The organism is Bradyrhizobium sp. SZCCHNS1022 (assembly GCF_032484835.1).
Lineage (GTDB): Bacteria > Pseudomonadota > Alphaproteobacteria > Rhizobiales > Xanthobacteraceae > Bradyrhizobium.
Map to the genome: position 1 here is coordinate 2,921,754 of NZ_JAUETT010000001.1, position 45,204 is coordinate 2,966,957.

At 64.5% G+C, this 45,204-nt stretch carries 48 protein-coding genes and 1 tRNA gene (1 of these 49 cut by a window edge); 28 read left to right on the forward strand and 21 right to left on the reverse strand.

Going from position 1 to position 45,204, the window contains the following annotated elements:
• Positions 1 to 95, forward strand: the final stretch of a protein-coding gene (locus tag QX071_RS13215) for an RT0821/Lpp0805 family surface protein (protein ID WP_315706946.1). 268 nt of this gene lie to the left of the window's left edge; only the last 95 of its 363 coding nucleotides appear in the window; its start codon lies off the left edge, out of view; its stop codon occupies positions 93 to 95.
• Between the two features lie 110 nt (positions 96 to 205).
• Positions 206 to 1,153, forward strand: a complete 948-nt coding sequence (locus QX071_RS13220) for a DnaJ C-terminal domain-containing protein (protein ID WP_315706947.1) — start codon at positions 206 to 208, stop codon at positions 1,151 to 1,153.
• A 464-nt stretch (positions 1,154 to 1,617) separates the two neighbouring features.
• Here the strand turns inward: QX071_RS13220 and QX071_RS13225 are convergent, their stop codons facing one another.
• Both QX071_RS13225 and QX071_RS13230 read right to left on the reverse strand, forming a co-directional pair.
• Positions 1,618 to 2,388, reverse strand: a complete 771-nt coding sequence (locus QX071_RS13225; protein ID WP_315706948.1) for an anti-sigma factor — start codon at positions 2,386 to 2,388, stop codon at positions 1,618 to 1,620.
• A gap of 103 nt (positions 2,389 to 2,491) precedes the next feature.
• On the reverse strand, positions 2,492 to 2,980 hold the full coding sequence (locus tag QX071_RS13230; protein ID WP_315706949.1) for a sigma-70 family RNA polymerase sigma factor: 489 nt from the start codon (positions 2,978 to 2,980) through the stop codon (positions 2,492 to 2,494).
• A gap of 198 nt (positions 2,981 to 3,178) precedes the next feature.
• Between QX071_RS13230 and fabI the strand changes: the two genes are divergently transcribed.
• The 4 genes from fabI to QX071_RS13250 all read left to right on the forward strand — a co-directional run bounded on the left by fabI (position 3,179) and on the right by QX071_RS13250 (position 7,045).
• Positions 3,179 to 3,997 (forward strand): enoyl-ACP reductase FabI, encoded by an 819-nt coding sequence (gene fabI / locus QX071_RS13235; RefSeq protein WP_315706950.1) that lies wholly within the window; start codon positions 3,179 to 3,181, stop codon positions 3,995 to 3,997.
• A gap of 12 nt (positions 3,998 to 4,009) precedes the next feature.
• Positions 4,010 to 4,609 carry a histidine phosphatase family protein gene (locus QX071_RS13240; RefSeq protein WP_315706951.1) on the forward strand — a complete coding sequence of 200 codons (600 nt, stop codon included), beginning with the start codon at positions 4,010 to 4,012 and terminating at the stop codon, positions 4,607 to 4,609.
• Between the two features lie 110 nt (positions 4,610 to 4,719).
• Positions 4,720 to 5,805 carry a chorismate synthase gene (gene aroC / locus QX071_RS13245; RefSeq protein ID WP_315706952.1) on the forward strand — a complete coding sequence of 362 codons (1,086 nt, stop codon included), beginning with the start codon at positions 4,720 to 4,722 and terminating at the stop codon, positions 5,803 to 5,805.
• Between the two features lie 58 nt (positions 5,806 to 5,863).
• Entirely contained in the window at positions 5,864 to 7,045 is a 1,182-nt protein-coding gene (locus QX071_RS13250) for an adenylate/guanylate cyclase domain-containing protein (RefSeq protein ID WP_315706953.1), read from the forward strand.
• Between the two features lie 3 nt (positions 7,046 to 7,048).
• Here the strand turns inward: QX071_RS13250 and clpS are convergent, their stop codons facing one another.
• The gene (gene clpS, locus QX071_RS13255) at positions 7,049 to 7,366 is read right to left on the reverse strand and encodes an ATP-dependent Clp protease adapter ClpS (RefSeq protein ID WP_315706954.1); all 318 of its coding nucleotides are present in this window, start codon (positions 7,364 to 7,366) and stop codon (positions 7,049 to 7,051) included.
• 214 nt (positions 7,367 to 7,580) lie between these two features.
• Between clpS and QX071_RS13260 the strand changes: the two genes are divergently transcribed.
• Positions 7,581 to 8,441 (forward strand): DUF1194 domain-containing protein, encoded by an 861-nt coding sequence (locus QX071_RS13260; protein WP_315706955.1) that lies wholly within the window; start codon positions 7,581 to 7,583, stop codon positions 8,439 to 8,441.
• 559 nt (positions 8,442 to 9,000) lie between these two features.
• On the forward strand, positions 9,001 to 9,378 hold the full coding sequence (locus tag QX071_RS13265; protein ID WP_315706956.1) for a septal ring lytic transglycosylase RlpA family protein: 378 nt from the start codon (positions 9,001 to 9,003) through the stop codon (positions 9,376 to 9,378).
• A 27-nt stretch (positions 9,379 to 9,405) separates the two neighbouring features.
• Here QX071_RS13265 and QX071_RS13270 read toward each other — a convergent pair whose 3' ends face one another.
• The 8 genes from QX071_RS13270 to QX071_RS13305 all read right to left on the reverse strand — a co-directional run bounded on the left by QX071_RS13270 (position 9,406) and on the right by QX071_RS13305 (position 19,278).
• Positions 9,406 to 10,644 carry a class I SAM-dependent RNA methyltransferase gene (locus QX071_RS13270; protein WP_315706957.1) on the reverse strand — a complete coding sequence of 413 codons (1,239 nt, stop codon included), beginning with the start codon at positions 10,642 to 10,644 and terminating at the stop codon, positions 9,406 to 9,408.
• Positions 10,637 to 11,374: a TlyA family RNA methyltransferase gene (locus QX071_RS13275; protein ID WP_315706958.1), complete on the reverse strand. Its 738-nt coding sequence runs from the start codon at positions 11,372 to 11,374 to the stop codon at positions 10,637 to 10,639. The genes QX071_RS13270 and QX071_RS13275 overlap by 8 nt, the downstream gene beginning before the upstream one ends.
• A 316-nt stretch (positions 11,375 to 11,690) precedes the next feature.
• On the reverse strand, positions 11,691 to 12,251 hold the full coding sequence (locus QX071_RS13280; RefSeq protein ID WP_315706959.1) for a nucleoside 2-deoxyribosyltransferase: 561 nt from the start codon (positions 12,249 to 12,251) through the stop codon (positions 11,691 to 11,693).
• Positions 12,252 to 12,281: 30 nt separating this feature from the next.
• Positions 12,282 to 14,207: a 1-deoxy-D-xylulose-5-phosphate synthase gene (dxs, locus tag QX071_RS13285; protein WP_315706960.1), complete on the reverse strand. Its 1,926-nt coding sequence runs from the start codon at positions 14,205 to 14,207 to the stop codon at positions 12,282 to 12,284.
• 379 nt (positions 14,208 to 14,586) lie between these two features.
• Positions 14,587 to 15,894 (reverse strand): hypothetical protein, encoded by a 1,308-nt coding sequence (locus QX071_RS13290; RefSeq protein ID WP_315706961.1) that lies wholly within the window; start codon positions 15,892 to 15,894, stop codon positions 14,587 to 14,589.
• A gap of 318 nt (positions 15,895 to 16,212) precedes the next feature.
• Positions 16,213 to 16,464: an exodeoxyribonuclease VII small subunit gene (locus QX071_RS13295; protein ID WP_315706962.1), complete on the reverse strand. Its 252-nt coding sequence runs from the start codon at positions 16,462 to 16,464 to the stop codon at positions 16,213 to 16,215.
• A gap of 124 nt (positions 16,465 to 16,588) precedes the next feature.
• A complete protein-coding gene (locus QX071_RS13300; RefSeq protein ID WP_315706963.1) occupies positions 16,589 to 17,518 on the reverse strand; it encodes a histone deacetylase family protein in 930 nt (309 codons plus the stop codon).
• 98 nt (positions 17,519 to 17,616) lie between these two features.
• Positions 17,617 to 19,278, reverse strand: a complete 1,662-nt coding sequence (locus tag QX071_RS13305) for a bifunctional metallophosphatase/5'-nucleotidase (RefSeq protein ID WP_315706964.1) — start codon at positions 19,276 to 19,278, stop codon at positions 17,617 to 17,619.
• A gap of 113 nt (positions 19,279 to 19,391) precedes the next feature.
• On the opposite strand from QX071_RS13305, the gene bla reads away from it, so the two are divergent.
• The gene (gene bla / locus QX071_RS13310) at positions 19,392 to 20,276 is read left to right on the forward strand and encodes a subclass B3 metallo-beta-lactamase (RefSeq protein WP_315706965.1); all 885 of its coding nucleotides are present in this window, start codon (positions 19,392 to 19,394) and stop codon (positions 20,274 to 20,276) included.
• Positions 20,277 to 20,330: 54 nt separating this feature from the next.
• On the opposite strand, the gene QX071_RS13315 is transcribed toward bla, so the two are convergent.
• Positions 20,331 to 21,092 (reverse strand): crotonase/enoyl-CoA hydratase family protein, encoded by a 762-nt coding sequence (locus QX071_RS13315; RefSeq protein WP_315706966.1) that lies wholly within the window; start codon positions 21,090 to 21,092, stop codon positions 20,331 to 20,333.
• 187 nt (positions 21,093 to 21,279) lie between these two features.
• Positions 21,280 to 21,759 carry a hypothetical protein gene (locus QX071_RS13320; RefSeq protein WP_315706967.1) on the reverse strand — a complete coding sequence of 160 codons (480 nt, stop codon included), beginning with the start codon at positions 21,757 to 21,759 and terminating at the stop codon, positions 21,280 to 21,282.
• Positions 21,760 to 21,960: 201 nt separating this feature from the next.
• On the opposite strand from QX071_RS13320, the gene QX071_RS13325 reads away from it, so the two are divergent.
• Entirely contained in the window at positions 21,961 to 22,740 is a 780-nt protein-coding gene (locus QX071_RS13325) for a thioredoxin family protein (protein ID WP_315706968.1), read from the forward strand.
• A 198-nt stretch (positions 22,741 to 22,938) separates the two neighbouring features.
• On the opposite strand, the gene QX071_RS13330 is transcribed toward QX071_RS13325, so the two are convergent.
• Positions 22,939 to 23,160, reverse strand: coding sequence for a hypothetical protein (locus tag QX071_RS13330; protein ID WP_315706969.1), 222 nt, complete (start codon positions 23,158 to 23,160; stop codon positions 22,939 to 22,941).
• Here QX071_RS13330 and QX071_RS13335 point away from each other — a divergent pair.
• A complete protein-coding gene (locus QX071_RS13335; RefSeq protein WP_315706970.1) occupies positions 23,135 to 23,290 on the forward strand; it encodes a hypothetical protein in 156 nt (51 codons plus the stop codon). The genes QX071_RS13330 and QX071_RS13335 overlap by 26 nt on opposite strands.
• A gap of 336 nt (positions 23,291 to 23,626) precedes the next feature.
• On the opposite strand, the gene QX071_RS13340 is transcribed toward QX071_RS13335, so the two are convergent.
• Together QX071_RS13340 and QX071_RS13345 are read right to left on the reverse strand one after the other, a co-directional pair.
• Entirely contained in the window at positions 23,627 to 24,064 is a 438-nt protein-coding gene (locus tag QX071_RS13340) for a hypothetical protein (protein ID WP_315706971.1), read from the reverse strand.
• Positions 24,065 to 24,068: 4 nt separating this feature from the next.
• Positions 24,069 to 24,485, reverse strand: a complete 417-nt coding sequence (locus tag QX071_RS13345; RefSeq protein WP_315706972.1) for a DUF2147 domain-containing protein — start codon at positions 24,483 to 24,485, stop codon at positions 24,069 to 24,071.
• Between the two features lie 69 nt (positions 24,486 to 24,554).
• On the opposite strand from QX071_RS13345, the gene QX071_RS13350 reads away from it, so the two are divergent.
• Positions 24,555 to 25,181, forward strand: a complete 627-nt coding sequence (locus tag QX071_RS13350) for a TetR/AcrR family transcriptional regulator (protein WP_315706973.1) — start codon at positions 24,555 to 24,557, stop codon at positions 25,179 to 25,181.
• Positions 25,182 to 25,401: 220 nt separating this feature from the next.
• On the opposite strand, the gene QX071_RS13355 is transcribed toward QX071_RS13350, so the two are convergent.
• Positions 25,402 to 26,082, reverse strand: a complete 681-nt coding sequence (locus QX071_RS13355; protein WP_315706974.1) for a spermidine synthase — start codon at positions 26,080 to 26,082, stop codon at positions 25,402 to 25,404.
• A 358-nt stretch (positions 26,083 to 26,440) separates the two neighbouring features.
• On the opposite strand from QX071_RS13355, the gene QX071_RS13360 reads away from it, so the two are divergent.
• From QX071_RS13360 to QX071_RS13380, 5 genes are all read left to right on the forward strand, one after another.
• A complete protein-coding gene (locus QX071_RS13360) occupies positions 26,441 to 28,774 on the forward strand; it encodes a DUF2235 domain-containing protein (RefSeq protein ID WP_315706975.1) in 2,334 nt (777 codons plus the stop codon).
• A gap of 219 nt (positions 28,775 to 28,993) precedes the next feature.
• A complete protein-coding gene (locus tag QX071_RS13365; protein ID WP_315706976.1) occupies positions 28,994 to 29,590 on the forward strand; it encodes a hypothetical protein in 597 nt (198 codons plus the stop codon).
• The gene (locus QX071_RS13370; protein WP_315706977.1) at positions 29,587 to 29,820 is read left to right on the forward strand and encodes a type II toxin-antitoxin system HicB family antitoxin; all 234 of its coding nucleotides are present in this window, start codon (positions 29,587 to 29,589) and stop codon (positions 29,818 to 29,820) included. Before QX071_RS13365 ends, QX071_RS13370 begins: the two co-directional genes overlap by 4 nt.
• Before the next feature lie 49 nt (positions 29,821 to 29,869).
• Complete coding sequence (locus tag QX071_RS13375; protein WP_315706978.1) at positions 29,870 to 30,064, forward strand: hypothetical protein; 195 nt, start codon at positions 29,870 to 29,872, stop codon at positions 30,062 to 30,064.
• A gap of 38 nt (positions 30,065 to 30,102) precedes the next feature.
• On the forward strand, positions 30,103 to 30,411 hold the full coding sequence (locus QX071_RS13380; RefSeq protein ID WP_315706979.1) for a hypothetical protein: 309 nt from the start codon (positions 30,103 to 30,105) through the stop codon (positions 30,409 to 30,411).
• A 382-nt stretch (positions 30,412 to 30,793) separates the two neighbouring features.
• Here QX071_RS13380 and QX071_RS13385 read toward each other — a convergent pair whose 3' ends face one another.
• Positions 30,794 to 31,039 carry a hypothetical protein gene (locus QX071_RS13385; protein ID WP_315706980.1) on the reverse strand — a complete coding sequence of 82 codons (246 nt, stop codon included), beginning with the start codon at positions 31,037 to 31,039 and terminating at the stop codon, positions 30,794 to 30,796.
• Between the two features lie 142 nt (positions 31,040 to 31,181).
• Entirely contained in the window at positions 31,182 to 32,960 is a 1,779-nt protein-coding gene (locus QX071_RS13390; RefSeq protein WP_315706981.1) for an acyl-CoA dehydrogenase, read from the reverse strand.
• 283 nt (positions 32,961 to 33,243) lie between these two features.
• Between QX071_RS13390 and QX071_RS13395 the strand changes: the two genes are divergently transcribed.
• The 6 genes from QX071_RS13395 to QX071_RS13420 all read left to right on the forward strand — a co-directional run bounded on the left by QX071_RS13395 (position 33,244) and on the right by QX071_RS13420 (position 39,132).
• Positions 33,244 to 33,318: transfer RNA gene (locus tag QX071_RS13395), tRNA-Gln, on the forward strand.
• Positions 33,319 to 33,366: 48 nt separating this feature from the next.
• The gene (locus QX071_RS13400; protein WP_315706982.1) at positions 33,367 to 33,612 is read left to right on the forward strand and encodes a hypothetical protein; all 246 of its coding nucleotides are present in this window, start codon (positions 33,367 to 33,369) and stop codon (positions 33,610 to 33,612) included.
• A gap of 149 nt (positions 33,613 to 33,761) precedes the next feature.
• Positions 33,762 to 34,523: an SDR family oxidoreductase gene (locus QX071_RS13405; RefSeq protein WP_315706983.1), complete on the forward strand. Its 762-nt coding sequence runs from the start codon at positions 33,762 to 33,764 to the stop codon at positions 34,521 to 34,523.
• 35 nt (positions 34,524 to 34,558) lie between these two features.
• Positions 34,559 to 35,395: an enoyl-CoA hydratase family protein gene (locus QX071_RS13410; RefSeq protein WP_315706984.1), complete on the forward strand. Its 837-nt coding sequence runs from the start codon at positions 34,559 to 34,561 to the stop codon at positions 35,393 to 35,395.
• Between the two features lie 87 nt (positions 35,396 to 35,482).
• Complete coding sequence (locus QX071_RS13415; protein WP_315706985.1) at positions 35,483 to 37,831, forward strand: bifunctional salicylyl-CoA 5-hydroxylase/oxidoreductase; 2,349 nt, start codon at positions 35,483 to 35,485, stop codon at positions 37,829 to 37,831.
• Positions 37,832 to 37,884: 53 nt separating this feature from the next.
• Entirely contained in the window at positions 37,885 to 39,132 is a 1,248-nt protein-coding gene (locus QX071_RS13420) for a flavin-dependent oxidoreductase (protein ID WP_315706986.1), read from the forward strand.
• A 9-nt stretch (positions 39,133 to 39,141) separates the two neighbouring features.
• Here QX071_RS13420 and QX071_RS13425 read toward each other — a convergent pair whose 3' ends face one another.
• Together QX071_RS13425 and QX071_RS13430 are read right to left on the reverse strand one after the other, a co-directional pair.
• A complete protein-coding gene (locus QX071_RS13425; protein ID WP_315706987.1) occupies positions 39,142 to 39,597 on the reverse strand; it encodes a cupin domain-containing protein in 456 nt (151 codons plus the stop codon).
• Positions 39,598 to 39,614: 17 nt separating this feature from the next.
• On the reverse strand, positions 39,615 to 40,787 hold the full coding sequence (locus QX071_RS13430; protein WP_315706988.1) for an ABC transporter substrate-binding protein: 1,173 nt from the start codon (positions 40,785 to 40,787) through the stop codon (positions 39,615 to 39,617).
• Positions 40,788 to 41,078: 291 nt separating this feature from the next.
• Between QX071_RS13430 and QX071_RS13435 the strand changes: the two genes are divergently transcribed.
• From QX071_RS13435 to QX071_RS13455, 5 genes are all read left to right on the forward strand, one after another.
• Positions 41,079 to 41,573 (forward strand): MarR family transcriptional regulator, encoded by a 495-nt coding sequence (locus QX071_RS13435; RefSeq protein ID WP_315706989.1) that lies wholly within the window; start codon positions 41,079 to 41,081, stop codon positions 41,571 to 41,573.
• 1 nt (position 41,574) lies between these two features.
• On the forward strand, positions 41,575 to 42,399 hold the full coding sequence (locus QX071_RS13440) for an alpha/beta hydrolase (protein ID WP_315706990.1): 825 nt from the start codon (positions 41,575 to 41,577) through the stop codon (positions 42,397 to 42,399).
• A 117-nt stretch (positions 42,400 to 42,516) separates the two neighbouring features.
• The gene (locus tag QX071_RS13445) at positions 42,517 to 44,214 is read left to right on the forward strand and encodes a benzoate-CoA ligase family protein (RefSeq protein ID WP_315706991.1); all 1,698 of its coding nucleotides are present in this window, start codon (positions 42,517 to 42,519) and stop codon (positions 44,212 to 44,214) included.
• A 15-nt stretch (positions 44,215 to 44,229) separates the two neighbouring features.
• Positions 44,230 to 44,676 (forward strand): RidA family protein, encoded by a 447-nt coding sequence (locus QX071_RS13450; RefSeq protein WP_315706992.1) that lies wholly within the window; start codon positions 44,230 to 44,232, stop codon positions 44,674 to 44,676.
• Between the two features lie 45 nt (positions 44,677 to 44,721).
• Positions 44,722 to 44,961 carry a hypothetical protein gene (locus QX071_RS13455; protein ID WP_315706993.1) on the forward strand — a complete coding sequence of 80 codons (240 nt, stop codon included), beginning with the start codon at positions 44,722 to 44,724 and terminating at the stop codon, positions 44,959 to 44,961.
• Positions 44,962 to 45,204 lie beyond the last annotated feature (243 nt).

Genomic DNA, 45,204 nt, shown 5'->3' on the forward strand with positions numbered 1-45,204 from the left:
ACGGCAGGACGGAGCGCTGGCTGCAGGGGTCCGCCTGCCGGATCGAACGCGGCCGCTGGCGCATCCAGAGCCTGAAGCTCTGGCAGCAAAGTTAGCTCATCTACGGGAACCCGTTGCAAAAATACAACGGAAACCCCAGATGAAATGCAAAGCGGGCGGGGAGCCCATAGGTTAGTATCTGATTTTCTGTAAGGAGACGTGACGGATGCGCGACCCCTATGAGGTCTTGGGGGTGCCGCGGAGCGCCAGCGCTGCGGCCATCAAGAGCGCTTATCGTAAGCTCGCCAAGAAGCACCATCCCGACAGCAACAAGAACGATCCGAAGGCGTCGGCCAAATTTTCCGAGATCAATACCGCGAACGAGATCCTCGGGGATGAGGAGAAGCGCAAGCAGTTCGACCGGGGCGAGATCGATGCCGAAGGCAAGCCGCGCTTCCAGGGCTTTCCGGGCGGTGGAGCCGGGCGGGCCGGACCGGGCGGCTTCGAGAGCTACAGCTTCCGCGGCGGCGGTGGGCCTGGCGGCGGTGCGGGCGGCTTCGAGGACATTCTCAACAGCATGTTCGGCGGCGCCCCGCGCGGTGCGCGCGCCGGCGGCAGTCCGTTTGAGTTCGAACCCGGTGGCGTAGGCCTCGACCTTGACCTCAACGTCGCGATGACCGTGACGCTGGAGGAAGCGGTCAATGGCGGCGAGAAGCGGGTGCGGCTGCCCTCGGGGCGCGAACTGAACGTCAAGATTCCGGCCGGTGTTGCCGCCGGCCAGCAGATCCGGCTCAAGGGGCAGGGCGAGACAGTGCCGGGCCATAAGCCGGGCGACCTTCTGATCTCGATCCAGATCGCGCCGCATCCGTATTTCAAGGTCGAAGGCAGCGACATCCGGCTCGATCTGCCGATCACGCTGTACGAAGCGGTGCTCGGGGCCAAGGTGCGGGTGCCGACGCTGGGCAGCGCGGTCGAATTGTCGATCCCGAAGAATACGTCGAGCGGACGGACCTTCCGCCTCAAGGGCAAGGGCCTGCCGAAGAGCGGCGGAAGCGGCGACCTGTTCGTCACGACCCGCATCATGCTCCCCGACGGCAACGATGCGGATCTCGAGGCCCTGATGACCAAGTGGCGCGATCGCCACCCCTACAACCCGCGTAGCAATCTTTCGTAACACTGGTCGCGGTGCCTGGATGCAGACGCCGCGGCCGCGACGTCTTCGTCAATCAAATGAGATCACCTGCGGGTGCCGCTTTGCTGCGGCGTTCCGCGCGCGTGCCAGCGCACGCGGAACGGTGACAAGGCGATATTGCGAGGGGCAAAAAAAGTGCGGCCTCGAGAGGGGGACCAGCGCGGTGCAAAACCCCAATCGAGGCCGCTGACGCGTCGATCGGCGGATCGAACGCTCCTCATTTTTTCGTGAGTATTCGGTACGATATTGAGACGCGTCGGTGGCCTCATTCCAGATTTTCGATGACCGAATTTGGACGCGACCTTCGCGTGTCATCCTGCTGTCTTAGTACGCCGATCCCTCCACTTCAGCGATCGCAAGTACGATGCGGGGCAACTGCTTCTCGGAAGCGTCGGAATCGCGAATCGCGATCTCGCTTATCGCGTGTGGATGATAGCTCATGCGCGCTATCCGCCACTGCGTTCGGCTTGATCGTAAACCGCGCGTGCAACCTCTGTTAGACGTCCACGATCATTGCCGCCGATTACGACATAGCCGACGCCGCGGTCAGCCCAGGACAGTGCGCCGTTAGTGCCCTCGCGGGTGTAGCGCATCTGTGTCGCGTCGGTTGTCGTCCTGGTTGCATAGATGGTGAAACGTTCGCCGGAGGCGCTTTCATACATCAGGAACGACGCAGGTCCGGATGGCCCCGGCAGCAGCCGTCCGCCGACCAGTTTCAACCCGCTGGATTCGAGCTCCGGCGCATGCACCGTCCGCCCGCAGCGGCGGGTCAGCCATTGCTGCAGATGCGCCTTCTCGTCGCCGGGTACTTCGACCGGATGGCGGACCTCGACCACATACAGCCGGTGCGCTTCGAGTGCATCGCCGGTGAACGCCTGGAACGCGGAGGGCGACGCCGTGACGTCATGCGCGATCCAGCCGGTCGCGCCACCCATGGCAAAAGCGGCAAAGCTTGCGGCGATTGCACCATACAGCCATTTGCGTGGCGGCCGCTGCAGTCGCTCCAGTTCGAGCCGCGGCGGCACCGGCTCGTTGGCCACCGCATCGTAGCGCGCATGCAGCGCATCCGCGACGGCGCGCCACGACTGCACCCGCTCGGCGTCCTCCGGATGTGTCGCGAGCCAGGCTTCGACGTCGCCACGGCGTTCCGTCGGCAGCTCGCCATCGACATAGGCATGCAGCTCGTCTTCCGTGATGGGAATCTTCGGATCGGTCATTGTCGTCGTCTCACTTCAGTCGAAGGCGTGGCGATCTTGCAGCCCGAGGCGATCGGCTCCAGGCTGGCCACAGCGATGGCGTCGGCAGTCAGCAGCGCGGCCGTCATTTGATCCTCCGCAGCGCCGGGCGTTCGCCGTCCAGCACCGCGCGCACATGGCCCCGGGCGCGGGCCAGCCGCGACATCACTGTGCCGATCGGAACCCCCTGGATTTCGGCGACCTCGCGATAGCTCAGTCCCTCCAACACCACGAGCACGAGCGCGGCGCGCTGTTCCTCGACCAGGGTCGACAGCGCGCGTTCGATGTCGCGGCCTTCCGCCTCGGTGCCGCTGGCGTCCGGATTATCGTCTTGCAAGGGCAGGAAATATGGCCGCCGCGCCAGCGAGCGGCGCCGGTTCTTGTTGAGGTTGGTCAGGATGGTGTAGAGCCAGCTTCTGATGTCGCCGCCGAGAAACAGCCGTTCGGCGCGCAGCGCGCGCACCAGCGTATCCTGCACCAGGTCGTCGGCGGCATCTGCGTCGCGGGCCAGCGCGCGGGCGTAACGGCGCAGCGCCGGTATCATCGCTTCCACACTCTGGCGAAACGGGCTCATCGCAAAGATCTCTCGGCTGTCGTTCCTGCGGCACAGCCTTCGATCGTGCCGCGCCCCAGCCAGCATAACCCCGGCATGACGGGCCTATTCCGACCGGCAGATCGGGGCAGGACTATGCCGCCGAGCCTTCGAAAGGGGCTATACCGGGCCAAACCGGTGGTGTACGTCCACTGCTTAACCAATTCGATGAGAAGCCGGATGCCGCAAAATTCAGGTCTGATGCAGGGCAAGCGCGGGGTTGTTCTCGGCGTCGCCAATAACCGCTCGATCGCCTGGGGAATCGCCAAAGCGGCGCGCGCGGCGGGCGCGGAGATCGCGCTGACCTACCAGGGGGACGCCTTGAAGAAGCGGGTCGAGCCCTTGGCGCAGGAGCTCGGCGCTCTCATGCTCGGCCATTGCGACGTTACCGATGCCGCCACGATCGATGCGGTGTTCGACGTGGTGAAGGAGAAATGGGGCAAGATCGATTTCGTCGTGCACGCGATCGCCTTCTCCGACAAGGACCAGCTCGACGGCCGCTACATCGAGACCACGGCCGACAATTTCTCCAAGACCATGCTGATCAGCTGCTACTCGCTGACGGCGATCGCCCAGCGCGCCGAGAAGCTGATGACCGACGGCGGCTCGATCATCACGCTGACCTATTACGGCGCCGAGAAGTGGATGCCGCATTACAACGTGATGGGCGTCGCCAAGGCGGCGCTGGAGGCGAGCGTGCGCTATCTTGCCGTGGATCTCGGCGAGAAGAACATACGCGTCAACGCCATCTCGGCCGGCCCGATCAAGACGCTGGCCTTCGCGGGCATCGCGGATTCCCGCTACCTGCTGAAGTGGAACGAGGTCAACGCGCCGCTCCGTCGCAACGTGACGATCGAGGAGGTGGGTGACAGCGCGCTCTATTTCCTCTCGGATCTCGCCCGCGGCGTCACCGGCGAGGTGCATTATGTCGATGCCGGCTACAACGTGCTGGGCATGAAGCGTCCGGACGCGCCGGACATGTCGCTCGCAAAGGACTGACGTCAAGCCGCAATGCCTGCGCCGACGATCTACTACATCCGCCACGGCGAGACGGAATGGAATGCTCTGGGCCGGCTGCAGGGCACGCAGGACATTCCGTTGAACGATCTTGGCCGGGTGCAGGCGGTTCAGGCCGGCAACATCCTCAGCGAGCTCGCCGGGCGGAATGGCCACGAACTCGCGAGGCTGCCCTTCGTGGCGAGCCCGCTGGGCCGGGCCAGGGCGACCATGGAGCTGGTGCGCCGGACGCTGCAGCTTCCCCCGGAAGACTATGCGCTCGATCCGCGGCTGCGCGAGATCGGCTACGGCAAATGGGAAGGCTTCACGCTGCCGGAGATGGAGGCTGCGGATCCCGTCTTCTACGCCCAGCGGCTGACCGAGAAATGGACCCTGGCGCCCGAGGGCGGCGAGACCTATGCTGATGTCGAGCAGCGGGTGCGGCAATGGTACGATACGCTTGACGCCGATACCGTCGCGGTTGCGCACGGCGGCACGGCGCGGGCGCTGATGGTGGCGCTCGGCTTCGCGACGCCGCAGCGCGCGGTCGATCTGCCGATCCAGCAGGGCGCGGTCTATGTGTTCGGCCCGGACGGGTTCGAGAAGTTTAGTTAGTTCATGTCATTCCGGGGCGATGCGCAGCATCGAACCCGGAATCTCGAGGTTCCCGGTCTGGTCCTTCGGACCATCCCGGAACGACGGTTTGCTGATTGGTAGATCCGCTCATGTCCTTCAACACCTTCGGCCACATGTTCCGCGTCACCACCTTCGGCGAGAGCCATGGGGTGGCGATCGGCTGCGTCGTCGACGGCTGTCCGCCGCGCATTCCGCTGACCGCTGAGGAGATCCAGCACGATCTCGATCGCCGCCGTCCGGGCCAGTCGCGTTTCACGACCCAGCGCCAGGAGCCGGACCAGGTGAAGATCCTGTCCGGCGTGATGGTTCATCCCGAAACCGGTGTGCAGGTGACCACCGGCACGCCGATTGCGCTGCTGATCGAGAACACCGACCAGCGCTCGAAGGACTATTCCGAGATCAAGGACAAGTTTCGACCGGGCCACGCCGACTTCACCTACGAAGCCAAATACGGCCTGCGCGATTATCGGGGCGGCGGCCGCTCCTCGGCGCGCGAGACGGCGACGCGCGTCGCGGCCGGTGCGATCGCCCGCAAGATCCTGCCCGATGTGAAGGTGCGCGGCGCGCTGGTGCAGATGGGCCCGCACAAGATCGACCGTACCAAATGGGATTGGGACGAGGTCGCGCGCAATCCGTTCTTCTGCCCCGACAAGGACAAGGCGGCATTCTTCGAAGATTATCTCGACGGCATCAGGAAGAGCGGCTCCTCGATCGGCGCAGTTCTGGAAATCGTTGCCGAAGGCGTGCCGGCCGGCCTGGGCGCGCCACTCTACGGCAAGCTCGATGCCGACCTCGCGGCGGCGATGATGAGCATCAATGCCGTCAAGGGCGTCGAGATCGGCGCCGGCTTTGCCGCGGCCGAACTCACGGGCGAGGAGAATGCCGACGAGATGCGCTCCGGCAATGACGGCACGCGCTTTCTGTCCAACCATGCCGGCGGCGTCCTCGGCGGCATCGCCACGGGGCAGCCGATCGTGGTGCGCTTTGCGGTGAAGCCGACCTCGTCGATCCTCAACCCCCGCCGCACCGTCGATCGCCAGGGCAACGAGACCGAGATCCTGACCAAGGGCCGGCACGACCCCTGCGTCGGCATCCGCGCGGTGCCGGTGGGCGAAGCGATGATGGCCTGCGTGCTCGCCGACCATCTGCTGCGTCATCGTGGCCAGGTCGGATAGCTGCTCGCGCAGCGACGGCCGTTTGCCGGCAGCTTGTCGCTCGCTTAATGTTCGGCGCATGGACGTATCCAAACTACAGGACATCAAGGACTGGCTGATCGATGGCGCGCACACTTCCGTGACGCCCGAGCAGATGATGTCTGCCTTCTGCGAACGCATGGTGGCTCTGGGCGTGCCGCTATGGCGGACCGGCATCTTCGTCCGCACCCTGCACCCAGAGATTCTCGGCCGCAATCTGATCTGGCGCCCGGGTGCGGAGGTCCAAGTCGGCAGCGTCGACTTCAGCTTCCTGGAATCGCCGATGTTCAGGACGAGCCCGCTCTCGGCGGTGTTCGAGCGCAGCGGCGAATTCAGGATGGATCCGACCTCTCCCGATGCGGAGCGATTTCCTCTTCTGCTGGACCTGCGCGCCGAAGGCGGGACCGACTATATCGCCCTGCCTCTGGCGTTCCACGATGGCTCGGTGAACGCGTCGAGCTGGACCACCAGATGCCCGGGCGGTTTCACCGATGTGCACATGCAGGCGATCCGCGCGGTACTTCCGGCGCTCGCGCGCAACATCGAGATTGTGACACTGCAGCGGACCGCCGCGATGCTGCTCGACACCTATGTCGGTAACCGCGCCGGCGAGCGCATTCTCGGCGGCCAGATCCGTCGTGGCCACGCCGATACGATGCATGCGGCGATCTGGCTGTCGGACCTGCGTGGCTTCACGTCGCTGTCCGACCGGCTGCCGGCCGAGACCGTCGTCGAGATCCTCAATCATTATTTCGATTGCCAGGTCGCCGCGATCGGAGAGCAGGGCGGCGAGGTGCTGAAGTTCATGGGCGATGGTCTGCTCGCGGTGTTTCCGATCGCCGAGCGGGACGGCGATCCTGCGGAGGTCTGCGCTCGCGTGCTTGCCGCCGCGCGTGCCTCGCGCGCAAGCGTCGCCGCGCTCGAATACTCAGTCGGAGATACGATCGAGCGCTTCCGCTTCGGCGTGGCGCTGCACGTCGGCAAATTGCTCTACGGCAATATCGGCGGCGGCAACCGTCTCGATTTTACTTGCATCGGTCCGGCGGTGAACCTCGCTGCACGCCTGGAAAAGCTCACCTCGCGGCTGAAGCGCACCATCGTGGCCTCGGAGACGTTCGCCGGGGTGTCCGGTGAAGACTGGATCGAGCTCGGCGCATTTCCGATCGCCGGCTTCTCGACCGAGCAAAAAGTGTTCGGATTGCGCGAGGAGGCCGCAGCTTAGCTGTTATTCCTCCGGCTCGGTGGTGAACAGCAGCGGATAGCCTTTCGCGCGGCCGGCATCGGTGGCGCGCGTCGCCTTGGTCTCGGCGACGTCTTTGGTGAAGACGGCGACCACGCAGACGCCGCGCCGATGCGCCGTGATCATCACCTTGTAGGCCTCGTCCTCGGTCATGCGGAATTCCGCCTTCAGCACCGAGACGACGAACTCACGGGGCGTGAAGTCGTCATTGACCAGGATCACCTTGTAGAGACGCGGGCGCTCGACCTTGGTCCGAACCCTGGTCCTGACCTTCGTCTCCGGCTTGGTGACAGCGTCATTCATTCCAGCGGCACCCATCCTGGTGAAAGGACCGGTCGACCATACAGTTTCCGACTCGGCCGGGGAACTACGGGGTTGGCAGGACAGCCCGGCATGCCTGCTTTATTGCCGGCATCCGGTATGACAGAGCTAACTCGAATGTGAATGGGGCCGCTCGTTCCCACCTTGCCGTCGGCGGATTGCATGTCACCATCCCTCCATACGATTGGAGGGCGGCATGCGCTGGTGGATTTCGATCGGAACCCTGTGCGTCATGGGCGTGCTGGACTGGGGGGACGTCGTACAGGTCAGCGCGGCCCCCAGGGCGCAGCCGACCCAGCAACCGCAGCAACTGAATGAGAAAGAAGCGGGCAGCGTCGACGTTGAACTCATTCTTGCGGTCGATGTCTCCTATTCGATGGACCTCGATGAGCTCGCGATCCAGCGCGAAGGCTACGCCCAGGCGATCGCCTCGAAGGAATTCCTGCAGGCGCTGAAGAACGGTCCGAACGGACGCATTGCCATCACCTATTTCGAATGGGCGGCCTCCGGCGACCAGAAGATCATCATTCCCTGGCGCTTGATCGAGGGGCCGGAGAGCGCGGATGCCGTATCAGCGGAGATCATGAAGACGCCGATCCGCCGCGCCTCGCGCACGTCGATCTCGGGGGCGATCAATTTCGCGATGCCGCTGTTCGATGAAGATCCCTATCGGGGATTGCGGCGGGTCATCGACATTTCCGGCGACGGGCCCAACAACAGCGGCGGGCCGGTCACGATCGCGCGCGATGAAGCTGTTTCCAAAGGCATCGTGATCAACGGCTTGCCCGTCATGGTGAAGGAGCCGTCCTTCTCGACGATGGATATCGAGAATCTCGATCTGTACTACAAGGACTGTGTCACCGGCGGCACGGGCTCCTTCGTGATACCGATCAAGAGCCGGGAAGAATTCAAAGAGGCGATCCGCACCAAGCTGTTGATGGAAGTCGCCGGTCGTATACCCGAGCGCCACATCGTGCCGGTCGCCGACGAGCCGAGGGAGCCACGGGTGTCCTGCACCATCGGCGAGAAGATCTGGCAGGACAGGTGGGGGCGGTAGGGGGTCCCCGGCGGAGCTCATGTCAAGGCCGCTTCTGCCACGAACTCGCGGGTGAGCGCCGCGGCCATCGCGCGATCCGGACGTGCGGAAGCTGCGCGCGAGCGCTGGCTCAGCCTTTGGCCCGGAACATGTCACATCAAAGACACACCCAAGGCTAAAAACCGTAGGTTGTGCGGCGGTTCTGTTCTCGTGCCACGATGCTGCCCTGATCTGTTGGCGACCTTGGCCTCGCTGGGGCGGAGGCGCATAGAACATGCGTACTATCGACCGTGACGACAGGAACTTTGGGGTCAACTGTGGCCCAGTGCATGATCTGGAAGGGCGCGATGCGGCTTTCCGAAAGAGATCATGTTCAGTCGACCATCTCGAGCGCGATAGCGGTTCGACCCGATCCGATCGCGCTCCAGCCGGCCGGGCGCCGGATCTCGCTCGCGGCCAGGTCGGCCGCAAGCTGACGCAGGCGGCAGCCGTCGGTCTGCTTGCAGTCTCCCTTGCAGCGTGCGCGCAATCATCGGTCGTCAGCAGGCAGGCGGGGCTTGCTGCTCCCCCCAGGCAGGCCATGCTCGAGCCGCCGCACCGGGAGGTTCGCCACGTTGCCCGGGCTTCGATCGTGCGCCTCCGCGAGCCGGAGAAGCGCACCGTCGTCGCCGCGCCCGGCGGCTTACGCGGCGTTGCGAGCTTCTATACGGAGGAACAGCAGACCGCGAGCGGCGAGAGATTCGATCCGCATGAGCTGACGGCGGCGCATCCCAGCCTGCCGTTCGGCACGCGCCTGCAGGTCACCAACGTCACCACCGGAAAGTCGGTGGTCGTGCGCGTCAATGATCGCGGCCCGTTCGTGAAGGGACGGGTGGTCGACGTGTCCTACTCGGCGGCCGAAGCGCTCGGCATGACCCATTCCGGCGTCGCCAATGTGAAGCTCGACGTGGTGCGGTGAAGCGCCTGGGGCGAGGAGCCCGCGCGCTCAACGCACCAGTCGCGCCACCAGCTCGACGTGCGGCGTATGGCGGAACTGGTCGACCGGCATGACGGTCTCGAGCTTGTAGCCGCCGTCGATCAATAGCCTGATGTCGCGCGCGAAGGTCGTGACGTTGCAGGACACGGCGACCACCGCCGGCACCTTGCTCGCCGCAAGCTGCTTCGCCTGCGCCTGCGCGCCCTGGCGCGGCGGATCGAACACGACGGCATCGAAATCACGCAGCTCCTGCGGCATCAGGGGGCGGCGGAACAGGTCCCGTGTCTCGGCTTTGATCGGCTTCAAGCCGGGCGTATTCGCCGACGCTTTCTGCAGCGACATCACCGCAGCGGCATCGCTGTCGAGTGCGGTGACCCGCGCGGTCGACGCCAGCCGCAGCGCGAACGGTCCGACGCCGCAAAACAGGTCAGCGACGTGTTTGGCGCGGCCGATCCGCTCGCCCACCAGCTTCGCCAGGGTCTCTTCGCCGGCCACGGTCGCCTGCAGGAACGAGCCCGGCGGCAGCGTCACCTGCGCCGCGCCGATGCTGATGACCGGTGCATTGCGCATCAGCACCAGTTCGCCATGACGCGTCAGCCGCGCCAGCCGGTGCTGCTCGGCGACGACAGACAGCGCCGTGATCCGCGGCGACGGCAGTGGACCGGAGCCGCGGATGTCGACGTCGAGGCCGTTATTGGTGGCGGTGGCCTGGATGTCGAGCGGCTTGCCGGTCGGCTTGAGCGCTTCGCTCAAGGCCCATGCGGCTTCCAACGCGCCATCGAGGCCAGGATCAAGGATGGGGCAGCGATCGATCGGGATGATGTCGTGGCTGTTGGCGGCCGAGAAGCCGACCCTCAGCACCTCGTGCGTGCCCATCCGCGCATGGAAGGTGGCGCGGCGGCGGCCGGCGCCGTGCGCGTCGACCAAAGCTCCGACGTCGCAATCGACCTTGGCGGCCCTCAACGTCTCGACCACGAGATTGCGCTTCCAAGCCTGATACGCATCCACCTGCCAATGCTGGATGGCGCAGCCGCCACAGACGCCGAAATGTGGGCAGAAGGGGGTGATCCGCTCGGGGCTCGGGGTCTCCACGGCGAGCAGCTTGCGCCGGTCGGGATGGCCGGGGATATCGGCGGCTTCGACCGTTTCGCCTCCCAACGTATAGGGCACGTAAAGCGCTTCACCGTCGGTGAGCGAGACGCCATCGCCGCGATGGCCGACATGATCGATCAGGAGCCGCTCAACCATGGCGCCGCGCTCCAAGGAAGAATTCGGCATTGCCGTCGCCGCCGGTGATCGGCGAGGGAAACACCTCGATCCCGGTGCAGCCGAGCGAGGCGGCGAAGGCGGCGATATCGTCGCAGACCTCTTGGTGTACGGCCGGATCGCGGATGATGCCGCCCTTGCCATGGGCGCCCTTGGCCTCGAATTGCGGCTTGATCAGCGCGAGCAGGCTCATCGGCGAGGCTGCAAGCGACAGTGCGACCGGCAAGACCAGCTTCAGCGAGATGAAGCTGACGTCGATGACGACCACGTCGGGCCGCTGCGGCAGCCGCCTGCCTTCGAAGGAGCGGATGTCGGTCGTCTCCATCGAGAGGATCCGCGGATGCTCCCGCAACGACGGATGCAGCTGATCGCGGCCGACGTCGATGGCGAACACCAGCGCCGCGCCGTTTGCGAGCAGCACCTCGGTGAAGCCGCCGGTCGAGGCGCCGACGTCGAGGCAGACGTGATCCTCGATTTCAATCGGGTAACGCTCCAGCGCGCCGGCGAGCTTCACGCCGCCACGCGAGACGTAAGGATGCGCCGGCTCGGCCTGCAGATCAGCATCGAGCGGAATGGTTTCGGAGGCCTTCGCGACCTGCTTGGCGTTGGCGAAGACGAGGCCGGCCTCGATCGCGGCCTGCGCCCGTGCGCGGCTCTCGAACAGGCCGCGTTCGACCAAGAGGAGATCAGCGCGTTTGCGAGGAGGGGGCATGAGGTGATCGGTCGGCTTTTATGAGTTGTGAAGCTCGCGCACCAAATTCGCTGTCGTCCCGGGCAAGCACCGACGCGCATCGCGCGTCGATGCGCCGACCCGGGACCCATAACCACAGGACGCAGTTGACGGGAAGGGATCTAACCACTCGTCTGCCACAAACAACGTCCTGTGGTTATGGGTCCCTGCGTTCGCAGGGGACGACAGCAGGAATCGTGGAGAGCATGATGCCCTACAGTGAAATGCGTTGGTGGGCAAAGGCGCGCGGCTTCCGGCGTTCCCTAGGTCGTATCGCAATTGACGCGCCGCGCCCACCCTACGGATCCGTGCCCAGCAGCCGCTCGGCTGCCAGCTTGACGCAAATCTCGAACGCCGCGAGATCGTGCCAGACATCCTCCGGCGGTTCGCGCGGCGTCACCAGCGGAAAGCCATGCAGGTCGAGCGCGTGGATCATCATCAGATTGTCGCTGAGCCCGAAATCTTCAACCGCCAGGCCTTCGATATCCGTCAGCAAGCTGCCTTGCGTCATCACGGTCGTGAAGCGCTGCGCGCGCTCGGCGTAGACGGAGGGATCGTTGGAATAGCCGAGGCAGAGCTTGCCACGGCCTGCCATGTAGCCGAGCTCATAGACGGTGCCGGCATCGGCGCCAGGGCCGCGAAACGGAGTGAGATTGGCGATGATGGCGTCGGCCTGATGCATCATCGCCGCGTTGCCGTGGAAGATATCGAGCGAGATCGTGGCCGATGCCAGATCGACTGTGTTGTCGAGCGGATAGAGGCCGAAGAGGCCGTGGCGGGCGCAAATTCCGACCTTCTGGCGCCCGACCTCAACTGCATCCGGCAGGAACACGTCGGGACCTGCCAGATAGATCTTCATGGATCACCCAAAGCCGCGCTGCGACAGCGCTCAGGCGAGCTTGACGACCTCGGCCTTGTAGTCCTTGCCGAGCGCCTCGAACACCTTGCGCACGATGCCCTTGGCGTCGAGCCCGGCGTGGGCATACATCGCGGCCGGCGTATCGTGATCAAGGAATTCGTCCGGCAGCACCATTGAGCGCATCTTCAGCCCGCCGTCGAGCATGCCTTGATCGGACAGGAACTGCATCACATGCGAGCCGAAGCCGCCGATCGAGCCTTCCTCGATCGTGATCAGGATCTCATGGTCGCGGGCGAGCTTGAGGACCAGCTCCTCGTCGAGCGGCTTCATGAAGCGCGCATCCGCGATCGATGCCGATAGTCCGAGGGCGGCGAGTTCGTCGGCCGCCTTCTCACATTCGGCCAGACGGGTGCCGAACGAGAGCAGCGCAATCTGCTTGCCCTGTCGGATCATGCGGCCCTTGCCGATCTCCAGGGGAACGCCGAACTCCGGCATCTCGACGCCGCGGCCTTCGCCGCGCGGATAGCGCACCGCGCTCGGGCGATCGTTGATCGCGACCTGGGTCGCCACCATGTGCACGAGTTCGGCTTCGTCGCTGGCGGCCATGATCACCATGTTCGGCAGGCAGCCGAGATAGGCGTTGTCGAACGAGCCGGCATGGGTGGCACCGTCGGCGCCGACCAGGCCGGCGCGGTCGATGGCAAAGCGGACCGGCAGGCTCTGGATCGCGACGTCGTGCACGATCTGGTCGTAGCCGCGCTGCAGGAAGGTCGAGTAGATCGCGCAGAACGGTTTGTAGCCTTCAGCCGCAAGACCTGCGGCGAAGGTCACCGCATGCTGCTCGGCGATACCGACGTCGAATGTGCGCTTCGGGAACGCCTTGGCGAAGATGTCGATGCCGGTGCCGGAGGGCATCGCGGCGGTGATGCCGACGACCTTGTCGTCCTTCTCTGCTTCTTTCACCAGGCTCTGGCCAAACACGTTCTGATAGGCCGGCGCGTTCGGCTTGGCCTTCGCCTGGGTGCCGGTGGCGACGTCGAACTTGACCACGGCGTGATATTTGTCGGCGGAGGCCTCCGCCGGCGGATAGCCCTTGCCCTTCTGGGTAACGACGTGGACCAGGATCGGCCCGGTCTCCATGTCGCGGACGTTCTTCAGCACCGGCAGCAGGTGATCGAGATTATGGCCGTCGATCGGGCCGACGTAATAGAAGCCGAGCTCCTCGAACAGTGTGCCGCCGTCCATCATGAAGCCGCGGGAATATTCCTCGACGCGGTTGGCGCGGTTGGCCAGCACCTTCGGCAGGTGCTTGTTGATCTGCTTCGCCGCCTCGCGCAGCGTGCGGTAGGTCTTGCCAGAATAGAGCCGCGACAGATAGGCGGACATGGCGCCGACGGGCGGCGCAATCGACATGTCGTTGTCGTTGAGGATCACGATCAGGCGCGAGTTCATGGCGCCGGCATTGTTCATGGCCTCGTAGGCCATGCCGGCGGACATCGCGCCGTCGCCGATCACGGCAATCACGTTGTTCTTGCCGCCGGAGAGGTCGCGGGCGACCGCCATGCCGAGGCCCGCCGAAATCGAGGTGGAGGAGTGCGCCGCACCGAACGGATCGTAGTCGCTCTCGGCGCGCTTGGTGAAGCCGGAGAGGCCGCCGCCCGTGCGCAGGGTGCGGATGCGGTCGCGGCGGCCGGTCAGGATCTTGTGCGGATAGGCCTGATGGCCGACGTCCCAGATCAGGCGATCGCGCGGGGTATCGAAAACATAATGGATGGCCGTGGTCAGCTCGACCACGCCGAGGCCGGCACCGAAATGGCCGCCCGTCACCGAAACCGCGTCGATCGTCTCCTGACGCAACTCGTCCGCCACCTGCCGGAGCTGCTCCACCTTGAGCCGACGCAGATCGTCCGGTGTCTTGATGGTATCGAGAAGCGGCGTTTTACTAAATGTGGTCACGGCGATATTCCAATTTTGCAGGTCGGGTTCAAGGGCCGACGTGAGACGGGTTCATCGTAGCAGGCGGCGACACCAAGTCGGATCCAGGACGTCGAATCCAGGTCTCATCCGCGCGGGCCGAAGCCGCGGAACAAGCCTAACCGCGCTTCGGATCCCTCTATGTGATGCAAATCACTCTTGGCGGCGTCATTGTCCTCGTCATTTCGCCAAGTCGCGTTCAGCTCATTTTCTCGTGGTTTTTCAGGCAGTTACTTCCGCCATCCCAGCATGGACGGGGCCTCCAAAAGCCCACAGTTCCGAACCCCTTTACACCAAAGTGCGTCTTAAAGCCAAGCCAGCGGAATATGGCAAGCCCCTCATCGGGTCCTTCCGGCAACACCTAACCCCGGCGGCGTGCGGTGGGTTCCACGTAGCTGCCCAAATCGGCGGCAGCAGGCGGTTCGGACGCGCCGGGCGGGTCCAACACCACCCAGCTGCTGTCGCGGGTCTTGGCGTCGTTTGTCGTGACGACCGCAAGGGCTGCCTCAGGATGAGCCATGCGCTCGCGGAGCGGGACCGGGCCGCAGACGATCATGAAGAAATCGTAGGCGTGGGGCCGTTCGTTGGCCATCACGAACTGGAAGTGCACCCGGAAGAACTGCCAGCGGAACAGCTTGTAGTGGTCCGGCTTGATGATCTCCCGGAAGCGCACCGACACGATGGTCGGATTGCGTCGTTCGGCGCTCAGCTTGATGCCGTGGGCGGCGATCGGATCGAACAGGAAGAAGTTCATCACGTCCTTGCGCGCCTGGCAGTCGATCCAGTCGACCTGCGGCGTGACCGCAAGTTCGGCAAGATGGGCGCGGAAGTCGGCGGCGGCCTTATGGAAGCTGACGATCGGGAAATTACCGCCGAGCGTCAGCAGCATCAGCCGGGCTCTGCCGCGGCCGAGGGCGGGATCGAGCTTCAATGCGCGGGCCAGGATCTCGGCGGCCAGGAACGAGCCGGAGCTGTGGCCGACGATGACGATCTCGTCGGCATCGCTGTTACGCGCCACCTCGGTCAGGTATTGCGCGAAACGGTCGATGCGCCGATCCCATTCGGGACGGCCGCGATGGGCGTATTGCCAAGTCCAGATCGTGTCGCAGAGCAGGTAGAGCACGTAGGTCTGGTTTTCGAAGTAGCGCAGCGCGCCCCACAGCAGGGCGAAGAAAACGGCTGCGCCTGCGGTGAAACTGAGGGGAGAGGGCACGCCGAGCGCGCCCAACCCCTTGCCGAAGACGAAGCCGACCGCCGCCGCGCCCAGCGCTTCCAGCAGCAGGATGATGTGCGGCCAGGTGATGAAGGTCGCAAACCGCCAGTTCGCTCGCCAGAACCGGGCGATGGTGCCGCGGAACATCAGCCGCCAATAGATCCACACCGCCTCCAGCACGATGCGCCAAATCGGCGCGGTGAGGTCGTTCTGAATGAAATCCTCGAAGCGCAGGAAGTCATAGGCGGTGCGGGTCTGCCAGGTCTCGCCCTTGGTCTCGATCGACCAGGAGGCAATGTCGCCATCGGAGCTGGAATGCGGCCGGCTGATCGTCGCGTTGACCCCGTAGAGGCGGCCGAACTTGCGCAGCTCGGTCCGGAACATGCGGTAATATTGCGCAAGCCCGCGCGGGTCGTAGCCCTGCACATAAATGATATGGCGGTTCTGCACGCGCACGCGGGTTTGCAATCCCTTGAATGAACTGGATGAGGACGGGGTCGAAAGCGTCGCTGGTATGGGCCGGCGTTCCAACTTCGCGCGGCTGCCCCGGGCAAACGGCCCGGCGGTCTCCTCCTCGCCGTGGACTATAGCAGCCCGGTCCGCCCTCCAGGACAGATTTGCGAAAGTTTTAGGCTGCTATGCACGATCGAGAGGCGGCTGTCCCGCGGTGAATGCGCGCAGCCCGAAGTGGTCAATCATTCGCAGTTGAAATGCGGCACGGCCGATGCGGCCGGCCCGGAGTGCCCATCTCGCCCTAACGAGAGGGGCTGGAACTCACTGAACGTCGAGCGGCTCGACGCCGACCGGTTGGCCGTTGGCGTCGGTGGTGATCTTCTCGACCCGCGCTTCGGCCTGCCGCAGCAGCTCCTCGCAGCGCCGCTTCAAGGCCTCACCCCGTTCATAGATGGCCACCGACTCCTCCAGCGGCACCTTGCCCTCCTCGAGCCGCTTGACGATCGATTCCAACTCTTCGATCGCGCGCTCGAACGACAGTGTCTTGACGTCGGGGAGGGTGTTGTCTGCCATACCGGGTTCCTGCGATTAGCGCTCCGCGGCCGGGATTCGACCGGGGCCGGCTTTTACACCCCGCCGCCGGTCATGTCAGGCCCCCGGCGGGCCGTGGAACCTGCGGATCGAAGGAAGCTGGGGATCATGCCCCGGTCAGCGCAGCGACATGGGCGGCGACCGATTCCTTCAGGCCCTGCAGATCGTAGCCGCCCTCCAGCACCGAGACCACGCGGCCGCCTGCGGTCTTGTCGGCAAGGTCCATCAGCTTGCGGGTGACCCAGCCGAAATCCTCGGCGCGCAGATTGAGCGAGGCCAGCGGATCGCGGTAATGCGCGTCGAAGCCTGCGGAGATGAGGATTAGTTCGGGGCTGAACTTGGTGAGCTGCGGCAGGATCAGGTTCTCGAAGGCCGAGCGGAATTCGAGGCTGCCGTCCTCCGAGGCCAGCGGCGCATTCACGATGGTATCGTGGTCGCCGCGCTCGCTGCGCGCCCCGGTGCCGGGAAACAGCGGCATCTGATGCGTCGAGCAGTACATCACGCTCTTGTCGGCCCAGAAGATGTCCTGGGTGCCGTTGCCGTGGTGGACGTCGAAATCGACGATGGCCGCGCGCTCGATGCCGAACTGGCGCTGCGCATAGCGCGCGGCAATCGCGACATTGTCGAAGAAACAGAAGCCCATCGGCTTGCCGATCTCGGCGTGGTGGCCGGGCGGACGCACCGCGACAAACGCGTTGCGGTGGCTGCCGGACATCACGGCGCTGGTCGCGGCGACCGCGCCGCCGACCCCGCGCATCACCGCTTCCCAGGTGCCGGGTGACATCGACGTGTCGCCGTCGAGATAGATCACACCCGAGGTCGGCGCGACGTGCCTCAGCTCGGTGACATAGTGCTCCTGGTGGCACAGCAGCACCAGGTCGAGATCGCCCTCCGGCGCTTCGTCGCGGTCGAGCAGCGCGAAGCGCTCCTCGGTCAGCGCCTCCTCGACGGCGCGCAGCCGGTCGGCGCGCTCCGGATGTCCCGATGGCGTGGCGTGATCGAGGCAGGCGGGATGGGAGAGATACAGCGTGGACATACGGGACCCAGGCCCTCGCGCGTTGCGGTTGAAACCCCTAATCTAGGCGCTGGCGGCAGGCTCGGGAAGAGCCGGGAGCGCTGAGGGACGGGTTTCCCTCATGGCGCCCGGTTGCTGATCCGGTCCCGCGCGGGCGGCGCCAGCGGGCTGTTGTCCTTCAGATAGGCGAACAGCGCCTCGTCGTCATACCGGCCGGTCAGCGCCTCGCGCCCGCGTTTGAACGCGGTAAAATTGTCGCCGCCGAGCGCGAGATAGGTGTTGATGGTCACGCGATACGATGCCGTGGGATTGATCGGCGTGCTGCCCAGCCTCATCGAGGCCGCATCGATCCGTTCGCCATCGGGCTTGGCCGGATCGAAGGCGTAGGAAAATCCCCTCGACACCTGCAGGATGCGCGGCCGCTTCGGATCGTGCCATTGCTGCTCCAAGGCCGCCTTGATGTCGGCGCCCGTCAGCGTCACCGTCACCAGCTGGTTGCGGAAGGGCTGGCTGGCGAACACCTCGGCATAGGTCGCCGGGCCACCGTCCGCGCGTCTGACAAGGTCGGTGCGGATGCCGCCGGGATTGGTCATCGCGAGCACGGCGCCGCCCTTGTCGGCCGCCGCCGTGGCAGCGAGCTGCGCGTCGGCCACGACGTCGCCGAGCACGCTTTCGCCCGATGCATTCGGCAGCCGCGACAAGCTCTCGGTGATGATGCCTGCGGGCCGGTTGGCGATCGGGCTCGCGACCTTGTCGTAAGTCTCGATCAGCGCGGTCTGGTCGGCATCCTTGGGCAGGGTGTTCCGCACGATCACATTGTCGGCCTTGGCGCTGATCACGTCGCGCGTCGCCGGGTCGAGCTTGACGTCGATCGCGGTCACCAGCGTGCCGAACTTGTCGCCCGAGGTCACCAGCCGGCCGTCGATCTCGCAGACATAGGCCTGGTGGGTATGGCCGGAGATGACGAGGTCGACCGCCCGGTCGAGCTTCTTGACGATCGCGACGATCGGGCCCGAGATGCCCGGGCATTCATTATAGCCGCCGCTGGGCCAGCCGCCCTCGTGGATCAGCACCACGATCGCTTCCACGCCCTTGGCCTTCAATTCAGGAACCAGCGCATTCACGGTCTCCGCCTCGTCGCGAAAATCCAATCCGGCCGCCGCGGCCGGCGAGATGATCTCGGACGTCCCCTTCAAGGTCAGGCCGATGAAGGCGACCGGAATGCCCTCGAACGTCCTGATCTCGTAGGGCGGAAATACGGTCTTGCCGGTCTCCGTCACGACCGTCGAAGCGGCGAGATAATGGAAGTCCGCGCCGCGGAACGGATGCGGGCCCTGGCAGCCGTCTTTCGGATGACAGCCGCCGTTCTGCATCCTGAGCAACTCGTCCTTGCCCTCGTCGAATTCGTGGTTACCGACCGAGGCGATCGCGAGCCCCATCAGCGACAGCGATTCGATCGTCGGCTCGTCGTGAAACATGGCCGACAGGAACGGGCTCGCGCCGATCAGATCGCCCGCGGCGACGAAGATGCTGTTGGCGTGGTTGCCGCGCAGCTGCTTCACCAGGCTCGCCATCTGCTCGGCCCCGCCGGCGGGGACGAGCGTGGTCTTGGTCGGGTCGGTGGGATCGCTGATCCGGATGCCCGATGCGGGCGGCTTCAGATTGCCGTGAAAATCGTTGATCGCAAGAATGCGCAGGTCGACCGGCAGACCGCGCTCGGCGCGGGCGGGTGCGAAGCTGATCAGGAGACAGGCGAGGATCGCGCAGCAGCGAAATGTCATGGCGGACTCATAAAGCGGGGAGGCGACACTGTCACGAAGGCGGCTGCGATTGCGTGGCGTTCGCCGTGATGACATAACGAGAGTCAATCAAAGCAAGAAATCGGGAGGTTTCGATGAAAAGGTTGATGGTCGTGGTCGCGGGCATGCTGCTTGCCACCCAGGCCGCAGCGCAGTCGCTGCCGGACTTCATGCGCGACATGATCAAGCACTGGAACACTCCGACCGAGCCGTTCAAGGTCATCGATAACATCTATTACGTCGGCACCGACGGGCTGGCCTCCTATCTCGTGACCACGCCGCAGGGGCACATCCTGATCGACACCGCGATGCCGGAGGCCACCGGGCAGATCGAGGGCAGCATCGCCAAGCTCGGCTTCAAGGTCGCCGATATCAAATACATCATCAACACCCACGCTCATATCGATCACACCGGCGGCCTTGCGCAGATCAAGCAGGAATCCGGCGCGCAGATGGTGGCCGGCGCAAAGGACCAGCCGCTGCTCGAAGGCGGCTATTATCCCGGCCGCGAGGAAGAGAAGCATCTGATGTTTCCGCCGGTGAAGGTCGATCGCGCCGTGCACGAGGGCGATACCATACAGCTCGGCGGCGTCACGCTGACGGCGCACGAAACTCCCGGACACTCGCCCGGCTGCACCAGCTGGACCACGACCGTGAAGGACGGCGAGGCGACACGCAGCGTGATCTTCTTCTGCAGCGCGACGGTGGCGCTGAACCGCCTGGTCGGACGACCGACCTATCCCGGCATCATCGACGACTACAAGAAGACCTTTGCGTGGTCGAAGACCGTGCATCCCGATATCCTGCTGGCGCCGCATCCCGAGATGTACGACATGGCCGGCAAGCGCGCGAAGATCGCCGCGGGCGCGCCGAACCCGTTCGTCAAGCCGGGCGAGTTCAACGCCTATCTCGACAAGCTGGAGACGCAGTTCGCCGACGGCCTCGCCAAGCAGACGGCCGCGGCGGGGGCGGCGAAGTAGGTCGGTCGTCGATGCTGATGGCGTTCTTGGCGTCAGGCTCCGGGCGGCCCGGCCTCAAAGCTTCTTCCGCTCCAGGAACGCCTTGAAGGCGGCCACGGCTTCCTGCGAGCTCATCCGCTCGCCGAAAATATGCGCCTCCTGGTCGATGCGGCGGGTCAGCTCGTCCGGCGGGGTGCGGATGAGCTTGCGCGAGATCGCCACCGCTTCCGCCGGCAGCCGGCAGATCTCGCGCGCGACCTTGTGCGCCTCGACCTCGGTGTGACCCGGCGCCACCACCGTATTGACGAAGCCGGCAATGTGGGCTTCCGCCGCCGTCATGGTTCGTCCCATCACCAGCATGGCGAAAGCGCGCTGATAGCCCATGGTCTGCGGCATCAACAGGCTGGAGGCGCCTTCCGGCACGAGACCGAGCCGCAGGAACGGCGTCGAGAAGGTCGCCGCCGTCGAGGCCAGCACATAGTCGCAGTGAAACAGCATCGTCGTGCCGATGCCGATCGCGACCCCGTCGACGGCGGCGATGATCGGCTTCACGTTATGCGCCAGCGAATACAGGAACTTCACCATGTTGGAAGTGCGCACCGCCTCGCTATTGACGGTGCCGGCATGCAGGAATTCCTCCAGATCGTTACCGGAGGTGAAGACGCCGGAGCCGCCGGTGATCACCAGGCAGCGGATGTTCGGATTGTTCTGCGCGGTGTCGATCGCATCCGTCATGCCGCGATACATGGCTTGCGTGATCGCGTTCTTCTTCTCCGGGCGGCGGAGCTTGATCACCCGCGCCTCGCCCTCGTCGGTGACGATCAGATGGTCGGTCATGTCAGTCCTGCCTTGCACCGGCGGCGTGCGCCGCCACCTGCGCCTGAGTCTTTCCGATCTTCAGCCTACATCATTCGTGCGACAGGCCAAGCGGCGTGCGGGCCTTTGCCGCGGGCCGGGACTTCAATCGGAGCGGCAAATGGCTGTGCGTGGTTAAGAGCCGCTTGCAGCTGCAGCGCAGGGTCGCTCAACATCCCCGGCAGATGCTGGGCACGCCGTATCTCAGCAACCGGTCGTTCTCCTTGACGGTCTGGCGCTCCAGCTTCGCGCGCTGCCGTTTCGACAGATGCCGCCATTGGCGAGCATAGCCAAGGCGCGGCGAATAGACCGGCTGCGTCGAGTTCAAAGGCGCCACGCTCGGCACCGGGACCGGCGCCAGGTTGGGCTGCGGGAGCGGCGGAATCCGCGCCGCATTGCCGATGCCCGAGGGATCACGCACCGAGCCGTTGAGCCCGTTGATGTTGGCCGGTCCGAGCGGAATCCCGCTGGTCCCGGAGTCCTGGGCGTGCGCGGGGCCGCAGAGCAGGAATGACGCCGCAAGGCCGGCCAGCGACGCGCGATGCAGGACGGTTCGGAACGCGGAGGCCGCGGGCGGGCGGGTCATCGAGGCGGGGCTTTCAAAAAGGGCAAGCTGATCAACGCGCGAGACCACCGCCAGTTCCGGCAATGGCGAAGCCTTCGCGGTGCCGTGCGCGGCGCATCACAGCCGCCGGGCAGCGATGTCGGCAAGAAATGGCGCCACACTTGTTACTCCCGCCGTTCGATCGTCCGGTGTCAGAACCATCTCACGACGAACCGCGCGAAGACGCAAATGAATTGCATGTCAGCCGCGTCAGCGGCACCGCGCTTACACCAGGAGGATCGAGCCATGACTGCAACAGCCGAGACCGGACGGATAGGCGCAGAGCCCACGATGAAGCGGCCGGCGATCGTATCGGCGCAAGCCTGGGAGGCGGCGCGCCTTGAGCTGCTCGCGAAGGAGAAGGCCCAGACGCGGGCGCGTGACGCGCTGGCCGCCGAGCGGCGGCGCATGCCGTGGATGGCGGTGGAGAAGGATTATGTGTTCGAGGGGCCGGCGGGCAGGGTCAGCCTGCGCGAGTTGTTCGCCGGCCGGCATCAGCTCATCGTCTACCGCGCCTTCTTCGAGCCGGGCGTGTTCGGCTGGCCCGACCATGCCTGCCGCGGCTGCTCCATGGTGGCCGACCAGGTCGCCCATCTCGCTCATCTGAATGCCCGCGACACCACGCTCGTCTTCGCCTCGCGGGCGCCACAGGCCGACATTGCCAGGCTGAAGGCGAAGATGGGCTGGACCATGCCGTGGGTCACCATCACCGACAGCTTCGATGTCGATTTCGGCGTCGACCAGTGGCACGGCACCAACGTGTTCTTCCGCGACGGTGACCGCGTCTTCCGCACCTATTTCATCAACAATCGCGGCGACGAGCAGATGGGCGGCACCTGGAACTATCTCGACATCACGCCGCTCGGCCGCCAGGAGGTCTGGGAGGATTCGCCGGAAGGCTATCCGCAGACGCCGACCTACAAATGGTGGAATTGGCACGACAGCTATGTCGAAGGCGCCGCACCGGACAAGCGGTGGGTCGAGGTGTCCGACGCCGGCGAAGCGGCGTTCCGCAAGCGGGGCTGATGCTCTCAGCTCCGCGTTCGCAGCTTTCTGCAGCGATCGCGGCGACGACCGGTGAGGAGCGCGACGATGAGGAGTGGCGGCGGGCCGCGCACAGGCACGCCACTCCTCCGCTGTCGGCCCGGGCAAACGCCTCGGCGTCGTCGAAGCGCCGACCCGGGACTTCGACTACGGCGCCGTTGGCCGCTACCGGAAGGCCACTCAGGCGGTGACGCCCTGGCTCGACGTCGCGCTTGCGCCGCTGCTGGCGCCGCTCGTCGTTCCGCCGTTGGTCGTTCCTTGCGCATTGTAGGTCTGGGCGCCCTTGCTGCTGTTGCCGCCAGAGCTGGCGGCCGCGCTCTTGGTCACTTCGGACGAACCGTCGGAATAGGTGATGGTCGTGGTGGTGACGCCGTCGATGGTGATCGAGACCTCGCTGACCACCGTTTTGCTCGACGACGAACCGCCGCTGCCCGAGGAACTGCTGGAGGAACTGCTGGAGGAACTGCTGGACGCGCTGCTGGTCGCGTCGGCGTCGGAGGACGATGCGGCCTGCGATGTCGCGGAAGTCTGAGACGTCGCGGACGTGGATTGCGTGGAGGTGGCGGCCTGGGTCGTGGCGGCCGCGGTGAGTGAATTGACGGAGCTGATCGACATTGGACTCTCGCGTGAAGAAGGATCGGTGTGGGTCATGCCGGATGGCGATTGACCCGCTCCTTCAACGCGGATGTTCCTCAGAGCTGGCGTCACGAGTTGTGTCTGATCGTGTCGCTGGGAGCGTCCTTAACGAAGCCTTAAGGCCGCAAGATTGGCTGTGCCGTCCTCCGTCATTTCGGCGCGCAAGACGGCGAGGTCGGCCTCCGACGCCGTCGTCGCGCCGACAGCGAGCCCGTGACCCGCCACCGAAGTTTCACCGAGCCGCGGTGAGAGGCGGGTAGGGTGCAGCCTTCCGCGGGCCGGGTATCTGCCGATAGGCGGACACGAGCAGCCACGCGCCCATCGTGAGACAGTAGATCTTGATCGCGATCTCGATGAGCTCGTCGACGGTAAGCTCGTAGACGAGGCCCGAGTTGAAGCCGTAGGCGAACGCATAGAGTCCGAGGAAAACCAAGCCGGAACCGGCAGCCGCCATCGCGATCGCGCTCAGGCGCTTATCGAACCTTGCCAGCACCACGGCGAGGAGGGAGGTGATTGCTATCCAGAAGTCCGGAATCGGAAACGACATGAACCAGCTGCGATAGCCCGGCACAAGCTCGATGACAGGAAAGGCGCCGGAGAAAACCGCTCCCCAGTAGGCGCAGATGCCGGCGGCTGTGAAATAGAGCGAGGCTTTCAGCAGACAACTCATCGCGTCACTTCACCCGAACCCAAGTTTCCGTCTGACAGATCAAGCCGGCCAACGTGCAGCCCTTCAGCTCGAGCTTGGCGGCACTGAGCATCAGAAAGTGTCCCGCGTAGCTCTTGCCATCCAGCGGATTGTAAAGTGTGCCGGTCCAGGTGTTCGGGCTGTTCTCCATCAGGCCCGTAATCATCGTGAGACCGACAAGCGGCTGCTGCCTCAGCGAGGCATCAGGGTTCAGCTTGTCCTGCCATGCCTTGCCTGTCTCGGGATCGATGGGCTCTCGCAGCCAGACGATCTGCCCGCAATCCATGTCGCCACAGGATTTGAACGTCACATGAGTGGATCCGTCTTCGGTCAGCCAGGTCCCGGTCAGGCGTTCGCCTGCCGGCGCCGGTTGCGAGATCGCGATCGATAGTGCGGCCGCCATGAATAGTGCGTTTCCTGTTGACACAACTCACCCCAATATGGACATCGTCCATATTGGGTATCCTCGAATATGGACGTTGTCAATATGCGGCTCAGCAAGACGGTTCAAAAGGCGTATCATCACGGCAACCTTGCGCAGGTGTTGCTGGACGCCTCGCAGAAGCTGTTGGACGAGGGCGGGATCGACGCGGTCACGGTGCGTGCGGTGGCGCGGGAGGCCGGTGTCGCGCATTCGGCGCCGGCCAACCATTTCAAGGACCGGGACGCATTGCTCGGGGCGCTAGCCGCCCGGATCTTCGAGGAGCTGGTCAGGCAAGTAAAAAAGGCGCTCGCCGGCGCGCCGTCTTCGTCGCGGGAGGGGCTGCATGCCGTCGCCAAAGTGATCGTCGGCTATGCGCTCCAGCATCCGAACCGTTACCGGCTGCTGTGGCGCAGCGACAATTTCGCATCCGACAGATCGGCTGCGGAAGCTGCCGGCACGGTACTCTACGATCTCGTCAAATCGATCCTGAGTGCCGATGCCGCGACGGCCAAGGCGAGCATCGATTCACAGGTCATTGCCGCCTGGTCCCTCATTCATGGCTATGTGAGTCTCAGACTGGAGGGCACGATCGTCGATGCTCGCGACGAACGTTCAGGAAAATCGCGCGCGACGGCGATCGTCGACGTCCTGATCGAGGGGCTTGGCCGGACATAGGGCTCGATACGAGGTGTCGCGGATGTGGTTTGCGGCAGTGGCGCCTGGGTCGTGGTGGCCGGGCGATTGACCCGTTCCGTCAACGCGGATGCTCCCCAGAGCTGGCGTCGCGCGTTGTGTCTGATCGTGTCCGCTGCTGCCTTCTTTAGTGAGGCTTAAGCCCGGTGGACTGCGTGTCAGCCGGCCGCTCGACGCGTTGAACGGGAACATCGCCGCCGCGCTATTTTGCCGGCCGGGTTGCGATCCAGATCACGTGACGCGCGCCGCCGCCGGTACCGGTGGCGCGGATCTTGACCTCCTCGGCGACGAAGCCGGCCTTGCGCAAACGCGCGGTGAACTTGTCGTTCGGGTTCGACGACCACACCGCCAGCACGCCACCCGGGCGCAAGGCGCCGAATGCGGCCCGCAGGCCCGCCATGTCGTAGAGCGCATCGTTGGAGGTCCGGGTCAGGCCTTCCGGACCATTGTCGACGTCGAGCAGGATCGCGTCATACGTGCCGCGCCCGGCGGCGATCATCGAACGGACGTCGGCCTCGCGGATGGTGACGCGCGGATCGTCCAGGCTGCCACCGGATAGCTCGGCCATCGGCCCGCGCGCCCAGGCGATCACCGCCGGCACCAGTTCGGCGACGGTGACGCGCGCCTGCGGCCCGAGCACTTTCAGCGCCGCCCGCAGCGTGAAGCCCATGCCGAGCCCGCCGATCAAGAGGTGCGGCGCCGGTCGCTCCTTGATCCGGAAACAGCTCAGCGTCGCCAGCGCCTCTTCCGACCCGAACAGCCGGCTGCTCATCAATTCGTTCTGGCCGAGCTTGATGCTGAACTCCTTGCCGCGCTGCATGAGGCGCAGCTGTTCACCGCCGCCCGGCACGTCCGCGGTGTCGATCAGTTTCCAGGGTATCACGGGCGTCTCTCGTCAGTTTCGATTGTTGTACTCTGCGGGGAGCGGCGCCGGTTGCATGCTTGCCGCTGTTGCCCGGCGGGATTCGCCAAGGTGCCGGCCTGCTTACCACATGGCACGCGTCCGGGACCAAATGTCGGTCGGCGGAGAAGGGGGGCGTTCGGAAGGACCGCAGGCATTGTGATTCAAGTCCGTCCAGGGCGGAGTAGTGCCCAGCGCAAAGAAAAGGCAGCGTGTTACCCTGTGGCTTACTCGCTTCATCCGCGAGCCGACCGCTAGCGCGCTCGTCCGTGCGAAGGGGGCATCATCAGCCTCGTGTTCCATTGCTTTGTGGTGCACGAACTCTACCCAAGATAGTATCTTGCTTGATGCTACTGATCCTGCGTGCTACGCTAACTTCATTATTTTAATTCTTTTCACCGAGGGCGTTTGCATGGCGACCCCCAAAATCATCATTTTGTCCGATGGCACCGGCAATGCCGCTTCAAGCGTCTGGCGGACGAACGTCTGGCGGATGTTCCAGGCCCTCGACCTGCAAAGTAACGCCCAGGCCGCGAAATATGACGACGGCGTCGGCACGTCCTCATTCGTGCCGCTGGCGGTTCTGGGTGGCGCGTTTGGCTACGGACTCAAGCGCAACATACTTGATGCTTACAAGTTCATCTGCCGCAACTATGACCACCAAAACGACTCGAAGATCTACTTGTTTGGCTTCAGCCGAGGAGCCTTCACCGTGCGCGTTCTCGCCGCGCTGATCCTCGATCAAGGCTTGATAGTTGCGGACACCGAGGCAGAACTGCACGATGGCGCCGTCAAAGCCTACCGCGCCTACCGCGCGAAAGGGTATCACTCGGTCTGGAGGATCGAGGTGCTGTTTCGGGCTCTTCGCGATTACGTTCTCGTGCCGGTGATCGACCGTCTCAGGGGCAACAAGCCTTACGCGAAGATAATCCGGAAGGATATTCCAGCCATCGAATTCATCGGCGTCTGGGATACCGTTGCCGCTTACGGGTTACCCATTGATGAGATGACCCGCGGCGTCAGCAACTGGGTATGGCCGCTCGAGCTGCCGAATCGCGTCCTCAGTCCGCGGGTCAGGTGCGCCCGGCACGCGCTCGCGCTGGACGATGAAAGGACCACCTTCCACCCGGTCCTCTGGACCGAAGAAGGAGAAAGCAAGCCGCCAGTGCCGACCACGATCGATGACGAGCGGCTGGTGCAGGTCTGGTTCGTCGGCATGCACGCTAACGTAGGCGGGGGCTATCCTGACGATTCGGTTTCCTTCGTCCCGTTGACCTGGCTTGTCGGCGAGGCGGTCAAGCGAGGCCTGATGTTCAAGAGCGCGCCCGTGGCCGATCCGGATGCGATCAAATCCATCGTCACCTCTCAAGACAAGGATGGGCGCCTCTACGACTCACGTTCCGGGCTCGGCTCCTATTATCGCTATGGCCCGCGCAAGGTATCCGATCTGTGCAACGATCCCGCCGTGGGCGTTCGCCTGACATTGCCGAAGATCCACGAAAGCGTGTTCGACCGCATCGACAGCGGCTGCAACGCCTATGCGCCGATCGGTTTACCATCCGACTATCTAGTTGTTTGCCGGGACGGTACCCTTACGCCCCTCGGACCGACGACCTTCGAAAGTCCGGCTGGAGCGATCGCTCGGAGCGAGGCTCAGGAGAAGCTCTGGAACTTCGTCTGGATGCGGCGCATTGCTTACTTCGCGACGCTTGCAGCGTCGCTCCACCTGGCCGCGTTTTGGCTCTTCCATAACCGCAACCAGGAGCACGAATACGATTCCTACTTTCGGATGGTGTCCGAGTTCGTGCGGTTCGTCGAATCCTTCCTGCCGCGATCGCTGCACTGGTGGACCGATTGGTACGCCGGGAATCCTGAATGGTTCGCGGGAGGCCTCATCGCCCTATTCATCTTGATGAGCTTCGGCACGTCATTGAGTGTCAGCATCAGTGACTCCATGCGTGTCATCTGGCGCGCCCGGGCCGCACCACCGGTGCTTTCCGGCTTCGTTCACGACGCCATCTATGCTTTCCGAACCAATGGCATCTATCAAGCCTTCATCAAGGTCACGAAAAGGCACGTGCTTCCATTTCTCCTGGCGGTGGCCATGGTCTGGTTCGGCGCGACTCTGCTGAGCCACTTCCTGTTCAACGCTGCCGATTCGATGGGTGCCTTCTGCACAGGGACTCCACAGAAGGACCTAGTGGCCGTCGACAAGGGCATCCCGCAGGAGGGACGGGAATTCGTGACGTCGGCGATCTGCGCTCCGACGGGGCTGACCGTCCGTCCCGGCTTCAGGTACGAAATCGTCGTCACCATGACCGAGCCGTGGGAAGACGCCGGGCGTCCGGTGACGCCGGTCGGCTACCGCACCTCGACCGTCGACAGACAAAATCGTTGGAAATTCTATTCGGCGATCTTCCTGCGCCGTATCCTGTTCCGGCCCTGGTACCGCCTGATCGCCCGTGCCGGCGAAACCGGCGTGGACGAATATTTCCTCGATCCCATTCCGGTACCAAATACAACACCTCAGGCTTACAAGGTGACGTTCAAGGCAGATCGAGCTGGTGAGCTCTTCCTGTATGTGAATGATGCGGTAATCGGAATGCCGTGGATTTACGGCAGCTTCTATCCGAACAACACGGGTAAGGCGAAGATAACGGTGAAGCTGCTATAGCAAAGAGAATGTCCTTGCAGAGCAGCATCTATCGCCGAGTTTTGGTTGCAGACACTCCCGTCTTGCAGTTCCGTCTGTGGCGGCCGGCCGTGGCACGAGGCTTGTATGCCCGGACGAGGACGGTGCTCCGCGGATCGCTCCCTCCGTCGTTGATCGGCTCCCCGCGTTGGCGGCCGTTTGCGGATGCGCGCTTGGAGCACGGCCATGTCTGAGGCAAACATGTCTGAGCCAAACACCAGGGAGTTCTGGGGCGGCACGATCGTCGATTGGCTCGCCAGGAATGCGGGTCTCAGGAAAGAACGCATCGACCTGACGCGGAAGTTCACCCAGGAGCCGTACAATTTGAGCGTCGTCAGGGTCTTGACCATGATGGATGAGCTCGTTGCACTTCATAATGAGCTGAACGGCACCCATTTGGTCCTCTCGCAGAACTGGCGGCTGGCGCATCGGCGCGACACCGTCGGCGACTTCATCGGCGCGTTCGTTCGGATCGTGGCGCCTGACGAGACCGCTTCCCCTCGGATCCCTCGCGCGTCGACATCCGGCCAAATGTCGGAAACGGGACAGCGCAAAATGCACAATCACCGCCTCGACGCGCTGAGAGCCGACCCGGGCGGCGACTGGAGGCCGGTGGACCTCGAAATCATCGCGTCCCAGCACGCAATCAAGTTTCGCAAGACCACCGGCACGCACGAGGTCTTCCTGCATCCCTCGGTCCCCGATTGCGTCACCGTTCCGCTCACCAAACAGCTCAGGGCTCCGCATATCCGGGCTTTCGTCGCGATGATCGACCATATGGATGAGGCCGAGCGATGATCGACCCGAGTGCCTATGTCTACGATGTGACGACGCTCGCGGCCGAGGACGGCGGCGGCTTTCTGGTCACCTTTCCCGACATACCGGGCGTGATCGGCATCGGCGAGAACCGGCAGGAGGCCGTGGCGGACGGTCAGCAGGCGTTGATTGCCTGCCTCGATGCGTTCAAGGCCGTCGATCGTGATCCGCCGGTCCCCTCGGCGGTCCGGCGCGTGGCGCCGCTGGCGTGATTCTTGATTGATGTCCGGGACGCGACCGCTCGAACGCTGTGGGACGAACATGCCATTGACAGAGGACGCCATCCAGGTCGGCAAATGCTACAAGACGAAGATCGCGGAGAGCTACAAGGTGATTTCGATCACGCGCGGCATCGTCACCTATCACACGCTGACCTCTCCCTTGCGCATCAATACCGGCATCAAGGCGTTCGCCGACGCCGTCTACAAGGAGATCAGCTGCCCGGGGCAGGGCTAGCTGCGCGGCTCCATGATCGTTGTCGCGCCGGAGGTCGGATGAAACTCGAAGAGCGCGAACATGGCGTGCTGGCGTTCGTCGATGAGGATGGCCGCATCTGGGCGCAATGCGCCAAGCCATCTCCGAATCCGGCCGATACGGATTATGTGATCGAAGGTCCCTTGAGCGGCTTCATCTATGAAGATGGCACGTTCACCGCGGACAGCGAGCAGGCGTTTCGCGCCTGGCTCGACGACCGCCTGATGAGCGACGACATCTTCTACGTCAGGGACGAGGAGACCGCCTTGAATCTGGCGAAGCGCATCGCGCTGGCGGCCCGCCAGATCCTGAAGGATCGGCCGTGCTGACCGATGATCAGCCCACGCCGGAATGATGCTGCAAATGCCCCTTCGCCGCCCGTCGAGCAAACCACCCCGCCTCCCGAAGATCTCTGTCAAGCCCTTCGGAAAAACATAAATCGTTTCGCGTTTGCCCCAAATCAGTTTTATCGTGTGCTCGTTCCGTTCCGCCGGAGGGGCGTATCGCGATCGTCACGGACGTTGGCTACGGAATGCGATGGACGCGCTGGCGCGCAGCGGAGTTATCACTTCGCCGACGAACGCGCCGATGCGGACGGCGAAATCGTGTGGTCCTGGCGTCCCGGTGCTGGCGCCAAGTCTGTAGGTCGCGACGAGCGCGCGGACGACGGGGGCAAGACAGCCGGTCCCCGGGGAGATCACGTATAAGCCGTTAAAACCATTCGCGCAGGGAGGGCCGGGCGTTTTCGGCCAGACCTGTGGTGACTGCCGCCTGCTTTTTTTGCTGCAGGCGGGCCACGGGCGCGGCCAGCGCCCGGCCTTCCCTGCGCCCTCCACATGATGAGGGCGATGCGAGACGCAAAGCTCGGACGCGTGAACGCGCCGCGAGGATGCGGGCGCTCATCTTCAGATGCTGTTTGAGATTGTGGATCAGAGATGCCACGGGCACGCTGCTCACCCTCCCCCTCCAGGGGAGGGCGGGAGCCCCGACATCAACGTCGTGTCCGGCAGGACAGGGCCAAAGACGTGGATGGCCGGGACGAAGCCCGGCCATGACGTTCCTTAGTGGGGGCGCGTCAGCGGCGCGAGCGCGTCCGTCTTCACCCCACCAGCACGGCATCCGCCGCCATCACGCTGTCGGCGGCGTCGGTGACGGTCTTTTCCAAGGACGGCGCCTGCACCGCGAAGGTCTCGGCGAAGAAGCGGGCGAGGGCGACGTGACGGGCGCCATCGGCTTCACCCTCGCTGCGCGCGGTCAGCGCCTCGTTGGCCAGCATGCAGCCGCCGAGCGCCGAGCCGAACAGCCGCAGATAAGGCGTCGCGCCGGCGAGCGCGTCGTTCGGGTTGGAGGCCAGCTTCTCCAGCAGCCAGCGGCTGGCGCGATCGAGCGAAGCGAGCGCGTCGCGCAGCTTGGCGCCGGTGGTGCCGAAGGCCGGATCGTTGGAGGCCTCGACGCGGCGGACGACGTCGGTGAGCTCGTCCATCAGCTTGAACACCGAGGCGCCGCCATTAGCGCCCAGCTTGCGGGTGACGAGGTCGATCGACTGGATGCCGTTGGTGCCCTCGTAGATCGCGGTGATACGGGCGTCGCGATAGTGCTGCGCGGCGCCGGTCTCCTCGATGAAGCCCATGCCGCCATGCACCTGCACGCCGAGATAGGCGACCTCGTTGCCGATGTCGGTGGAGAAGGCTTTCGCGATCGGCGTCAGCAGCGCGCCGCGCGCGGCGGCCTCCGTGCGCACCGCCGGGTCCTTGGCGCGCACGGCGACATCAAGGGCAACAGCGGTGGCGTAGCAGATCGAGCGCGAGGCGGCGGTCAGCGCGCGCATCTGCAGCAGCATGCGCTTGACGTCGGGGTGCACGATGATGGGGTCGGAGCCGGTGCCCTTGCTGCCGATCGCGCGGCCTTGTTTGCGCTCCTGTGCGTAGGCGAGCGCCTGCTGGTAGGCGCGATCGGCGACGCCGACGCCTTCGAGGCCGACGCCGAGCCGGGCCTGGTTCATCATCGTGAACATGCAGCGCATGCCGGCATTCTCTTCGCCGATCAGATAGCCGATGGCGCCGCCGTGATCGCCCATGGTCATGGTGCAGGTGGGGGAGGCATGCATGCCGAGCTTGTGCTCGATGCCGGAGGGATAGATGTCGTTGCGGGCGCCCAGCGAGCCGTCGGCATTGACCAGGAATTTGGGGATCAAGAACAAGGAAATGCCCTTGGTGCCGGCCGGCGCATCCGGCAGCCGTGCGAGCACGAAATGCACGATGTTGTCGGTCATGTCGTGGTCGCCATAGGTGATGAAGATCTTGCTGCCGGTGATCCGGTAGGTGCCGTCACCAGCGCGCTCGGCGCGGGTTCGGAGCGCGCCGACATCGGAGCCGGCCTGCGGCTCGGTGAGCTGCATGGTCCCGGTCCACTCGCCGGAGATCAGCTTGGCGAGATAGATGCGCTTCAGCTCGTCGCTGCCATGGGCATCGAGCGCCTCGATGGCCGAGAGCGTGAGCAGCGGGCAGAGGCCGAAGGCGACGTTGGAGGCGCTCCAGATTTCCGTGCAGGCGGCGTTGATGGCGAGCGGCAGGCCCTGGCCGCCGAACGCTTCGGGGCCGGAGACGGCGTTCCAGCCGGCCTCGGTCCAGCGCCGATAGGCATCCGGCCAGCCCGGCGCGGTCGTCACCTTGCCATCGGCCAGCTTGACGCCGTTGCGGTCGCCGATCTTGTTCAGCGGCGCCAGCACGTCGGAGGCGAACTTGCCGGCTTCCTCCAGCACGGCGGCGGTAATGTCGGGGTCGAAATCGCCGTAATGGCCGGCTTCGACGGCAGCTTTGAGCCCGGCGCCGTGGTTGAGGGCGAGCAGGATGTCGTTGATCGGCGCGCGGTAGGTCATGACGCTTCCTCGAATGGAGATTGGGATTTGGCGCCGTCTTCCCATGAAACCGCCCAAGCCTCAACTTTTTCGCGCGCTTTGCGAAGGCGCTGGGATCGCGGTTTGGGAGATCGGCGCAAGGCCTTCAGAAGCTTGATGAATCCGCATTCGCCGCGGATCGGGGCGGAGGCCGCCAAAATTCCCGCCGGCAGCCGGTTGAAAACCCGGACCCGGCTCTGTAGACCACCGGGCGGAAGCCGGAATCGGCAAGGCGGCGAGGCCGCCTTTGTCCCGGTTTGTCTGGTGGGGCGTAGCCAAGCGGTAAGGCAGCGGATTTTGATTCCGCCATTCGGAGGTTCGATCCCTCCCGCCCCAGCCAGTTCGCCGCTCTCGGGAACGATCGGCCGTCGCTGCTCGTTAATCCTTCATGACGACGAGCATCTCCAAGGACACCCGCGACATCCGCTCCGGCGCCTACGACCCCATCAACAAGGATGGCTTGCCGCAAGGCCACCAGGTGAAGGACGCGACCACGCCGCGCCAGCGCGAGCAATGGGGCGCCGATGTGCGCGCCGAGCCGCTGCCGGGCACCGAGCCGGTGTTGCCGGAAGGGTTGCTCCGCGAACGGCGCGATCCGCTCAATCGACGCACCGGCCGGCGCGCAACGGATTAGGCGCGCTGCGGCCAAGGCGGATCGATCGGCGGGTGGTTTTAGCGGCGCGGCGAACCGCGTTTGCCCTCGCGCAGCGGCCGTGTTGCAAATATTTGAAGGTTAAAATATCGTCCCGCATCGAATGGTCGGCAGATGCGAGGAGGACGCGCATGTCGGGTTTGCCTGTTTCGGCCCATGCGCTGGTCACCGGCGGTGGCCGCGGCATCGGTCGCGAGATCGCGCGTGTCCTGAAGCAGGCCGGCGCCACCGTCACGATCGTCGGTCGCAATGCCGCAACTTTAGAAGAGGCGGTCGCGGGTGGCTGCGCCGATCATGCCGCGGTGGCTGATGTCGCCGACCAGGCGGCGCTGAACGCCGCGGTGGCGGGCGCCGCGGCACGGCAGCCGATCGATATTTTGATCGCGAATGCGGGCAGCGCGGAATCCGCGCCGTTCGTGAAGTCGGATGCGGCGCTGTTTCGTCGCATGATCGACGTCAATCTCATGGGCGTTGTGCATGCCGTGCAGGCGGTGCTGCCCGCGATGAAGGAGAGGCCTTACGGCCGCATCGTCACGGTGGCTTCGACCGCCGGACTGAAAGGCTACGCTTACGTCACCGCGTACGCGGCGGCCAAGCACGCGGTGATCGGCCTGACCCGGTCGCTGGCACTTGAGCTCGCAGCGACAGGCGTCACCGTCAACGCGGTCTGCCCGGGCTTCACCGACACCGATCTCGTGGCCGGCAGCATCGAGACCATCATGAAAAAGACCGGCCGCAGCCGCGAGCAGGCCGCCGCCGAGCTCGCCAGGCACAATCCGCAGGGACGCCTCGTCACGCCGCAGGAGGTCGCCGACACCGTGTTGTGGCTCTGTGGCGAGCACGCCAGCGCGATCACCGGCCAGGCGATTGCGGTGGCCGGCGGCGAGATTTGAAGCGGGTCGAGGGATAGGAAGCAGAGGGAGTATTCATGATGAGACCGGCCAATCCCGTCACCGTGCCGTTGGCGGACTACAAGCCGAGCCATTTCCTGCTGACGGTGACGGACCGGGTCGCGACCGTGACGCTGAACCGTCCCGAGCGGAAGAACCCGCTGACCTTCGAGAGCTATCGCGAACTGACCGACTTCTTTCGTGCCTGCGCGTTCGACGATGAAGTGAAGGCGATCGTGGTGACCGGCGCCGGCGGCAATTTCTCCTCCGGCGGCGACGTGTTCGAGATCATCGGCCCGCTGGTGCAGATGGATACCAAGGGGTTGACCGCTTTTACCCGCATGACCGGCGATCTGGTCAAGGCGATGCGAGCCTGTCCGCAGCCGATCTTAGCTGCCGTCGAGGGAATCTGCGCCGGCGCCGGCGCGATCGTCGCGATGGCGTCGGACATCAGGCTTGCCGCCGCGAGCGCCAAGGTGGCTTTCCTGTTCAACAAGGTCGGGCTCGCCGGCTGCGACATGGGCGCTTGCGCGATCCTGCCGCGCATCATCGGCCAGTCGCGCGCCGCCGAGCTGCTCTACACCGGGCGCTTCATGAGCGCGGAAGAGGGCGAACGCTGGGGCTTTTTCAGCCGCCTCGTCGCGCCGAGCGAGGTGCTGTCCCAGGCTGAGGCGATGGCGCGCGAGATCGCGCATGGGCCGACCTTTGCCAATACCATGACGAAGCGCATGCTGGCGATGGAATGGGCGATGTCGGTGGAGGAGGCGATCGAAGCGGAGGCAGTTGCCCAGGCGTTGTGCATGACCACAGAGGATTTCAAGCGCGCCTTCGAAGCGTTCGCCGCCAAGACCAAGCCGGTATTTCAAGGCAATTGACGGTGCCGAGTGGGCGGGGGACTTGTCAGAATATATTTTAGGTTTAAAATAATTCGAGGTTGGCTCGGCATCGGTCGGGAGGCATGAATGAAGATCGCGATCATCGGCGGTGGACCGGCTGGTCTCTATGCGGCGATCCTGCTCAAGAAGCAGCGCCCGAGTGCCGACATCGCGGTCTACGAACGCAACCGCGCCGATGACACCTTCGGTTTCGGCGTGGTGTTTTCCGACGCGACGCTCGACAATTTCGAGAAATACGATCTGCCGAGCTACCGTCGCATCACCGAGGAATTCGCCTATTGGGACGATATCGCTGTCCACTTCGGCGGCACCGTGCATCGCGTCGGCGGCAATGGCTTTTGCGGCTGCTCGCGCCGGACTTTGCTGACGATCCTGCAGGAGCGCGCACGCGAACTCGGCGTTGTCATCCATTTCGAGGTTGAGATCGATGATGAGGCGCGGTTTGCCGATGCGGATCTCATCATCCTCGCCGACGGCATCAACAGCCGTTTCCGCGAGAAATATTTCGACCACTTCCAGCCCGAGGTCGATCTCCGCAGCAACAAGTTCGCCTGGATGGGGTCGACCAAGCCGCTCGATGCCTTCACCTTCATTTTCCAGGAGACCGAATGGGGCCCGTTCATCGCGCACGCTTATCAGTACGAAGCGGGCCGTTCGACCTGGATTTTCGAGACCGATCCTGAGACGTTCGTGCGCGCCGGGCTCACCGGCCTTGATGAGCGGCAGTCTGCCGATCGGATGAAGGAGATCTTCGGCTGGTTCCTGGGCGATCACCCGCTCCTGACCAACCGTTCGATGTGGCGCAATTTCCCGATGATCCGCAACAAGCGCTGGGTCAAGGGCAACATGGTGCTGCTCGGCGATGCCAAGGCCAGCGCGCATTTCTCGATCGGTTCGGGTACCAAGCTCGCGATGGAGGACGCGATCGCGCTGGCGGATGCCATGCAACATGCGCCTGATGTCATGGCTGCGCTCGATGTCTATGAGCACGGACGGCGCGAGGAGGTCGAGAAGACCCAGCATGCCGCCGACGTTTCGCTGGTCTGGTTCGAGCACGTCGACCGGTTCTGGGATTTCGATCCGGTGCAGTTCGCCTTCGGCGTGATGACGCGCTCCAAGGCGATCACCTATGACAATCTGACACTACGTGCGCCTGATTTCGTCGCCGAGGTCGACAAGGCGTTCGCTCGCCAGGTTCGCGCCAAGGGTTTTGACGTCGATGTCGGAAAGCCGGCGGCGCCGATGTTTCAGCCGCTGCGTCTGCGCGAGATGACGCTGGCGAACCGTGCGGTGGTCTCGCCGATGTGCATGTATTCGGCGGCTGAGGGTGTGCCGGGCGACTTTCATCTTGTGCATTACGGCTCGCGCGCAATCGGTGGCGCCGGATTGATCTTCACAGAGATGACCTGCGTCGGCCGCGACGCGCGGATCACGCCCGGCTGCGCCGGCTTGTGGAACGATGAGCAGGAAGCGGCGTGGAAGCGGATCGTCGATTTCGTCCACGCCAATTCGCACGCGAAATTTGCGCTGCAGCTTGGCCATGCTGGCCGCAAGGGCGCGACCAAGCTGATGTGGGACGGCATCGATCGGCCGCTGGAAGAGGGCGGCTGGGAAGTGGTGTCGGCATCGCCATTGCCCTATTTCCCGGACAGCCAGGTGCCGCGCGAACTCGACCGCGCGGCGATGGATCGAATCAAGGCCGAGTTCGTCGCGGCGACCGAGCGCGGCGTGGCCTGCGGCTTCGACATGCTGGAGCTGCATTGCGCCCATGGCTACCTGCTCGCGAGTTTCATCTCGCCGCTGACGAACAAGCGGACCGACGCGTATGGCGGCTCGCTGGAGAACCGGCTGCGCTTTCCGCTCGAAGTCTTCAGCGCGATGCGCGCCGCCTGGCCGGCGCATAAGCCGATGTCGGTGCGCCTCTCCGCCACCGACTGGGCCGAGGGCGGCATCACAGGCGATGATGCGGTGCTGATCGCGCGGGCCTTTGCCGAGGCGGGCGTCGATCTCGTCGACGTCTCCACGGGGCAGACCGTGCGCGACGCTCAGCCAGTCTATGGCCGCATGTTCCAGACTCCGTTCTCCGATCAGGTCCGCAACGAGGCGCGCGTCGCCACCATGTGCGTCGGCAACATCACCACGGCCGACCAGGTCAATACGATCCTCGCCGCCGGCCGCGCTGACCTCGTCGCGCTCGGACGGCCGCATCTGGTCGATCCGTCCTTCACCATCAAGGCTGCTGCCTGGTACGGCGCGGAGGTGTACTGCCCGCCGCAATATCTGCCGGGCAAAGAGCAGATCTTCCGCAACAGCGTGCGCGAGCGGCAGGATTTCGAGGACCTGAAAATTAAGGCTAAGCCGAAGACCCGGGCCGAGCTGAAATTGGCGGCGACGAAGCCGCTTGCGGCGGAGTAAGCCGCCGTGCCACGCTGGTGCCGGCGAGGTCTTGTGCGAGTGGAGTAGAGGCGATGAAGGCGATCATCGTGGGCGGCGGTATCGGCGGACTGACCACCGCGTTGATGTTGCGGGCGCGCGGCATCGATTGCGAGCTGTTCGAACAGGCCGATGCGATCCGTGAGCTTGGCGTCGGCATCAACACTTTGCCGCATGCGATCCGCGAACTGGCCCAGCTCGGGTTGCTCGATCGGCTCGACCAGGCCGCCATCCGCACTTACGAGCTGTTCTACTTGACCCGTCACGGCCAGCAGGTCTGGCACGAAAAGCGCGGGCTCGACGCCGGCCATGACGTGCCGCAATTCTCGATCCACCGCGGCCGGCTGCAGGGTGTCATCCATCAGGCGGTGCTGGAGCGGCTCGGACCGGAGAAGGTTCACACCGGTTGCCGGCTCGGATCCTTCACCGAGGATGAGGGCGGGGTGACCGCCTATTTCTTCGACCGCTCCGGTGCTCATGTTCATACCGCGCGGGGCGATATTCTGATCGGCGCCGACGGCATCCATTCCAAGGTGCGGCAGACCTTGTTCCCGAACGAAGGCCCGCCGTGCTGGAACGGGCTGATGCTGTGGCGCGGCGCGACCGACTGGCCGGTGTTCCTGACCGGGCAGTCGATGATCATCGCCGGCGGGCTCAACGCCAAGGCCGTGATCTACCCGATCGCGGAAGGCTCGAGCCCGGCCACGCGGCTCACCAACTGGGCGGTCTTGGTGCGCATCGGCGATGCCAATACCGCGCCGCCGCGGCGCGAGGACTGGTCGCGGCTCGGCCGGGCCGACGAACTGATGCCGCATGTCGCGGGCTTCCATATTCCCCAGCTCGATTTCGGCGCGCTGGTGCGCGCGACGCCGGAGTTCTGGGAATATCCCTGCTGCGACCGCGATCCCTTGCCCTATTGGAGCAGTGGCCGGGTGACGCTGCTCGGTGACGCCGCCCATCCGATGTATCCGGTCGGATCGAATGGCGCCTCGCAGGCCATCCTCGATGCACGCGCCTTGGCCGATGCGCTGGCGCAGGCCGAGCATCCGCGCCAGGCGCTGATGGCCTATCAGCAGAAACGGCTGCCGATGACCGCCGATATCGTCGCCTCGAATCGCCGCGGCGGCCCGGAGGGGGTGATCGATGCGGTCGAGCAGCTCGCACCGCAAGGCTTCAGCGACGTCGACACCATTCTCAACTTTGAGGCCCGCGAGGCGATCGTGCGCGGCTATGCCGCCCGGGCCGGCTTTGCCGCGCGCATGCTGACGCGGCAAGCCTCTTGATCCCTCCGCTTATTGCGGAGGGGGCGGCAGGAAGTGGATGTTGTATTCGGCCGCAAGCTTGACGACATCATCCGGGTTCTGCTCGCGCATGTTGTGGATGGCCCAGAACAGGTCGTACAGCCGCCGCGTCGGCGACACCCAGAACAGGGTCTTCGCGGTCTGACCTGACTTGTTGAAGATGCCATGTGGTTTGCCCATCGGCAGCCGCACTGTATCGCCGGCCGTCGCATATTCGTCGGCGCCGTCGAGCATGAAGTCGAGCCGACCTTCCAGGATGTAGAGATATTCGTCCTGGTCCGGATGGATGTGCGGCGGCACGAAGGTGCCGTTCGGAAACGTCGCGTGCCAGGAGAAGCTGTGCTCGGTGCGGTTCTTCGGCACATAGGTCTGGCCCAGGATGCTCCAGGAAATGCCCTGGATGCCTTCATTGGCGCGGGTGATGCCGGCGATTTCCGGATGGCTCATATGTTTCGCTCCCTTTGTTACTTGGCTGGGCAGTCTTTGGCGTAACGATCGCCGTAATTCTCGAATACCTTCTGCACGATCTCGGTCTGGAATTTTCCGTCCGGACGCTTGGCGACCTTGGTCAGGTAGAAGTCCTGGATCGGATAGCCGTTGCTGTTGAACTTGAAGTTGCCGCGCAGCGAGGTGAAGTCGGCCTTCTTCAAGGCTGCGGACACGGCGTCCTTGTTGCCGAGATCGCCGCCGACGGCCTTCACCGCGCTGTCGATCAGAAGCGCTGTGTCATAGGCCTGCATCGCGTAGGTGCCGGGCACGCTGTGATAGGCTGCCTCGTAACCTGCCACGAACTTCTTGTTCTGGGGATTGTCGAGATTGGGCGCCCAATCGGCGCCGCCGAACATGCCGACCGCGGCGTCCTGCTGCGCCGGCAGAGTCGATTCATCCACTGTGAACGCCGACAGCACCGGGATGCTCTCTGCGAGGCCGGCCTGCTTGTACTGCTTGACGAGATTGACGCCCATGCCGCCTGGCATGAAGGTGAACACGGCATCGGGCTTCTGCGAGGAGATCTTGGACAGCTCCGGCTGGAAGTCGAGCGTGTTCAGCGGCACGTAGGACTCTTCGACGATCTCGCCCTTATAGTCGAGCTTGAAGCCGGCAACCGAGTCGCGGCCGGCCTGATAGTTCGGCACCAGGAGATAGACCCGCTTGTAACCGCGGTCCTGCGCGACCTTGCCCAGGACCTCATGCACCTGATCGTTCTGGTAGGAGGTGACATAGAAGAACGGGCTGCACTCCTTGCCAGCGTAGCTCGATGGTCCTGCGTTCGGGCTGATCAGGAAGGTCTTGTTCTCGATGACCGGACGGTGGATCGCCTGCAGCATGTTGGAGAAGATCGGGCCGACCACGAAGTCGACCTTGTCGCGCTCGAGCAGGCCCTTCGCCTTGGTAATGGCCGCATCCGGCTTCAGTTCGTCGTCGGCGACGATGACCTCGACGTCCTTGCCGCCCATCTTGCCGCCGAGATCCTTGACCGCGAGGTTGAACCCATCACGGACCTGCTGGCCCAGTGCGGCGGCAGGTCCCGACAGCGTCACGATGACGCCGATCTTGATCTTGTCGGCCGCGATGGCCGGCTGCGCAATCAGCGCGGTGGCAACGCCAAAACTGGCCAGCTTCAGAAACGCTTTCATGACAACTCCCCCGGATTCAGACATTCGACACGGTGCTGTTGCACTCGGCCAGGCAAATGCTTCCACCTCAAGCCTAGTCCGATGCAGCCCTTCGCCGCAAGCAAGACGCAGCGCCTGGAGGCGGGCGACGCAGACATGCAAGCAACGCGCCAATTACTTGAAGCCTAAAGGAATTGCAGACGAGATATGGTATTCGATGTCGAACGCACGTTTTCCCTTGCGCCATCGATGCGCGGAAGGCCAGAATGATTCTCCGCTTACAACTTTCGATTTCACGCCGATGATGCTGACATGACCCTTGATGCCGAAACCAAGGCTGTCGAAATGCCCGAGGACCACGCCGAGGAGCTGCGGCTGTGGCTGCGACTCCTGACGTGCACCAACCTGATCGAGGGCGAGATCCGCAGCCGGCTGCGCGAGCGCTTCGACGTGACCCTGCCGCGCTTTGACCTGATGGCGCAGCTCGACAAGGCGCCCGACGGCATGACGCTGTCGGACGTGTCGAAGCGCATGATGGTATCGAACGGCAACGTGACCGGGCTGGTCGAGCGCCTGGTGGACTCCGGCCATCTCGACCGCCGGACCTCGGATACCGACCGCCGGGTTCAGGTGATCCGGCTGACCAAGCTCGGCCGGGCCGAATTCCGCAAGATGGCAGCCGAGCACGAAACCTGGATCGCCGATATCTTCGGCGAACTGACCGAAAAGGACGTGCGCGACCTGATGCGGCTGCTGGCGAAGACCAAGGGGTCGGCGCAGAAAGCCGTGCAGCGGCGGGAAGCATGACGTGAGCAGTGCAGGCGCAATCGACTACGAAGCCGAGTACAACAATCGCGCGCGGGTGCCGGAAAACCCGCAGCTGATGGCGGGGTGGGCGAGGGATGCTGCCGCCTACCGCGAGCAGAACGCGCCGCGCCGGATGACTTACGGTCCCGGGCCGCGCCATATCGTCGATCTGTTCGAAGCTGGGGGCGACGGTCCGATCGTCGTGTTCATTCACGGCGGCTACTGGCAGGCGCTCGACGGCTCCTCCTTCAGTCACTGTGCGCGCGGCCTGAATGCGCACGGCGTCACGTTGGCGGTGCCGACCTACGATTTGTGTCCGCAGGTTTCGGTCGCTGCGATCATCGACGAGATGCGCGAGGCGATGCGCGCGCTCGGCGGGCTCGGACGCCCGCTCGTCGTCAGCGGGCATTCTGCCGGCGGGCATTTGGCTGCCTGCATGCTCGCAACCGACTGGCCCGCACGCGACGCTGCGCTGCCGAAGGATCTGGTGATCGCCGCCTACAGCATTTCCGGCCTGTTCGAGCTCGAGCCGCTGGTCGGGACCTCTATCAACAAGGCGCTCGGGCTCGACGCTGCGGCTGCGCGCGCGGCGAGCCCCTTGTTCTGGATGCCGCCGACAACTGGCAGCCTCGATGCCGTGGTCGGTGCCGAGGAGAGCGCGGAATATCTGCGCCAGAGCCGGACCATCGTCGAGCGCTGGGGGGCGGCCGGCGCTGCGACGCGTTTCGGCACCGTACCCAGCGCTAATCATTTCACCGCGATCGCACCGCTCGCCGATCCCGCCTCCGCCATGGTGTTGCGGCTGAAGACGTTGGCCGGGCGCTGACCGCCTAAAGAACGTGCGCGCACTGCACAATGTTCGGCTCTTGCGTCCAAATGTTTTAAGCCTAAAATGTTTAGGACTGAAACGTGCCGGGCGTCCCTTGAACGAGAGGAGCGTGCGATGGCCAGTGCCGCCAAAGCCCAGATGCCGGAAAGCTTGAACTCCAAGGTCGCGACGGCCCATACGGATACGTTCGCGCGGGACAATCTGCCACCGCGCGAGCTGTGGCCCGAGTTCGTATTCGCGCGCCCCGAGTTGCAGTATCCGCCGCGACTGAACTGCGTGACGCATTTCCTCGACCGCTGGGTCGAGGAGGGGCGGGGGGATGCGCCCTGCATCATCAGCCCTGAAATCAGTTACAGCTATGGCGATCTGCAGGCGCTGGTGAACAGGATCGCGAACGCGCTGGTGAACAAGCTCGGGCTGGTCACCGGCGGTCGCGTGCTGCTGCGCTCCGCGAACAACCCGATGATGGTGGCGACTTATCTTGCGGTCATCAAGGCCGGCGGCATCGTGGTCGCCACCATGCCGCTGCTCCGCGCCAAGGAGCTCGCTTATCCGATTCAGAAGGCGCAGATTGCGCTGGCGCTGTGCGACGGCAAGCTGGCCGATGAAATGGAAAAAGCCAAAGAGAGCGCGCCGGCGCTGCAGCGCGTGGTCTATTGGGGCACCGGGCGGGCGGATTCGCTGGAGGCGCTGATCGCCGATCAGAGCGCGGAGTTCGCCGCCGTCGATACCGCCTCGGATGATCTCTGCCTGATCGCCTTCACGTCGGGCACGACCGGCGATCCGAAGGGCACGATGCATTTTCACCGCGACATGCTCGCGGTCTGCGACGGCTATGCGCGCAACGTGCTGCGGGCGCGCCAGGAGGACCGCTTCATCGGCTCGGCGCCGCTCGCCTTCACCTTCGGCTTCGGCGGCGTGCTGTTTCCGATGCATATCGGTGCGTCCTACGTGGTGCTGGAAAAGACCTCGCCCGACGATCTGCTCGCCGCGATCGAGCGTTACAAGGCGACCGTCTGCTTCACCGCGCCGACCGCCTATCGCGCCATGCTGGGCAAGCTCGCCGGCCGCGACGTCGCGTCTCTGCGCAAATGCGTCTCGGCCGGAGAGACCTTGCCGAAGGCGACGTTCGACGCCTGGTTCAAGACAACCGGATTGAAGCTGATGGATGGCATCGGATCCACCGAGATGCTGCACATCTTCATCAGTGCGGTCGAGGACGAGATTCGCCCCGGCGCGACCGGCAAGCCGGTGCCGGGCTATGAGGCGAAGATCGTCGACGACGAGGGGCGCGACGTGCCGCCGGGCACCATGGGACGGCTCGCCGTGCGTGGCCCGACCGGCTGCCGCTATCTCGCCGACGAGCGCCAGCGCAAATATGTCCAGAACGGCTGGAACATCACCGGCGATACCTACCTGATGGATGAGGACGGCTACTTCTGGTACCAGTCGCGCTCCGATGACATGATCGTGTCGGCTGGCTACAACATCGCGGGCCCCGACGTCGAGGCGGCACTGCTCAGTCATCCGGCGGTTGCCGAGTGCGGCGTGGTCGGCGCGCCGGACGAAGCCCGCGGGATGGTCGTGAAAGCCTATGTCGTGCTGGCACCGGGCGGCGTCGGCAATGATGCGCTGGTCGCCGAGCTTCAGGAGCATGTCAAACGCGAGATCGCGCCTTACAAATATCCGCGCGCAATCGAGTTCGTGCCCCATCTGCCGAAGACCGAGACCGGCAAACTGAAGCGCTTTGCGCTGAGACAGATTGCGCAAACTCAAGCCGAGAACCAGGCCTCGCCCGGCGCGGCCGCATAACAGGGAGAGACGTTCGTGAGCACGCCGAAAGCACCCACACTTGCGCTTACGAAGCCGCAAGGGGCCAATGGTCCGCGGGTGCTGCAGCCGAGCGGCTGGCCGATGCCGAAGGGTTACGCCAACGGAATGACCGCCGAGGGGCGCCTCGTCGTCACCGGCGGCGTGATCGGCTGGGATCAACACGAACGGCTGCCGGACGGCTTCCTGGCGCAGGCGCGGCAGACGCTGTCGAACATCGCAGCCATTCTGGCCGAGGGCGATGCACGGCCGGAACACCTGGTACGGCTGACCTGGTACGTCGTCGACATGGACGAATATCTCGCGAACCTGAGGGAGCTCGGGGCTGCCTATCGCGAGATCTTCGGCAGCCATTATCCGGCGATGGCACTGGTCCAGGTGGTGCGGCTGGTGGAGCCGGCCGCGCGGCTGGAGATCGAAGCCACTGCCGTCGTCCCGCACTGATGGTGGGAGCCCTTTCGGGGCGCGCCACCAATTAGGAACGACTGCGTGGTTCGTGCCTTCTCCGATATGGCACGTTTGATCTGCAACGATTTCCGCGACCCCGCCGCCGCTGAGGCCTATGAGATCGCGCTGGACTATCTCTGGCGCACCGGCGTCGTGCGCAACGAGTTCGAGACCTACCGGTTTCTGGCCTGTCAGATCTCGCAGATGATCGACCATGGCCAGACCAACAAGCTCCGGATGGCCAACAAGGCGATTTCCGAATATGAGCGGCGCTTCGGCTGAAGCTGCATGCACTGGAGCGGCCGGTCCTGATCGGCCCAGGCGACGTCCGGCAAGATCGCGACCGCCCGGCGTCCACGGTCGGGCTGCAAGCTGATCCGAAGGCATACATCTGCGTCCTCGCGGCATGGCCTGCCCGAGTTTTGTGTGATCGCGACCCTCCGAAAAACGAGAGGGCGCAGGGAAGGCCGCATAGGCGTTAAGGTAGCGCGAGCATCGATTGATACTTGCGTTTTCGAGGAGGCT

Coding starts and splice junctions, on each gene's coding strand:
- QX071_RS13425 (WP_315706987.1), bottom strand. CDS start 39,597: ATGAGCCATCCGGAAATCGCCGGCATCACCCGCGCCAATGAAGGCATC.
- QX071_RS13305 (WP_315706964.1), bottom strand. CDS start 19,278: ATGACATTTCGCTGCTGCGCGATCCTCGCCTGTCTCCTGATCAGCTTC.
- QX071_RS13315 (WP_315706966.1), bottom strand. CDS start 21,092: ATGACCGACCATCTGATCGTCACCGACGAGGGCGAGGCGCGGGTGATC.
- QX071_RS13250 (WP_315706953.1), top strand. CDS start 5,864: ATGGACGTATCCAAACTACAGGACATCAAGGACTGGCTGATCGATGGC.
- fabI (WP_315706950.1), top strand. CDS start 3,179: ATGCCGCAAAATTCAGGTCTGATGCAGGGCAAGCGCGGGGTTGTTCTC.
- QX071_RS13410 (WP_315706984.1), top strand. CDS start 34,559: ATGATGAGACCGGCCAATCCCGTCACCGTGCCGTTGGCGGACTACAAG.
- QX071_RS13295 (WP_315706962.1), bottom strand. CDS start 16,464: ATGGCAGACAACACCCTCCCCGACGTCAAGACACTGTCGTTCGAGCGC.
- QX071_RS13340 (WP_315706971.1), bottom strand. CDS start 24,064: ATGAGTTGTCTGCTGAAAGCCTCGCTCTATTTCACAGCCGCCGGCATC.
- QX071_RS13345 (WP_315706972.1), bottom strand. CDS start 24,485: ATGGCGGCCGCACTATCGATCGCGATCTCGCAACCGGCGCCGGCAGGC.
- bla (WP_315706965.1), top strand. CDS start 19,392: ATGAAAAGGTTGATGGTCGTGGTCGCGGGCATGCTGCTTGCCACCCAG.
- aroC (WP_315706952.1), top strand. CDS start 4,720: ATGTCCTTCAACACCTTCGGCCACATGTTCCGCGTCACCACCTTCGGC.
- QX071_RS13230 (WP_315706949.1), bottom strand. CDS start 2,980: ATGAGCCCGTTTCGCCAGAGTGTGGAAGCGATGATACCGGCGCTGCGC.
- QX071_RS13265 (WP_315706956.1), top strand. CDS start 9,001: ATGCTCGAGCCGCCGCACCGGGAGGTTCGCCACGTTGCCCGGGCTTCG.
- QX071_RS13225 (WP_315706948.1), bottom strand. CDS start 2,388: ATGACCGATCCGAAGATTCCCATCACGGAAGACGAGCTGCATGCCTAT.
- QX071_RS13350 (WP_315706973.1), top strand. CDS start 24,555: ATGGACGTTGTCAATATGCGGCTCAGCAAGACGGTTCAAAAGGCGTAT.
- QX071_RS13380 (WP_315706979.1), top strand. CDS start 30,103: ATGAAACTCGAAGAGCGCGAACATGGCGTGCTGGCGTTCGTCGATGAG.
- QX071_RS13415 (WP_315706985.1), top strand. CDS start 35,483: ATGAAGATCGCGATCATCGGCGGTGGACCGGCTGGTCTCTATGCGGCG.
- QX071_RS13420 (WP_315706986.1), top strand. CDS start 37,885: ATGAAGGCGATCATCGTGGGCGGCGGTATCGGCGGACTGACCACCGCG.
- QX071_RS13365 (WP_315706976.1), top strand. CDS start 28,994: ATGTCTGAGCCAAACACCAGGGAGTTCTGGGGCGGCACGATCGTCGAT.
- QX071_RS13300 (WP_315706963.1), bottom strand. CDS start 17,518: ATGTCCACGCTGTATCTCTCCCATCCCGCCTGCCTCGATCACGCCACG.
- clpS (WP_315706954.1), bottom strand. CDS start 7,366: ATGAATGACGCTGTCACCAAGCCGGAGACGAAGGTCAGGACCAGGGTT.
- QX071_RS13275 (WP_315706958.1), bottom strand. CDS start 11,374: ATGCCCCCTCCTCGCAAACGCGCTGATCTCCTCTTGGTCGAACGCGGC.
- QX071_RS13260 (WP_315706955.1), top strand. CDS start 7,581: ATGCGCTGGTGGATTTCGATCGGAACCCTGTGCGTCATGGGCGTGCTG.
- QX071_RS13335 (WP_315706970.1), top strand. CDS start 23,135: ATGGTGATCGAGACCTCGCTGACCACCGTTTTGCTCGACGACGAACCG.
- QX071_RS13240 (WP_315706951.1), top strand. CDS start 4,010: ATGCCTGCGCCGACGATCTACTACATCCGCCACGGCGAGACGGAATGG.
- QX071_RS13430 (WP_315706988.1), bottom strand. CDS start 40,787: ATGAAAGCGTTTCTGAAGCTGGCCAGTTTTGGCGTTGCCACCGCGCTG.
- QX071_RS13405 (WP_315706983.1), top strand. CDS start 33,762: ATGTCGGGTTTGCCTGTTTCGGCCCATGCGCTGGTCACCGGCGGTGGC.
- QX071_RS13220 (WP_315706947.1), top strand. CDS start 206: ATGCGCGACCCCTATGAGGTCTTGGGGGTGCCGCGGAGCGCCAGCGCT.
- QX071_RS13280 (WP_315706959.1), bottom strand. CDS start 12,251: ATGAAGATCTATCTGGCAGGTCCCGACGTGTTCCTGCCGGATGCAGTT.
- QX071_RS13370 (WP_315706977.1), top strand. CDS start 29,587: ATGATCGACCCGAGTGCCTATGTCTACGATGTGACGACGCTCGCGGCC.
- QX071_RS13390 (WP_315706981.1), bottom strand. CDS start 32,960: ATGACCTACCGCGCGCCGATCAACGACATCCTGCTCGCCCTCAACCAC.
- QX071_RS13400 (WP_315706982.1), top strand. CDS start 33,367: ATGACGACGAGCATCTCCAAGGACACCCGCGACATCCGCTCCGGCGCC.
- QX071_RS13325 (WP_315706968.1), top strand. CDS start 21,961: ATGACTGCAACAGCCGAGACCGGACGGATAGGCGCAGAGCCCACGATG.
- QX071_RS13375 (WP_315706978.1), top strand. CDS start 29,870: ATGCCATTGACAGAGGACGCCATCCAGGTCGGCAAATGCTACAAGACG.
- QX071_RS13435 (WP_315706989.1), top strand. CDS start 41,079: ATGACCCTTGATGCCGAAACCAAGGCTGTCGAAATGCCCGAGGACCAC.
- QX071_RS13445 (WP_315706991.1), top strand. CDS start 42,517: ATGGCCAGTGCCGCCAAAGCCCAGATGCCGGAAAGCTTGAACTCCAAG.
- QX071_RS13270 (WP_315706957.1), bottom strand. CDS start 10,644: ATGGTTGAGCGGCTCCTGATCGATCATGTCGGCCATCGCGGCGATGGC.